Origin of the sequence: Roseomonas elaeocarpi, assembly GCF_042433915.1 — a bacterium.
In the GTDB taxonomy this organism is placed as follows: Bacteria; Pseudomonadota; Alphaproteobacteria; order Acetobacterales; family Acetobacteraceae; genus Roseomonas; species Roseomonas elaeocarpi.
Genome location: NZ_JBHLUN010000005.1, coordinates 1 through 56,244 on the forward strand (window position 1 = coordinate 1; position 56,244 = coordinate 56,244).

At 69.2% G+C, this 56,244-nt stretch carries 48 protein-coding genes (1 of these 48 only partly in view); 21 read left to right on the plus strand and 27 right to left on the minus strand.

The window, feature by feature from the left end; all coding sequences use genetic code 11:
• The 3 genes from ACFFGY_RS05545 to sthA form a co-directional block, all read left to right on the plus strand.
• Nucleotides 1-631, plus strand: a 631-nt coding sequence (locus tag ACFFGY_RS05545; RefSeq protein WP_377043429.1) for a DUF4214 domain-containing protein, incomplete at its 5' end; no start/stop codon positions are given.
• A 199-nt stretch (nucleotides 632-830) separates the two neighbouring features.
• A complete protein-coding gene (locus tag ACFFGY_RS05550) occupies nucleotides 831-1,205 on the plus strand; it encodes a hypothetical protein (RefSeq protein ID WP_377043430.1) in 375 nt (124 codons plus the stop codon).
• A gap of 367 nt (nucleotides 1,206-1,572) precedes the next feature.
• Nucleotides 1,573-3,000, plus strand: a complete 1,428-nt coding sequence (gene sthA / locus ACFFGY_RS05555; RefSeq protein ID WP_377043431.1) for a Si-specific NAD(P)(+) transhydrogenase — start codon at nucleotides 1,573-1,575, stop codon at nucleotides 2,998-3,000.
• A gap of 173 nt (nucleotides 3,001-3,173) precedes the next feature.
• Here sthA and ACFFGY_RS05560 read toward each other — a convergent pair whose 3' ends face one another.
• From ACFFGY_RS05560 to ACFFGY_RS05570, 3 genes are all read right to left on the minus strand, one after another.
• A complete protein-coding gene (locus ACFFGY_RS05560; protein ID WP_377043432.1) occupies nucleotides 3,174-3,551 on the minus strand; it encodes a response regulator in 378 nt (125 codons plus the stop codon).
• A 25-nt stretch (nucleotides 3,552-3,576) separates the two neighbouring features.
• Complete coding sequence (locus ACFFGY_RS05565) at nucleotides 3,577-7,107, minus strand: CheR family methyltransferase (protein WP_377043433.1); 3,531 nt, start codon at nucleotides 7,105-7,107, stop codon at nucleotides 3,577-3,579.
• Nucleotides 7,108-7,173: 66 nt separating this feature from the next.
• On the minus strand, nucleotides 7,174-8,211 hold the full coding sequence (locus tag ACFFGY_RS05570) for a chemotaxis protein CheB (protein ID WP_377043434.1): 1,038 nt from the start codon (nucleotides 8,209-8,211) through the stop codon (nucleotides 7,174-7,176).
• 181 nt (nucleotides 8,212-8,392) lie between these two features.
• Here ACFFGY_RS05570 and ACFFGY_RS05575 point away from each other — a divergent pair, with 181 nt between their 5' ends.
• Nucleotides 8,393-8,635, plus strand: coding sequence for a hypothetical protein (locus ACFFGY_RS05575; protein ID WP_377043435.1), 243 nt, complete (start codon nucleotides 8,393-8,395; stop codon nucleotides 8,633-8,635).
• Here the strand turns inward: ACFFGY_RS05575 and ACFFGY_RS05580 are convergent.
• Nucleotides 8,627-9,076: a hypothetical protein gene (locus ACFFGY_RS05580; protein WP_377043436.1), complete on the minus strand. Its 450-nt coding sequence runs from the start codon at nucleotides 9,074-9,076 to the stop codon at nucleotides 8,627-8,629. The two genes, ACFFGY_RS05575 and ACFFGY_RS05580, sit on opposite strands and share 9 nt — an antisense overlap.
• 167 nt (nucleotides 9,077-9,243) lie before the next feature.
• Here ACFFGY_RS05580 and ACFFGY_RS05585 point away from each other — a divergent pair, with 167 nt between their 5' ends.
• Nucleotides 9,244-9,516: a hypothetical protein gene (locus ACFFGY_RS05585; protein WP_377043437.1), complete on the plus strand. Its 273-nt coding sequence runs from the start codon at nucleotides 9,244-9,246 to the stop codon at nucleotides 9,514-9,516.
• Between the two features lie 119 nt (nucleotides 9,517-9,635).
• Here the strand turns inward: ACFFGY_RS05585 and ACFFGY_RS05590 are convergent, their stop codons facing one another.
• The 7 genes from ACFFGY_RS05590 to ACFFGY_RS05620 all read right to left on the minus strand — a co-directional run bounded on the left by ACFFGY_RS05590 (nucleotide 9,636) and on the right by ACFFGY_RS05620 (nucleotide 18,956).
• The gene (locus ACFFGY_RS05590; RefSeq protein WP_377043438.1) at nucleotides 9,636-9,899 is read right to left on the minus strand and encodes a hypothetical protein; all 264 of its coding nucleotides are present in this window, start codon (nucleotides 9,897-9,899) and stop codon (nucleotides 9,636-9,638) included.
• Nucleotides 9,900-10,301: 402 nt separating this feature from the next.
• Nucleotides 10,302-12,467, minus strand: a complete 2,166-nt coding sequence (gene surE / locus ACFFGY_RS05595) for a 5'/3'-nucleotidase SurE (protein ID WP_377043439.1) — start codon at nucleotides 12,465-12,467, stop codon at nucleotides 10,302-10,304.
• A 359-nt stretch (nucleotides 12,468-12,826) separates the two neighbouring features.
• Complete coding sequence (locus ACFFGY_RS05600) at nucleotides 12,827-14,101, minus strand: c-type cytochrome (protein ID WP_377043440.1); 1,275 nt, start codon at nucleotides 14,099-14,101, stop codon at nucleotides 12,827-12,829.
• Nucleotides 14,098-15,870, minus strand: coding sequence for a GMC family oxidoreductase (locus ACFFGY_RS05605; RefSeq protein ID WP_377043441.1), 1,773 nt, complete (start codon nucleotides 15,868-15,870; stop codon nucleotides 14,098-14,100). Before ACFFGY_RS05605 ends, ACFFGY_RS05600 begins: the two co-directional genes overlap by 4 nt.
• A 1-nt stretch (nucleotide 15,871) precedes the next feature.
• Nucleotides 15,872-16,621, minus strand: a complete 750-nt coding sequence (locus tag ACFFGY_RS05610; protein WP_377043442.1) for a gluconate 2-dehydrogenase subunit 3 family protein — start codon at nucleotides 16,619-16,621, stop codon at nucleotides 15,872-15,874.
• Nucleotides 16,622-16,864: 243 nt separating this feature from the next.
• The gene (locus ACFFGY_RS05615) at nucleotides 16,865-17,296 is read right to left on the minus strand and encodes a sigma-54 factor interaction domain-containing protein (protein WP_377043443.1); all 432 of its coding nucleotides are present in this window, start codon (nucleotides 17,294-17,296) and stop codon (nucleotides 16,865-16,867) included.
• 85 nt (nucleotides 17,297-17,381) lie between these two features.
• Nucleotides 17,382-18,956 (minus strand): glutathione ABC transporter substrate-binding protein, encoded by a 1,575-nt coding sequence (locus ACFFGY_RS05620; RefSeq protein WP_377043444.1) that lies wholly within the window; start codon nucleotides 18,954-18,956, stop codon nucleotides 17,382-17,384.
• 658 nt (nucleotides 18,957-19,614) lie between these two features.
• On the opposite strand from ACFFGY_RS05620, the gene ACFFGY_RS05625 reads away from it, so the two are divergent.
• On the plus strand, nucleotides 19,615-19,851 hold the full coding sequence (locus tag ACFFGY_RS05625) for a DUF6894 family protein (protein WP_377043446.1): 237 nt from the start codon (nucleotides 19,615-19,617) through the stop codon (nucleotides 19,849-19,851).
• Between the two features lie 204 nt (nucleotides 19,852-20,055).
• On the plus strand, nucleotides 20,056-20,352 hold the full coding sequence (locus tag ACFFGY_RS05630) for a hypothetical protein (RefSeq protein ID WP_377043447.1): 297 nt from the start codon (nucleotides 20,056-20,058) through the stop codon (nucleotides 20,350-20,352).
• 771 nt (nucleotides 20,353-21,123) lie between these two features.
• Here the strand turns inward: ACFFGY_RS05630 and ACFFGY_RS05635 are convergent.
• Nucleotides 21,124-21,300: a hypothetical protein gene (locus tag ACFFGY_RS05635; RefSeq protein WP_377043448.1), complete on the minus strand. Its 177-nt coding sequence runs from the start codon at nucleotides 21,298-21,300 to the stop codon at nucleotides 21,124-21,126.
• A 63-nt stretch (nucleotides 21,301-21,363) separates the two neighbouring features.
• Between ACFFGY_RS05635 and ACFFGY_RS05640 the strand changes: the two genes are divergently transcribed.
• Entirely contained in the window at nucleotides 21,364-22,494 is a 1,131-nt protein-coding gene (locus ACFFGY_RS05640) for a M20/M25/M40 family metallo-hydrolase (protein ID WP_377043449.1), read from the plus strand.
• Between the two features lie 48 nt (nucleotides 22,495-22,542).
• Here ACFFGY_RS05640 and ACFFGY_RS05645 read toward each other — a convergent pair whose 3' ends face one another.
• From ACFFGY_RS05645 to ACFFGY_RS05660, 4 genes are read right to left on the minus strand one after another with little or no spacing between them, the layout of a single operon-like run.
• Nucleotides 22,543-22,905, minus strand: coding sequence for a hypothetical protein (locus ACFFGY_RS05645; protein ID WP_377043450.1), 363 nt, complete (start codon nucleotides 22,903-22,905; stop codon nucleotides 22,543-22,545).
• On the minus strand, nucleotides 22,902-23,756 hold the full coding sequence (locus ACFFGY_RS05650) for a carbohydrate ABC transporter permease (RefSeq protein ID WP_377043452.1): 855 nt from the start codon (nucleotides 23,754-23,756) through the stop codon (nucleotides 22,902-22,904). Before ACFFGY_RS05650 ends, ACFFGY_RS05645 begins: the two co-directional genes overlap by 4 nt.
• Nucleotides 23,753-24,661 (minus strand): carbohydrate ABC transporter permease, encoded by a 909-nt coding sequence (locus tag ACFFGY_RS05655; protein ID WP_377043453.1) that lies wholly within the window; start codon nucleotides 24,659-24,661, stop codon nucleotides 23,753-23,755. The genes ACFFGY_RS05650 and ACFFGY_RS05655 overlap by 4 nt, the downstream gene beginning before the upstream one ends.
• 15 nt (nucleotides 24,662-24,676) lie before the next feature.
• A complete protein-coding gene (locus ACFFGY_RS05660; RefSeq protein ID WP_377043454.1) occupies nucleotides 24,677-25,930 on the minus strand; it encodes an ABC transporter substrate-binding protein in 1,254 nt (417 codons plus the stop codon).
• Between the two features lie 279 nt (nucleotides 25,931-26,209).
• Between ACFFGY_RS05660 and ACFFGY_RS05665 the strand changes: the two genes are divergently transcribed.
• The 8 genes from ACFFGY_RS05665 (at nucleotide 26,210) to ACFFGY_RS05700 (ending at nucleotide 35,873) form a co-directional block, all read left to right on the plus strand.
• On the plus strand, nucleotides 26,210-27,697 hold the full coding sequence (locus ACFFGY_RS05665) for a M81 family metallopeptidase (RefSeq protein ID WP_377043455.1): 1,488 nt from the start codon (nucleotides 26,210-26,212) through the stop codon (nucleotides 27,695-27,697).
• A gap of 3 nt (nucleotides 27,698-27,700) precedes the next feature.
• Complete coding sequence (locus tag ACFFGY_RS05670; protein ID WP_377043456.1) at nucleotides 27,701-28,924, plus strand: ROK family protein; 1,224 nt, start codon at nucleotides 27,701-27,703, stop codon at nucleotides 28,922-28,924.
• Between the two features lie 35 nt (nucleotides 28,925-28,959).
• Nucleotides 28,960-30,468 carry a M81 family metallopeptidase gene (locus ACFFGY_RS05675; protein ID WP_377043457.1) on the plus strand — a complete coding sequence of 503 codons (1,509 nt, stop codon included), beginning with the start codon at nucleotides 28,960-28,962 and terminating at the stop codon, nucleotides 30,466-30,468.
• Nucleotides 30,469-30,472: 4 nt separating this feature from the next.
• Complete coding sequence (locus ACFFGY_RS05680) at nucleotides 30,473-31,564, plus strand: ABC transporter ATP-binding protein (protein WP_377043458.1); 1,092 nt, start codon at nucleotides 30,473-30,475, stop codon at nucleotides 31,562-31,564.
• Nucleotides 31,565-31,586: 22 nt separating this feature from the next.
• Nucleotides 31,587-32,594, plus strand: a complete 1,008-nt coding sequence (locus tag ACFFGY_RS05685; RefSeq protein WP_377043459.1) for an SIS domain-containing protein — start codon at nucleotides 31,587-31,589, stop codon at nucleotides 32,592-32,594.
• Nucleotides 32,595-32,625: 31 nt separating this feature from the next.
• On the plus strand, nucleotides 32,626-33,588 hold the full coding sequence (locus tag ACFFGY_RS05690; protein WP_377043460.1) for an ROK family protein: 963 nt from the start codon (nucleotides 32,626-32,628) through the stop codon (nucleotides 33,586-33,588).
• Nucleotides 33,585-34,622 (plus strand): oxidoreductase, encoded by a 1,038-nt coding sequence (locus ACFFGY_RS05695; protein WP_377043461.1) that lies wholly within the window; start codon nucleotides 33,585-33,587, stop codon nucleotides 34,620-34,622. Before ACFFGY_RS05690 ends, ACFFGY_RS05695 begins: the two co-directional genes overlap by 4 nt.
• A gap of 165 nt (nucleotides 34,623-34,787) precedes the next feature.
• Nucleotides 34,788-35,873 (plus strand): NAD/NADP octopine/nopaline dehydrogenase family protein, encoded by a 1,086-nt coding sequence (locus ACFFGY_RS05700; RefSeq protein WP_377043462.1) that lies wholly within the window; start codon nucleotides 34,788-34,790, stop codon nucleotides 35,871-35,873.
• Nucleotides 35,874-36,054: 181 nt separating this feature from the next.
• Here ACFFGY_RS05700 and ACFFGY_RS05705 read toward each other — a convergent pair whose 3' ends face one another.
• The 9 genes from ACFFGY_RS05705 to ACFFGY_RS05745 form a co-directional block, all read right to left on the minus strand.
• Nucleotides 36,055-37,413, minus strand: coding sequence for an LLM class flavin-dependent oxidoreductase (locus tag ACFFGY_RS05705; protein ID WP_377043463.1), 1,359 nt, complete (start codon nucleotides 37,411-37,413; stop codon nucleotides 36,055-36,057).
• A 19-nt stretch (nucleotides 37,414-37,432) separates the two neighbouring features.
• Complete coding sequence (locus tag ACFFGY_RS05710; protein WP_377043464.1) at nucleotides 37,433-39,166, minus strand: ABC transporter substrate-binding protein; 1,734 nt, start codon at nucleotides 39,164-39,166, stop codon at nucleotides 37,433-37,435.
• A 58-nt stretch (nucleotides 39,167-39,224) separates the two neighbouring features.
• Nucleotides 39,225-40,205, minus strand: coding sequence for an ABC transporter ATP-binding protein (locus tag ACFFGY_RS05715; RefSeq protein WP_377043465.1), 981 nt, complete (start codon nucleotides 40,203-40,205; stop codon nucleotides 39,225-39,227).
• Nucleotides 40,202-41,203, minus strand: a complete 1,002-nt coding sequence (locus tag ACFFGY_RS05720; RefSeq protein ID WP_377043467.1) for an ABC transporter ATP-binding protein — start codon at nucleotides 41,201-41,203, stop codon at nucleotides 40,202-40,204. The genes ACFFGY_RS05715 and ACFFGY_RS05720 overlap by 4 nt, the downstream gene beginning before the upstream one ends.
• Nucleotides 41,200-42,159, minus strand: a complete 960-nt coding sequence (locus ACFFGY_RS05725) for an ABC transporter permease (protein WP_377043468.1) — start codon at nucleotides 42,157-42,159, stop codon at nucleotides 41,200-41,202. Before ACFFGY_RS05725 ends, ACFFGY_RS05720 begins: the two co-directional genes overlap by 4 nt.
• Before the next feature lies 1 nt (nucleotide 42,160).
• Nucleotides 42,161-43,129 (minus strand): ABC transporter permease, encoded by a 969-nt coding sequence (locus ACFFGY_RS05730; protein WP_377043469.1) that lies wholly within the window; start codon nucleotides 43,127-43,129, stop codon nucleotides 42,161-42,163.
• A gap of 543 nt (nucleotides 43,130-43,672) precedes the next feature.
• The gene (locus ACFFGY_RS05735; protein WP_377043470.1) at nucleotides 43,673-45,277 is read right to left on the minus strand and encodes an ABC transporter substrate-binding protein; all 1,605 of its coding nucleotides are present in this window, start codon (nucleotides 45,275-45,277) and stop codon (nucleotides 43,673-43,675) included.
• A 101-nt stretch (nucleotides 45,278-45,378) separates the two neighbouring features.
• Nucleotides 45,379-47,133: a hydantoinase B/oxoprolinase family protein gene (locus tag ACFFGY_RS05740; protein ID WP_377043471.1), complete on the minus strand. Its 1,755-nt coding sequence runs from the start codon at nucleotides 47,131-47,133 to the stop codon at nucleotides 45,379-45,381.
• Nucleotides 47,130-49,166: a hydantoinase/oxoprolinase family protein gene (locus ACFFGY_RS05745; protein ID WP_377043472.1), complete on the minus strand. Its 2,037-nt coding sequence runs from the start codon at nucleotides 49,164-49,166 to the stop codon at nucleotides 47,130-47,132. The genes ACFFGY_RS05740 and ACFFGY_RS05745 overlap by 4 nt, the downstream gene beginning before the upstream one ends.
• A gap of 149 nt (nucleotides 49,167-49,315) precedes the next feature.
• Between ACFFGY_RS05745 and ACFFGY_RS05750 the strand changes: the two genes are divergently transcribed.
• The 5 genes from ACFFGY_RS05750 (at nucleotide 49,316) to ACFFGY_RS05770 (ending at nucleotide 54,003) form a co-directional block, all read left to right on the plus strand.
• Nucleotides 49,316-50,239, plus strand: a complete 924-nt coding sequence (locus ACFFGY_RS05750) for a LysR substrate-binding domain-containing protein (protein WP_377043473.1) — start codon at nucleotides 49,316-49,318, stop codon at nucleotides 50,237-50,239.
• A 154-nt stretch (nucleotides 50,240-50,393) separates the two neighbouring features.
• Entirely contained in the window at nucleotides 50,394-51,527 is a 1,134-nt protein-coding gene (locus ACFFGY_RS05755; protein ID WP_377043474.1) for an NAD(P)/FAD-dependent oxidoreductase, read from the plus strand.
• Nucleotides 51,508-51,807 (plus strand): (2Fe-2S)-binding protein, encoded by a 300-nt coding sequence (locus ACFFGY_RS05760; RefSeq protein ID WP_377043475.1) that lies wholly within the window; start codon nucleotides 51,508-51,510, stop codon nucleotides 51,805-51,807. Before ACFFGY_RS05755 ends, ACFFGY_RS05760 begins: the two co-directional genes overlap by 20 nt.
• Nucleotides 51,804-53,240 (plus strand): FAD/NAD(P)-dependent oxidoreductase, encoded by a 1,437-nt coding sequence (locus ACFFGY_RS05765; protein ID WP_377043476.1) that lies wholly within the window; start codon nucleotides 51,804-51,806, stop codon nucleotides 53,238-53,240. The genes ACFFGY_RS05760 and ACFFGY_RS05765 overlap by 4 nt, the downstream gene beginning before the upstream one ends.
• 202 nt (nucleotides 53,241-53,442) lie before the next feature.
• Nucleotides 53,443-54,003, plus strand: a complete 561-nt coding sequence (locus tag ACFFGY_RS05770; RefSeq protein ID WP_377043477.1) for a carboxymuconolactone decarboxylase family protein — start codon at nucleotides 53,443-53,445, stop codon at nucleotides 54,001-54,003.
• 300 nt (nucleotides 54,004-54,303) lie between these two features.
• On the opposite strand, the gene ACFFGY_RS05775 is transcribed toward ACFFGY_RS05770, so the two are convergent.
• Both ACFFGY_RS05775 and ACFFGY_RS05780 read right to left on the minus strand, forming a co-directional pair.
• Nucleotides 54,304-55,287 (minus strand): VOC family protein, encoded by a 984-nt coding sequence (locus ACFFGY_RS05775; RefSeq protein WP_377043478.1) that lies wholly within the window; start codon nucleotides 55,285-55,287, stop codon nucleotides 54,304-54,306.
• Nucleotides 55,288-55,309: 22 nt separating this feature from the next.
• On the minus strand, nucleotides 55,310-56,244 hold the 3' portion of the coding sequence (locus ACFFGY_RS05780; RefSeq protein WP_377043479.1) for an LLM class flavin-dependent oxidoreductase. The gene runs 196 nt beyond the window's last position; the window shows 935 of its 1,131 coding nt (coding positions 197-1,131); its start codon lies beyond the right edge, outside the window — the gene reads right to left on this strand; it ends in the stop codon at nucleotides 55,310-55,312.

Consider the following 56,244-nt stretch of genomic DNA (forward strand, 5'->3'; position numbering starts at 1 on the left):
CCTGGTGCGCGTGGCGGCGATCATGTTCGACAGCGACGAGTTCCGCGCCCGCTTCGGCGGCACCTCGGATGCGGAGCTGCTGACGCGGCTCTACCAGGCGGCACTCGGCCGCGCCCCGGATGCCGGCGGCATGAGCTACTACCTCAACGCCCTCCAGCACGGCGAAACACGCGAGCACGTCTTCGCCATCTTCGCCAACTCCGCCGAGGCCGCCAGCCTCTACGAGCAGAACCACCCCCAGGGCACCTGGGTGCCCGACACCGCGGCGCAACAGGTCCTGCGTGCCTACGACGCCGTGCTCGACGGCAAGCCGGACGCGGGCAGCCTCCATGACTGGTCCGTGGCCTTGTCGAGCGGCACCGCCAGCCTGCGTGACCTCTACATTCAGCTGATGGACACGCCGGAGTTCCACGCCCTCCACGACGGGCAGAGCAACGAGGCCTTCATCGCGCAGATCTACGAGAACGCGCTGGAGCGCGGGATCTCAACCGCCGAGCTGGCGCCCTGGACCGCCGTCTTCGCCGCCGGCACGACCCGGCTGGACGCCACGCTCGGCACCGGCGAATCCACCGAGGCACAGGCGGGCTACACCGCGCCACACGTCGAGATCGCGTCCAACTGGCTGAACTGACTGGGCCGGACGAGGGACCCCTGAACCGGAAAACCGCCATGGCCGCATGGTCACAACGGGTGGCATTCTCCTTCGCCGCAACAATCCACGGTTGCGTGACGCCGCGGCGACATTGCAATCTCTGCCGCCGCTTCGCTTCATCGGGGTTCCTCCGCAGGAACGGCGCCCCGAGGACCGAGAACCCCGCTCCGGAAAACCGATGTTTCGTTCCCGTCGCCCCGCCCTGCTGATCCTGCTCGCCGCAGGCCTGTTCAGCGCCACCATCCCGGGTGTCCGGGCACAGGGGTTGCGGACCGTGGTGGTGCCGGCGGATGGCGGCGTGGTGGTGGCGCCGCGCAGCGCCCCGCCGCGCCTCATGGCCCGCCCGCCCCAGGCGCGCGCAACCACCACCGTGACGCCCCCGGCCGCACCTCCCGCCGCCGCGACCGCTTCGGGCAGCGTCCTGGGCGGCTACACCCTGCCGGCGCTCAGCCTGATCCCACTGGCTGCGGCCGCGGCGCTCTTCGCGACGGGCGGCAACGGCTCGGGCGGAGGCGGCGCGAGCGGCACCGTGGCGCCTGCCCGCACGCAGTAGTCCGCCGCCAGGCCCGGCTTCGGCCGGGCGACCTCACTCCGCGACCTGCGGCCCCGCTCCGGCCCGCCTGTCCGCCGATGCGGCTCCTGATCTTCCATACGGCCCGTTGCGCCCACGTGCCCGCGCATGGGGCGGAGTTGCTTCGCCTCGCCGCTCCGCCGCGATCACGGCCGACGCGGGCCGCCTTGTCGTGGACGGGCATGGTGCGAGCCAGTCGTTGCAGAGCAATCCACGCGTTCAAATCCGCTCGCACCGAAACGGATGGTGAAGCTTCGGTGATGCGCCGGGGCCGCCCGGCCCCGCCTGCTTGACAAGCCTTGCCCCGCTTGCCTGCCTACCAGCCCTCACCAGGGCAGGGGCCACGGGCATGATGCGGTACGATCTCGTGGTCATCGGCAGCGGCCCGTCGGGGCGGCGGGCGGCGGTGCAGGCCGCGAAGCTCGGCAAGTCGGTCCTGGTGATCGAGAAGGGGCGCCGCGTCGGGGGCGTGTCGGTCCACACCGGCACCATACCCTCCAAGACGCTGCGCGAGACGGTGCTGAACCTGACCGGCTGGCGGGAACGCGGCTTCTACGGGCTGGCTTATCGCGTGAAGAAGGACATCGAGGCCGGCGACCTGATGGCCCGCCTGCACAAGACCCTGGAGCACGAGGTCGAGACCCTCGACCATCAGTTCGCCCGCAACCGGGTGGAGGTGATGCGGGGCCTGGCCAGCTTCGTGGACCCGCACCGCATCGAGGTCCAGGCCGAGGCCGGCGAAAGCCGGACGCTGGAGGCCGATCGCATCATCATCGCCGTGGGCACCCGTCCGCTGCGCCCGTCGCACATCCCCTTCAACGGCGACACGGTCGTCGACAGTGACGAGATCGTGGAGCTCAAGACCCTGCCGCGCTCCATCACCGTGGTCGGCGGCGGCGTGATCGGGGTGGAGTACGCCACCATCTTCTCCGCCCTTGATGTCCGCGTGACGCTGGTGGAGCCGCGCAACGGGCTGCTCGACTTCGTGGACCGGGAGCTGGTGGATGATTTCGTCCATCAGCTGCGCGACCACGGCCTGAACTTCCGCCTCGGGTCGAAGGTGGAAACCATCCAGTTCGAGGGTGAACAGCCCGTGGCGATCCTGGAAGGCGGGCGCCGCGTGCGGTCCGAGATGCTGCTCTTCACCGCCGGCCGCGTCGGCGCCACCGACACGCTCAACCTCGCCGCCTGCGGCCTCGCCGCCGACACGCGCGGGCGCCTGGAGGTGAACCAGCAGACCTTCCAGACCGCGGTGCCGCACATCTATGCCACCGGCGACGTGATCGGCTTCCCCAGCCTCGCCTCCACCTCGCTGGAACAAGGACGTATCGCGGCCTGCCACGCCTGCGGCCAGCCCCTGCCACCGGCGCCCGCCTTCTTCCCCTACGGCATCTATTCCGTGCCCGAGATCTCCACGGTGGGGATGAGCGAGGAAGACCTGCGCAAGGCCGGCACGCCCTACGAGTGCGGCATCGCGCGCTTCCGCGAAACCTCGCGCGGGCACATCATGGGGCTGAACGGCGGCTTGCTGAAGATGATCTTCTCCATGGAAACGCGCCGGCTGCTGGGCGTGCACATCGTGGGCGAGGGCGCGACCGAGCTGGTGCATATCGGCCAGGCCGTGCTGAACCTGGGCGGCACGCTGGACTACTTCATCGACAACACCTTCAACTACCCGACCCTCGCCGAGGCCTACAAGATCGCGGCGCTGGACGCCTGGAACCGCCTGACCCCGCGCAGCGAGGCCGTGGCGGAGGTCACCGTGGCGACGCCTTGAATGACGGGATCCTGAATGGCCACGGCAGGGGGCGAGGGGATGTACCCAGCCACGATGCCGACCAGGGCTTTGGAGCAGATCCCGATCAGGGGGAATCACCTGATTGGGTAAAGATGCTCGGGAAAACAACGGGCTAGAGCGATTTGCGTGAGCCAGGGCGAACGGAAGCCGCTCTAGGAAACGAGCTCACTCACCATCCGGATGAGCGACCGTGCCGAAACAGGTTTCTCGAGCCGCGGCCTTCCCCGGAAGGAGGGATCGTCGGCTTCGAGGTTGTTTCCCGTCGCGAAGACGTAAGGCACGCCAAGCGCATCCATTCGCGCCGCAACCGGATAGGCCGTTCCGCCGCGTCCGAGATTGATGTCGAGCACGCCAGCATCCACCGCGGCCTTCCCGTCCGCGAGCGCGGCAAGGGCCTCATCGGCGCGCGCGAAGGGGCCGATCACCGCGGCCCCGGCCTCGGACAGCCAGCTCTCCATCTCGACGGCGATGATGTACTCGTCCTCCAGGACGAGGATGCGACGCCCGGTGAGTGGTCCTGCGGTCGCCATGTCTTCGCTCTCCCGTCCGTTCGGGTCAGCTGAGCGGCAGGCGGACGCGGCACCTCACGCCGCCCGGCTCGATCGCGTACTCGATCTGCGCGCCGAGCGAGAAGGTCAGCGCCCGTTCGATCAGCTCCCTGCCGTAGCCCCGGTGCGTGCCGGCCTCCGCGCCGAGGGCGAGACCCGTTTCGCTCCAGTCCAGCAGGAGACTGGGACGCCCTTTCTCGATCGCCTCCACCGTCCAGGTGACGGATAAACGCCCCGCTTCGCCTTTCAGGGCACCGTACTTGACCGCGTTGGTCGCCAGCTCGTGCAGGGCGAGGGCGAAGGTCTGCACCTGGGCGACGGTCAGGCTGACCTCCGGCCCGTTGACGGTGACCTTGGGTGGCTCGAGGCTGCCATGCGCCTCCAGCTCGGCGCGCACCAGGGCGCCCAACTCGACGCTGTCGTTGCCGGAGCGGCTGAGCAGGCCCTGCACCCGGCTCAGCGCCGCGAGCCGGTCCTCGAAATCCTCGGCCGATCCGCCCCGCCCGATGGTCCGCGACGCGACGGAGGACACGATGCCGAGCAGGTTGCGGCTGCGGTGCTGCAGCTCGGACACCAGTATGCCCTGCTGCTCGCGCAGCTCCCGCATCTCATGCACGTCGGTCGAGGTGCCGAACCATTCGGTTTCCTGCTCGTCCTCGTGTTCGAGCGGCATGGCGCGGCTGTGGAACCAGCGGTAGATGCCGTCCCGTGAGCGGACGCGGTACTCGACGTCCAGCCCTTCCTTCGCACGGGCCTGTGCCCAGGCGTCCGAGGCGGCGGAGCGGTCATCGGGGTGCAGGGCGACCATCCAGCCACGGCCGAGGCTCTCCTCCTCGGACTGGCCGGTGTATTCCCGCCACTGGCGGCTGGTCCATGTCCAGCGGCCTTCGTCCAGGGCTGTCCAGACGAGCTGCGGGATGTTGCCCGTCACCAGGCGCAGGCGCTCCTCGCTTTCCCGCCGTGCCTGCTCCGCGCGCGTGACCGGCGTCACGTCGGTGAAGGTGACGACGGCGCCCCCGATGAAGTTGTCCACGCTGCGATAGGGCAGGATACGGACGATGTAGCGCGCCCGGGTGGTGGGGTTCTCGATCTCGCGGTCGACGGCGGCCAGGGTGCGGATCACGCGCCGGGCGTCGTCGGGCAGCTCGTCATAGGAGATGCGGGACTTGATGTGCGCGATCGGCCGCCCCGTGTCGGTCTCGACGAGGTGGAAGATGTCCGCGGCCGCCGGCGTGAAGTTGGTCACCCGCAATTCGTTGTCGAGGAAGATGGTCGGGATCTGCGTGGACTCGAGCAGGTTCTTCAGGTCGCTGTTCGCGCGCGACAACTCCTGCACGCGCTGGGCCAGCTCGCTGTTGACGGTGGTGACCTCCTCGTTCACCGACTGCAGCTCCTCCTTGGAGGTTTGCAGCTCCTCGTTGGCGCTCTGTAGTTCCTCGTTGAGGGACTGGTACTCCTCGTTCGAGGACTTCAGCTCCTCGTTCGTGCTCTGCAGCTCCTCGATCATCGTTTGCAGCCGCTCGCGCGTGACGCGGAGCTCGCTTTCCAGCTTGTGGACGTGTTCCTCGTCCACGATCCTGGAATGCAGCTCCGGCGGCGGCTCTATCCTTTCGCGGAACAGGACAACGAACGTTCGGGGCGTTCCCTCTCCCTCTGGTACCGGTTCGACGGTGAGGTCCACGGGAATCCTTCCGCCGGCCTCGCGCATGAACAGGCCGACCGCCTCCACCTCGCGCTCCTCGGTGAGCGCGCGCGACAGCGCCGCCCCGAGATCGAGGCGCAGGTCCGCGTTCACCAGGGCAAGAAGGTTCAGGCTCGCGGCGCCCGCCGCGGGATGGATGTACCGCCCGGCCTTGGGCGAGAAGTGCAGGACCTCGAAGCGCTCGTTCACCACGGCGTAGGCGGGCGCGTAGCGCTCGGCAATCCGCTCCACCTGGCGCGGCAGGACTTCGTCGCTGCTCTGCGGACGGGGCGGCACCGCGACGTCCGTGCTGATCCGCGCGACCGGCGTATAGGGGAAATCGGGCAGGACCCGTGCTTCGGTCTCCGACCGGCGGAAGATGCGGTAGGCCCGGTCCATCGGCTCGAAGAGATTGGCGTGCCGCGACACGTTCTCCGCGTTGCCGAGAAACAGGAAGCCGCCGGGCTTCAGGGCGAAGTGGAAGAGCGGAATGACGCGGGACTGCAGCTCCGCGCCGAGATAGATGAGCAGGTTGCGGCAGGACACGAGGTCGAGCCGCGAGAAGGGCGGGTCCCGGACGATCGAGTGCTGCGAGAAGATGCAGATCTCCCGCAGCTCGCGCGCCACGCAGTAGGTCTCGCCCTCCTCGACGAACCAGCGGGCGAGGCGTTCCGGCGTCACGTCCCGGGCGATCGTGCTCGGGTAGCGTCCGACCCGTGCCACGGCCAGGGCGCGGGCGTCGATATCGCTCGCGAAGAGCTGGATCTGGGGCGGCGCCGGGAGCTTGGCGGCATGCTCGCGCAGCAGGATCGCCAGGGAATAGGCCTCCTCGCCGGTGGAGCAGCCCAGCACCCAGACGCGGAGGTGGTCACTCCTGTTCTTTCCCTCGAACAGCTGGGGAATGACGTGGGTTTCCAGGAACCTGAACTCACGATGGTCCCGGAAGAACTGCGTCACCCCGATCAGCAGGTCGTTGAAAAGGAGCTGCGGCTCGTCGGGCTGCGAGCGCAGGATGTCGAGGTAGGCGGCGAAGTTCGACGCCTGGGTCACCTGCATCCGCCGGCTGACGCGGCGCGAGAAGGTGGCCCGCTTGTAGCCGTGGAAGTCGTGGCCCGTTCTTTCGCGCAGCACGGCGGCGACCTGCGCCAGCCGCCGGGAGTCATCCTCCGTTCCCTGGCCGCCTACGCGTTGCGCCGATCTGGCCCGGGCGTGGTTGCGGCCATGAAGGGCCAGGCGCTCGGGAACCTCCTCCACGGGCAGAACGGCGTCGGCCAGCGCCGCGGCGGTCTTCTCGGCCACCTCCGCGGCTTCCGGATCCCCTTCCGCCAGGGCGAGGCCGCCGCTTTCCTTCAGCGTCACGAGACCCAGCGTTCCGTCGGCCCCGGCCCCTTCGAGAACCAGGCCGACCGCGTCACCGTCCCTGTCACCGGCGAGCGAGACCAGGAAACTGTCCATCGTCCCGCGCTCGCCCGGCTCGCCCTCGGCGGGCCGGAGCCGGAAGCGGTTTTCTTCCAGCGTCACGATCACGTCGGGAGGCGGCAGGTAGATGTGCCCCCGCTCGACCAGGTCCCCGTCGCTCGGAACGAGAAGGGCGCCGATCCCGTCGCCGAGCGCCTCGCGGAAGGCCGCTTCGTTCAGCGCCTCGCGGTTCGAAAGGATCACGACGATGGCGAGGTCGGCGCGCGGCGGCAGGAGGCGGAGGAGGCGCAGGAGCGATTCGGTATGCGCCCCGCTCCCGCCGATCCCCAGCACGAGGTTCGGCCGGTTGCCTTCCTCCGGGCCGAACCTTTGGCTCTCCGACTGTACGGCGTCCTCGCCTACCGCATCCTGCACCACGGCCTGCTCCACCCGCTTCATTGCCCGTCACTGGTGTAGCGCAGCAACAGCCAGCGCGAGACAGGTGATCCCCAATGCTTGCCTGCCCTAAGAACCCCCATCCTGGCCACCCTCGTCGTCCGGAGGATAGGGGGGGTACATGGAGTGGATCACCGCCCGGCGCAGGATATCGGCCTGGCGCCGGTACTCGGCCGCGCGCTCCGCATAGGTTTCCGCGATGGTGCCGCGATCCGCCTCCCGGCTGTCCTCGGCCATCTTCGAGACCAGCTCGGCCCGCTCCTCGATGACCCGCAGGGCGACGCGCATCGCCTCGTCCACCGTTCCTTCCTGCTCCTGCGCCATGGCCTCCGCCGTCATCGCGTGCCCGACCTGGCAGCGGAAGCGCAGGGGTCGGGGCTGCCGCATCTGCGACATGACCCCCAGGCAGTGCGGGCAGGTGAGTGCCGCCGGAACCGCGACCTGGCCGATGACCTGGCTGTCCACCCGCTCGCCGGCCGCGATGTCCACCTCCAGCCGGATGTCGGGCGGCACCGGCACTGGCCAGCCCGCCGGCTCGCGGACGAGGTCGCTGAGCACGTCGCCCAGCCGCGCGCCGGGCAGGGTCAGGTCGACCTTGGCCGCGCGCAGGGCGGCGAGCGGCATCTCGTCGGCGATCGCGTCCAGCGGGTCCTGCACCACGGCGAGGCCGCCGCAGCGCTTGATCGCCTCCAGGCCCGAAGCGCCGTCGTTCAGCAACCCCGAAAGCACCACGCCGATGACCCGCGGCCCGTAGGCGGCGGCTGCGGAGCGGAAAAGCGGATCGATGGCCGGGCGAACGAGGTTTTCCCGTGGCCCGCGCCCCAGGCGCATATGGCCGTCCACCAGGATGAGATGATGGTCCGGCACGGCCAGGTAGATGTTTCCGGGCATGATCGGCATTCCATGCTCCGCCGAGTGCACCGGCAGTTTGCCCGCCGCGCTGGCGACGGTCGCGAGGATGCCGAGGCTGCGCGCGGGGATGTGCATGGTGATGAAAACCGCCGCCGGAAGATCGGGCGGCAGCCCACCGAGCAACGCCTTGAGCGGCGCCGTGGCACCGGCCGAACCACCGATCACCACGATATCCCGTCTTGGGGCCTCATCCATGTCGGTCTTCTCTGACGTTCGGATCATAACAAACGGAGGCGGCCAGACGTTTCCCATTCTCTTGAGCGGACCGGGGTGACCGAGGCTATCCCAGGTGAAAGAGAGCGGTCGCGGCCCGTGCTTGCATGATGCCCGATGACAGCGTGGCGTCATCGACACCTGCGGTGGATGCGGCTCGACGATGGCGCCAAGGAGTGCAGTGGACCCGCTGGAACTGGCCTTGTTGAGGGCGGATCACCGCATCGGCGAGGGCGAGGCGGTGGTCCGCCGTCTCACGCACCTCCTGAACACGATCGCCCCGGACGCCCTGGGCGTGCCTGAGATGCGGCTGCAGCTCGCGCTGTTCCTCGACACCCTCCATACGATGAAGGTGGCGCGCAGCACGATGGAACGCCACCGCGCCCTGATGCTGCTGTCAGGATAGCGTGGCCTGGACGACCTCAGGCTGCCGCTCCTTCTTGAAGGAGCGCCACGGCGGCATGGTTTCGGGCCGCAGCACCGGCCTCATGAGGAGCACCCGTGAGCGGGCGACCGCCTCGAGGCTGACCTCGATGCAATCCTGGTTGTCGAGGCGTCCTTCGTGGGAGGTGGTGGCCGGCTTCCGTAGATTGGCGCGCGCCTCGCGCGTCAGCCGGGATGAGGCCACGAGTCGTTCCGACGCGCCCAGGAGCTCCGCCGCTGCCGCCGCGCATTCCCGCGCGTACAGCGAGAGCGCGGCACGGTCATCCTCGCTCTCGGCCCGGACGCCGTTCAAACGATCACCGACGGCCGCCGTGGCACTCCTGACCCGGGCAAGAAGCCTGGCCAGGTCTTCGGAGCTCGTGACGACATCCGCCGCGCGGTGAAGCAGATCCTGTTGTTCCAAGGCTCTCCAGCCTCCTGCCTGGGTGATCAAGCGTAACCCCGATCCCGCGCACGTCACCGGAAAATCAGCCTGTACGGACCACCCGCAGGGGTTGTTCCCGCGGGTGGGGAGAGGGTCCCCTGCCGGGAAGACCCGCTGGCCCTTCCCCGGGCAAGAAGGCGGGCGAGATGTTCCTCGTGGCACCGCTGCGCCTCTTGCAGGATCAGGAGGAGTTCCGCCGCCAGTTCCGCTGGTTGCCCGCGCGACCTGAGCCGCATGACGACGCGGCGCTGCCGCCGCAGATGCGCGTGCCCCTCAAGAACGTGACGCCGGACGATCTGGATTTCGGTTTCCATGCCGGACAGGGGCAACATTGCCCATCGTTTCTCTGGCGCTATGATAACAAAGGCGAGAGTAGCACCGCCGCGACGGACCGGCAACATATCGATATCGTATCATAACGCTCTGATGCCGGCCTCTGCGCCGGCCTCCCGTGCTCGACCCTCGGGATGGGGCAGAGCACCGTAGCCCGCCCTGCGGCCGCCCGTCCCGCCGGCTGGCCGGATCCTTCAGCTCTGGCTCACGGCTGCCATGCCCCGAACAGCATCATCGCGCCGACGGCAAGGCCGCCCAGCACGGTCAGCGCCATGAGGGGCAGCAGGGGGATCATGAGCCAACCCATCATGACCAGCACCTGGATCAGGCCGCCGATGTCGATGCCCGCGATCCGGCACGGATGCCTGCCGGCCTCGTCGACTGCGCAACCCGTCAGGCGCGTGAGGATCAATCCAAGGACGAGCAGGATGGCCGGGGTCCAGACCAGCAGCACGCCGGCGAGTATCATGCGCTTTCCCCTTCGCGCCTCAGCGGGTCGCCCGCCTCGGCGGTTCGAACGGGCGCCACCCGCGTGGCATGCAAGCGGCTCGGCGTCATCGACTAGCGCGACCGCGATGGGGATCATAGACCCGGCGCGATCATGCCCACGTCGGCAGCGGGGCCGGCTCTCCGCGCCCCCCCGCCGGGCTTGTGGAAGTGATGCGGGGCGGGTCCGCGACGGCCTGGCGCCGTCCGCTGCGGGTGCCGACGGGCCCGCCCGCGAAGAAACGTTAGGCGAGGCCGGGCCGCACCGGAGCAACCGCTGCGGCACTGCCGCCCCGCGCCGGAAACGCTTCACCCGGCCGGATGTCTCCATCCGACCGGGCTCTGCCTCAGTGGAAAGGGTGTAACCTTCCCGCGCGTCGGGGGCTCAGCCCCAAACGTTGTCCAGCGTGGCGAGCTGCGTGAACAGCACCGGCAGCTCGTTGGTGTGGTACTCGGCACTGTCGGCCACCGCCTGCACCACGTCGCTGCGGGAGGAGCCGTTGTCGAGCAACCCGGTCCAGAAGCTCAGCCCACCGTCGTCAACCTGGCGGTTCAACAGGTGCTCGTAGAGCGACGTGACGAAGGTGGCGTTGTCCTGCGTGCCGGTGGTCTGCGCATACTCGGCCGAGCCGGTGATGGCGCCGGCGATGCTGTTGATCGAGGTGCCCGCCGCGTATTGTTCCGCCCAGAACTGGAAGCCGCCGGCCTCGGCGTCGCGGCCGAGCAGGCCCTCGTAGAACTGCGCCACCGCGATCCCGCCGTCGCTGGCGGCACGCGCGTCGAGCGAGCCTTCGGCGAAGTGCAGCGTGCCGATGTCGCTCAGCGTCTCGCTGGTGCTGCCGTCACTCGAGGTGACGGAGAGCGTGCCACCGGCGCCGAAGGTGACGTGGAAGTCGCCGCGGCTGCCGGCGTAATAGGCCAGGCCGTCCGCCGAAGCGCCGAGCGAGGTGCCGAGCAGGTTGGCGATCTCGTTGTAGGTGCCGAGGCTGTCGCTGGCGTAGTTGCCGTCGATGGAGGTGACGGTGATCTGCCCGTTGTTGAAGGCGTTGCCTTCGGAATACGGGTTGTCGGTGCTCACCGCGCCGCCCAGGCTGAAGGCCAGCTGGCCATCCGTGGCACCGGCACCGATCCGGAAGCTGCTGTTGGTGGCGGCGTCCAGCACGGTGAAGGCGTAGTTGTCGATGGTGGCGCCGACGGGGACGTTGATGTTGAGGCCCGTGCCGTCCGGCAGCAGCCGGCCGTCCGCCCCCTCGGTCGCCTGCAGGTCGGCGATGAGCTGCGTTACGAACTCGGCGCTGGTGTCGTAAAGGCCGGCCGGCACCGCGCCCGTGCTGTCCGTGCCGGTGGACACGGCGATGGCCGGGATGTCGTAGTTGAAGATGGCGGCCACGGCGGCGCTGACCGTGCCGCTGCTGACCGCCTGCTCGCCCACATTCGCGCCGAGATTGGTGCCGGACACGATCAGGTCCGGCGTGTTGTCGCCCGTCAGCAGGGCATCCAGGCCGGTATAGACCGTGGTGCTCGGCGTGGTGCCGACATGGTAGCCCGCCTCGTATTCCGTGACGGTGAAGGCGCCGCGGGCGAGGGCGGTGCCGACGCCGCTCTGGCCTTCGCTCGGCGCCACGACGGTCACGTCGTAGCCGGCGTCCAGCAGGTGCTGGCGAACGGCGGCGAGGCCCGGCGATTCGTAGCCGTCGTCGTTGGTCAGCATGATCTTGAGCGGCGCGGCGGCCGCCGTGTCCTGCTCGATCAGGCCGGACAGGCGCTGCTCCAGCGCGTCGCGGTCCGCCAGCGTCGAGGTCCAGTTGCCGTCGATCGGCGTGATCGTGGCGTTGCCCTCGAGGAACTGCGCACCTTCGGAAAGCGGATTGCCGGACGATGCCGCGGCCGGGACGTAGCTGGAATTGTAGCTGCCGTCGGCCTGCTCGGAGATCGGGTACTCGGCCGTGCTCTCACGGTCGATGGTGGTGACGGTGACGCCGTTGATCACGTGGTCGCCGGGCACGTTGATGCTGAGCGACTGCCCGTCGGGCAGGATCGGTTCGCCGGCGGCCTGCTGGGCTTCCAGCTTGGCCAGCAGATCCGTCACCAGCGTGGCGGCGTTGCTGAAGGCCGCGTCGTAGCTGCCATTCTCATCCGCGCCGGCCGACACGGCGATGGAGGGCACGCCGTCGAACAGCGCGGCGACCGCGCCGTTCACGGTGCCGGAGATGTTCTCGCTGGTGCCGATGTTCTCGCCCCGGTTGGTGCCGGAAATCACGAGGTCGGGCGCGTTCTCGCCCAGCAGCTCGGGGTAGATGTATTCCAGACCCGCCTTGGTGGTGACCACGGGCGAGCCGGAAACATAGTAGTTGCCGTCCGCGAACTCGCTGTACGCGATGGGCTGGGTAAGGGCCGCGATACCGCCCAGCGTGCTGCCCTGCGCGCTCTGGTTCACCTCGGGTGCCACGATGTGCACGTTGTAACCAGCGGCGGTAAGCGCTGTGTAGAGGGTGGTGATGCCGGGGGCATCGTAGCCATCATCGTTGGTGAGCAGGATGTTGAGCGCCATAACCGTCCGCGTTCCCGAGTTTTTGCAGGTCGGCGGAGGTTAGGTTTCCGATAAGTCAGACGCGTGACAGGTAACTGACTACAACGGTGACGACCGGAATCATGGATGTTTCTTCACACAACCAGGTCCGCGGATGAGGTGTGGGAAAGGGCAACGGCAGGCCGGCGTCAGACATACGCCCGGCTCTGCTGCCCCGTCGCCGTAGGGCGGCGTGAAAGCCCGTGCGGTACCGGACTGGAACGCAGCACCTGGCACCCGTACCACGATAAAGGCCTGTCATGCCCGTGAAAGCAGGCCCGTCACCGCTGATGAAGGGCGAGACTCCCCGAGCCCGGGCCACCCCTCAGGCGCCTTGCGCGCTACTCGCCCGCGAGAAGCGGCGCGCGTAGCTTTCCCACGTCGCCGGGCGGGACGGCGGGCGCCGCGTTGCCCCAGCTGTTGCGGATATAGGTCAGCACGGACGCCACCTGCTCATCGGTGAAGCGCCAGTGGAACGGTGGCATGGCGGGGGCGGTCGGCAGCCGGTCCGTCGCCGCGGCCCGCGATCCCGCCAGCACGAGGTGGATCAGGGTCGCCGGATCGTCGGCCTGCACGACGCCGCTGTCGGCGAGGCGGGGAAACAGGTAGGAGGCACCCTGGCCGTTATCGCCGTGGCAGGCCGAGCAGCGATCCTTGAAGATGGCGGCGCCCGCGACCATGCGAGGATCGGTCGCCGCGACCGGCGTCGGCGCCGGCCCCGAGCGTCCCTCCTGGTCGAGGAGGTAAACGGCGATCGCGCGCAGGTCGCCCTCCGTCATGCGCGAGCTTGAGTTCTGGATTTCCTCCGCCATCGGGCCGGACGCGTTGCTGTGCCCGTTCGAGCCGTTCTGCAGGTACTGCACGATCTGCTCGACGGACCAGCGCCCGACGCCGTAGCGCCGGTCACCGGTGATATCGGGCGCGACCCAGCCTTGGAGGCTGGTCCCCCGAAGGGCACGGCTGGTGTCATCGGCGCCGAGCATCGTCTTGGGCGTGTGGCAGGCGCCGCAATGGCCCGCCGCCTCGACGAGGTAGCGCCCCCGGTTCCATTCCGCGGGCTTGTCGGTCCGCACCTCGAGCGGCTTCGGATCGAAGTTCAGCCAGTTCCAGCCCAGCATGAGGATGCGCTGGTTGAAAGGGAACGGCAGCTGATTGGCCTCGACCACGTTCCGGACCGGCTGGATCGACATCATGTAGGCGTAGAGCGCCGTGATGTCGTCGTCCGAGAGCTTCGAGAAGGCGGGATAGGGCATGGCCGGGTAAAGGCGCTTCTCGCCGCGCCCGATGCCCTCCCGTAGCACGCGCCGGAACTCCGCTTCCGTGTAGAGCCCCATGCCCGTTTCCTTGTCGGGCGTGATGTTCGGCCCGACAAGCGTTCCGAAGGGCGTGAAGAGCCTGGTGCCGCCGGCGTAGGGCACCCCGCCTGGGGCGGAGTGACAGGCGACGCAGTCGGACACCGTCGCGACGTAGCGGCCGCGCTCGATCAACTCGTAGCCCTGGTCGGCCGCGCGCGCGGTGGCGAGGGTCCCGAGAAGCGCCGGACCCGCCCAGAAGACGGCGTAGAGGACGGCGTAGAGGCTCGCGGATAGGCCCGCGGAAAGGATAGCGCGGATCATGCCTGCACCAGCGGTCCGGGGGATTTCAGGTAAAGCGTTCGGATCGCATTCGCCGCCTTGAAGGCGAGCGCGCCGACGGTGCCGGTCGGGTTGTAGCCCGAGTTCTGCGGGAAAACATTCGCGCCCACCGTGAAGACGTTGGGCACGTCCCAACTCTGCATGTACCGGTTGACGGCACTGTTGCTCGGGTTCGATCCCGTCGCGGTGCCGCCGACGACGTGCGTGGACTGATAGGGCAGGACGGACCAGGGCCGTGTGCGCGGGTTCTGGACGATCGTGTGGGCGCCCATGTTGCGCACGATCTCCGCCACCTTTCCCGTGCAGTAGGCCGACATCCTCACGTCGTTCTCGGGGAAGTTGAAGGTGATCCGCATCAGGGGGCGGCCGAGGCGGTCCTTGTAGGTCGGGTCGAGGTCAAGGAAGTTGTCGCGGCTGGCATAGCTCGACGCCTCGCAGCCGACCGAAAGGTTGGAAAGGTAGCTGTCCCGCATCACGCGTTTCCAGGTCGATCCCCAGGTCGGCGTGCCGGGCGGGGTCGGTCGCTTGGAGATCGGCTCCGCGCCGATCGGCGTGCAGCGTGTGGAACCGCCGCCGAGAAAACCCAGCGGCCCATGGTCGAAGTTGTCGTTGTTGAACTCGTCGATGGCCATGCCGGTCGCGCCGCCACCGATAAAGAGGTTGAAGTCGTACTTGTCCTTGTCGAAGAAGCCGACGACCTGGTTGGCCATCTGGTAGCAGAAGTTGCGACCGATCACGCCCTCGCCGGTGCCGTGGTCATAGGGCTTGCCGATCCCGGACAGGAGGAAGAGCCGGACGTTGTCGAGCATGAAGGCGCAGGAAATCACGAGGTCGGCGGGCTGCTCCCATTCCTCGCCGGAGGTGTCGACGTAGGTGACGCCCGTGGCCCGCTTGCCCGAGCGGTCGAGGTTGATCTTGAGCACCTCGCAGAGTGTGCGCAATTCAAAGTTCGGCTTGCGCATGAGCACCGGCAGCACCGTCGTCTGCGCGCTGGCCTTGGAATAGTTGGCGCAGCCGTAGTTCGTGCAGAAGCCGCAAAAGGTGCACTGCCCGATCGTGACGCCGAGCGGGTTCGTGTAGGTCCGCGACAGGAGGGAGGAAGGCACCGGGAAGGGCTTGTAGCCCATCTTCGTGGCGGTCTCGGCAAACAGCGTCGGCCCGAAGGTCTGCATCATCGGCGGGTTCGGGAAGTCGCGCTTGCGCGGCGCTTCGAAAGGATTTCCGCCGTCCTGCTTCTGGCCACCGAGGTTGCCCGCCTTGCCCGAAACGCCGGCCAGGTACTCGAAGCTGTCGTAGAAGGGCTCCAGCTCCTCGTAAGCGAAGGGCCAGTCCTGGATCGTCATGTCGTCCGGGATGGCGGCCGCGCCGTAGCGCTCGGTGTAGTGGCTGCGCAGCCGGAAGTCGTATTCCGACCAGCGCCAGGTGATGCCGGCCCAGTGGACGCCCGCACCGCCGACACCGTTGCCCGGGTGGAAGGTGCCGAAGCGGCGCATCGGCAGCGCGGTCTGGGTCGCATCGTTGCGCGCCGTGAAGGTCGATTGTGCCGGGCGCAGCATCAGGTCCAGGCGCGAGTTGTAGCGTAGCTCGTCCGGTGCGATCCCGATGTTGAAGTCGCTCGCCGTGTCGCGCCAGGGACCGCGTTCGAGCGCGACGACTTCCAACCCCTCGTCGCACAATTCGTTGGAGATGATGGAGCCGGTCCAGCCGAGCCCGATGACGACGACGTCCTTGCGCGGAAGTATCTTCGCCATCTCAGCCTCGCAGGTCCCACTCCGGGCGGCCCAGCAGGCTGACCGGCGGCAGCGGGTACTTCACGTTGTGCTTGGAAACGTGGTCGAGATAGTTATAGCGCGTGCCCGGGTAGCCGATCATGCGCCAGCTCACCATGTCGCGGTTGCCGCCGTAGATCGGGTCGGCGAAGAAGCCTTCCATGGTGTTGTCGAGGATCTGCTTGAAGGCATCGCCCGAGTTGATCCCGCCACCCAGCTGGATCTCGCCCTTCTCCATCCCGGTCAGGAACTGGTCGCGCTGATCGTTGGGAAGCTCGGCGAAGACCTTTCCGCCGAAATTCGCGCGGCAGTAGGCATCGATGGCCGCCAGGAAGCGGCGATACTCGATGGCCGGTGTCGTATCCGCCTGTTCGCCCTGCGTCGGCAATCCTGCCTGAAAGGGCGGCAACCTGTAGAGCCAGGTCGATTTGCCGAAGGAGCCGGCGAGCTGGCGGTCGATGAATACCGCGCAGCCCGCATCCTTGCCGCTGACGCTGAGATCGTCGGCGGGGATGAGGCGTTCCACGATCGCCTCCACCAGCCGGCCCTCGTCCGCCGTGAAGAAGAGCCAGGGGCCGGGCCGGACCTCGGCGGGTGGATCGGCCGCTCCGGAATCCCAGGGCATCGCCCCGCCCGGGTAAACCCGCGCCGCCGCGCCGGTCACACCGGAAAAGGTGACGGCCGCGGTGGAGGCCAGCAGCCCACGACGCGTCGCCGATCGAGAATGATCCATGTGTCCCCGATGCCGGTACCTTGTGGCCTCACCCTGGATCGACGTTGCTGGAGCGGCATTAACCTGCGTTGCAGCGTGGACCTGCCGGTCCTCATTCTCTCGCGAGCCGACGCCCAGGCGGGCAGTGCATCGCGGTGTTGTGCGAGGCAGGCTCGACGACGTGTCATCATTCGCCGGCGTGCTGCCATCGCGTCGCGCGGCGCTTACAGGCGTGCCAGGCCCGACGTGCCAGCCCGCGTTGGCTCAGCGCATGCCGAGCCGCTCCAGCTTCTTGATCAGGCCGACGCGGAAGCTGCCCTCCGCCAACATCGGCTCCAGGTCACGGTGCGTGGCGGAGAACACGCGCAGGTCGGCGTGGCGCACCTCGCGCGAACCGACGGGGCTGTAGGTGCCCTCCTGCAGGAAGCGCAGCAGCTTGACCTGCATCGGCGGCGGCATCTCGCCGACCTCGCCCAGGAACAGCGTGCCCCGGTGCGCGGTGGCGAGCACGCCCGCCTGGTCCCGATGCGCGCCGGTAAAGGCGCCGCGCAGGTGCCCGAACAGCTCGCTTTCCAGCAGTTCCGCCGGCAGGGCGCCGCAATGCACCGCGACGAAGGGGTTCCCCTGCCTCGGGCTGGTGCCGTCCAGCGCCCGCGCCGCCAGCTCCATGCCGGTGCCGGTGCGGCCCAGCGCCACGGTGCTGATGCCGGTGGCCCAGCCGGCGCACGAGGCCGCGCACGCGCCCCGCCTCAGGCGAGGCCCCGATCCTCCGGACGGCCCACTATCCCAGTGTCGCGTTCTCGTAGGACAGGCTCGTGTCCGGAAGCTGGACGAGGCCGGTGAGGCGCTGGTCGCGTCCGGCCAAGAGGGTATCCACCGAAAGGAAGATCCACGGTGCCTCCTCCCAGACGATGCGCTGGACCTCGTCATAGGCCGCCTTCCTGGCGGCGCTGTCCGTCGTCGCCAGCCCACGGGCCAGCGCGGCATCGACCTCGCCATTCTGGAAATAGGCGATGTTGTAGAGCGACGGCGGGTAGCTCTGGCTCGACAGCAAGGGACGCAGGGCCCAGTCGGCATCCCCGGTGGAGGGCGCCCAGCTGCCGTAGAACATCCGGACCTCGGCCTGTTCGGGGGTCGTCGCGCCCCAGAGCTTGGCCGTGGCGACGCCGGCTTCCAGCGGCGTCACCTTCACCTTGACGCCCACGGCCGCAAGCTGCTGCTGCAGGAACTGCGACGCGCGGTTGTTGAGCGTGTTGCTGAACGTCCAGATCTCGGTCTCGAAACCATTCGCCAGCCCGGCTTCCGCCAGGAGCTGCCGTGCCTTGGCCGGATCGTAGGGCCACACGCCCTGGCGCGTATGGAAAGCGATCCCCGGTGCCATCGGCGCATCCATCGGCGTGGCGAAGCCGCTGTAGACGACGCGGATAAAGGCCTCCTTGTCGATGGCGTAGTTGAGCGCCTGCCGGACACGGCGGTCGTCGAGCGGCTTCTGGCGGGTGTTCAACGCGACGTAGTGCGCCACGATGGAAGAAGTCTTGTCGACGGCCACGCGCTTGTCCGTGTTCAGCAGCGCGACCGTTTCCGGCGGCAGCGGGAAGATGTACTGGACCTCGCCCGCGCGCAGCGCCGCGATCCGGGCGCCATTCTCGGGGATGCTGCGGATCGAAATCGCGGAGAGGCGCGGCAGCTCCGGCTTCCAGTAGTCGGCGTTGCGCGACGCCTTCAGGAGGTCCGGACGCCAGCTCTCGAAGCGGAAGGGGCCGGTGCCCACCGGATGCTGGGAAATCTCCTTGCCATACTGTTCCAGCGCGCGCGGACTGATGATCGAGGCGCCGGAATGCGCCAGGTAGTTCAGCAGCACGCCCGACGGGTTCTTGAGGGTGATGCGCAGCGTGAGCGGGTCCACCACCTCCACCGCCTCCACCATCTCCAGCAATCCCTGGCGCTTGAGGTGATTGGCCGGATCACGCAGGCGATCGTAGTTGATCTTCACGGCCTGCGCGTTGAACTCGCTGCCGTCATGGAAGCGGATCCCCCCGCGCAGACGGATCGTGTGGTGCTTGCCCTCCGCATCGGCCTCGGCACTTTCCGCCAGCACCGGCTGGAGCTGAAACTTTTCATCGAAGCCGTAGAGGCCCTGATAGAACAGGCGGGTGGCGGACAAGGAAAGACTGTCGTTCAGGTCGGTGGGATCAAGGCCCAGGATGCTGTCACCGACGGCGATGGTGATGCTGCTGGAGGGTTCCGGCGCGGCCTTTGCCGGATGCCCCGGAACGTCGATGGCCGCTGCCATCGCGACGCCACCAAGAAGCATGTGCCGCCGGCTGATCTGCGGATGCACCGGATAATGACCCATTCTTTCCTGCCTCGAGCCGCTTCGTCGTGATCCCTCCTGTGTTGCACGAGGCTGGCGCCTCGCCAAGCAAAGCATTTTCCGTGGCACGGGTGTTTGGCTGTGGCGATGAGCCGTACGCTGCGAGGTAAAGCAATTATCTCGTCGCGAAGTGTTTGTGAGGAAAGTTTTTTCATAAGCGCAGCATCGATGAAATCTACTGCTTTCTTCCCGAGTGGCGACGAAATGCTGTGAATGTCCAGCCGAGGTGGGCACGTCCGCGCTTATGAAAGACTGCCGCCATCCTGAAGAGTGTGGCCCCTTGCTGCTGATGATGCCTGTTCATCCCACAGCATCGCGCTGCCATCCGTTTCCGCCGACTTCGTTCAAGGCAGAGCGACCCTGGTGGGTTTCCTCGGCATGCAACGGACCGTGTTGTCGAGGCCAGGGCCGCGTTCGTCGGCGTGGCTATCCTGCCCACAACAGGCATCCGTTTTCGTACTGCTGAGTCGGCTAAAGAGCTAAGCGGCCGGACTTGAACAAACCCCAGCGACTTGAATCACGATAAAACGCGGTTCTGTTTTCCGCGGCAAAGCCTGTGCTCGGCCACTATGCAAAATATCCACTCCGGTCTTTTAACCCGTGAGGGCGCACCGGCCGGACGGATCGGCCATAACAGGGCATGCCCCTCTACTACTTCGATACCATCGCAGGCTCCGGCCTCATCCGTGACAACACCGGCATGGAGTGGCCAGACGATGCGACCGCCCGGCGCGAAGGCATTGCCTCGCTGCCGCACCTGGCAAAGGATGAGTTACCCGATGGCGACCTGCGAACCTTCAGCGTCATCGTAAGGAACGCCCAGGATCGAGCGATCTTCATCGCCGACCTGACCCTCACCGGGAGGTGGCTTCGTTGAGCGATCCATCAGCAAGCCCCACGGCTCCCCAGGCGGCTGTCCAAACCCTGGATGAAAGGCTCCTGAACGGACCCGCAGCGCCTTGGGTCCGGCGCAGGATTATTGGCAAACTCTTGTGAAAGATCATAGCCATGCGAGCGCCACTCACTTGATGCGTGAATATGGGGCGCAAACTCTGTTCCGAGATTTTGTAAAAACGACCAAATGAAAGCGACCCGGCGAGAGTTCTGGACCACGGATGGCCTTCTGCGGAATGGTGTCACCGTCATCCTGTTTGCTGAAGAAGACCGGGTTCTCGCCGAGGTTATTGGGCCGGACGGTCACGACGATGCAATTCTGCCGGTGCCGGAGGCGCTTCTTCTGGCGATCGAGCGTTCCTCCAACCCGGAGGACATGGCGGTCCTCGACGATGAGGACCTGTGGCAGGGTGCCTGGGGAACGTTGTGCAGCACGAGGCCCCGCTGTGCCTCAAGGGACTTCGACGCGCCTGAGCCCGCCTAGCCTTCCCCGGCCCAGGCGCCGCGGTGCTATTTGCCGGCGCCCCTACGCCGGCGTCACCCCGCTGCTCCGCGATGGGCAGCGCCTGAACTTCCCTTGGATGCTACAGCTGTCAGCCATACTCCTCGCCGGAGCCGAGTTGCTGGGTGAGCAGCCTACTCCGGCTCCGAAAGGGACAGGGAGCCTGATAACGGGCATCATCGGTTGACCCGCTGGTTCAGAGTGCTGCCCGAGGCCGAAGCAACATCTACGCTGTTTCGCCGGGCCAGAGATATAGCAGTCACTTAACCTATATTAGCGCCACCGCAGACGACGAACGACACTCTGCGTGCATGTCCGTACATTTCCTCAATCTACAGCATCCGAAACTTGCCGAGCCTTCCTCCGGAGGGGAGCAGGACCACCTGGACAAGATACGCGAGGATGCATGGGCGACGATAACGCGCCTTGTGTCAGCACTCCCCTACAGCGATGAAGGCTATGAGATCGTCTGTCTCGTGACGGACGCGTCGAACGCACCTCTGCTTCGCTTCAGCTTCTCCATACGCCAGGAAGTCGTCATGTAGCGGCAGGTGGCGCGCTGTATGGAATGCCGCGTGCCGAGGGGATTGTCCTACAGGTTGCTCGCCCGCCATGGCACTCCGCGGACGGTCGGCGACCACGAGGCCAACCCCGCCGCGTCCGACCGGCAACTCAGGGTCCGCCTCAGGCGCGGGCCGCCGCGGTTATCGTGCTTGGATGTGATGTAGCGCGAGAAGCCCATGCCCGGCGGCGTCACCATGCCCACCGCGTCGGAAGCGACGGCGACGATGACCCGCCACCCGCCTTTCTCATCGGCGGCACGATGGCGCGCGCCCCCAGCAGATGTGCGTCGAGCTTGACCGCGAGGACACGGCGCCACTCTTCAGGCGTCATCTGCTCCAACGTCGCCGGACGCTGCTCGCGGAACATGATGGGCAGCCCGGTCCAATCGGCTAAGCTCCGCTGCTGCCTTGCTTCAGGGGAGATTCAGGCTTGGATATCCACCGGCTTGTTTTCGATGCACGGGCGATCCTGCAAGCGGCCCGCCGGTGGGTTGAGGTGGAAAGCCCGTCCTGGGATGCCGTCGCCGTCAGCCGCATGGCCGAGCTGGCGGGAGCGGAGTTGCAGGCGCTCGGTGCGCAGGTCCGTCGCATTGCGGGACGGAACGGCTACGGTGACTGCGTGCTGGGGGATTTCGCGCCGGGGGATCCCGCGCCGGGCATCCTGATCCTCGGCCATCTCGACACGGTGCATGCCGCCGGCAGCCTGGCGGGACCCGTGCCCTGGCGTGAGGAGGCTGGCCGCTGCTACGGCCCAGGCCTCTTCGACATGAAGAGCGGCAACGTCATGGCACTGGAAGCCCTGCGTCAGATCCGTGCGGCAGGCTGGCGCACGCGCCTCCCGGTGCGCGTGCTCTTCACGTCGGATGAGGAGTCCGGCAGCCCGAGCACGCGAACCCTGATCGAGGAGATCGCGAAACAGCAGCGCTACGTGCTGGTGCCGGAAGGCGCGCAGCACGGCGGCAGGATCGTGTCCGGGCGCTTCCCGAGCTGCCGGCTGCGTCTCTGGACACGTGGCAGGCCGAGCCATGCCCTGCTTCAGCGCGAACAAGGGCGCTCCGCGATCCTCGCCATGGCGCAGGTGATCCAGCGGATCGAAGCCCTGAACGACGGCGATGTTTCCTGCACAGTGACCTACCTCGAGGCTGGCCGAACGGTGGCAACGGTGCCGGTGGAAAGCTACGCCGAGCTGGTCTGCACCACCCGCTCGACGGATGGGCTGGAGCGGGCGATCGAAGCCGTGCGTGACATCATGCGCGACGACCCCGGCACCGAACTGGAAGTCCAGATCAAGACGCAGCGGCCGCTCTGGCTCCCCAGCCCCGCCGACATCGCGTTGCGGCAGCACGCAGAGGGGCTGGGGCGATCGATCGGACTCGAACTCCGCTCCGAGGCAGCCTTCGGCGGCTCGGACGGGAACTTTACCGGAGCCCTGGGGATTCCGACCCTCGATGAACTCGGCGCCGTCGGGGCCGATGCGCACCAGCTCACGGAAAGCATCGAGCTTGCCAGCCTGGTGCCGCGCACCAGGCTGATGGCCGGCCTCCTGGCGACGCTGGCCTAGACTGCCGCCAGTGCCTGGGTCGGCCCGGTGGCGCTGGCGCAACGGACCTCAGGCGGAAGCGGGCAGGGGCGGCAGCGCCTCCTCCGGCATGGGACACAGGTCGGGCATCGACGCCGGGCTGGCGGCAAACTCGTCCCTGGCGTCGCCCGGCAGGACAGGCCTGGCGATCGGGGCGGCACCGGTGGCGGCCGTCACCCGCGCGGCCTGCACCATGCCCTTGTGCGCCAGCGCGGAGCGGCCCTGGCCCACCATCTGCCAGGAATGAGCGGGCGTGCCGATGGCGAAGGTGGCGGAGCGGATTTCATTGCAGGCCTCCTCCGGCACGGCCCATACCGCGTCACCGTGCGCGAGGGCATGCGGCGCGCATTCCCGCACCGCCTTCCGGACGGCGGCATTGCGGTCCGGCGTCACTTTCCGCTGCCGCCCAGCAGGCCGCGGGTGAAGGCCTTCTGAAAGGCCAGGAAGACGATCAGCATGGGCAGCATGGACAGCACGGTCGCGGCCATAATCGGCCCCTCGTCCACCTCCATGCCGCCGAGAAAGGAATACAACGCCATCGGCACCGGCTGGGTGTCGGGCGAACTGGTCAGCGTCAGGGCGAAGAACAGGTCGTTCCAGACCGACCGGCTCTGAATGATGGCGAGCGTCGCGAAGCCGGAAAGCGAGGCCGGCACGAGGATCTTGAAGAAGTATCCTGCCGGGCCGCAGCCGTCGATCTGCGCGGCCTCGAACATCGAACGCGGCACGGTGGTGAAGAAGTTCCGCATGAAGAAGGTGCAGAACGGAATGCCGTAGGCCACGTGCACCAGCCACATGCCGGGAATGGTGTTGTACAGGCCCAGCACGCGCATGATGAGGAAGAGCGGGATCTGCACGATCTGGTGCGGGATCAACATGCCGGCGAGCAGCAGGAAGTAGATAGCTCGCCCGCCGAAGAAGCGGCTCTGCGACAGCGGATAGGCGGTGATGGCGCCCACCAGCACGGACAGCACCACCGCCGGAATGGTGATCAGCACGCTGTTGCGCAGCGCCGGCCCGATCCGCTCCCAGGCGACGACGTAGTTGCGCGCGTGGATGCCGGCGGGGAGGGAGAGCGCGTCCGTCAGCTCCGCCGGGGTCTTCACGGAGGAAAGCACCACCACCAGCAGCGGCGTGAGGTAGAGCGCCGCCAGCAGAACAATCGCCGCGAACCGGAACAACTTCGCCGCGCTCACGGGCCGTCGCGCCGCGCGCGGCATGGCAATGGCCAGGGCCTGGCTCATTCCCGGTGCTCCTCGGTGCGGCTGGAGATGACGTAGAGGTAGGGCAGCACCACGAAGGCCGAGAGGGCCAGCAGGTAGACGGCCACCGCAGCGCCGCTGCCCAGCTCGAAGCGGGCGAAGGAGGTCTCGTACATCTCCACCGCCAGCACCGTGGAAGACTGGAACGGCCCGCCCTGCGTCATGGCCCAGATGAGGTCGAAGACACGCATGGAATCCACGCCCGCGATGCCCAGCACCACCACGGTGGAGGGCAGCAGCATCGGCAGCTTGATGCGCCACAGGATGGTCCAGGCCGAAGCACCGTCGATCCGCGCCGCCTCAGTCAGCTCGGTCGGGATGTTCCGCAGCCCACCGAAGTAAACCAGGAAGGTGAAGCCGCTCCAGGCCCAGAGCGAAGCCAGCATGATGGCGTAGGTGTTGACGCCCGGATTGCCCAGCCAGTTCTGCGCAAGGCCGTCCAGCCCCGCCGAGCGCAGGACCGAATTGATGATCCCCGCATTGGGTTCGTAGAGCCAGCGCCAGGTGGAGGCCACGGCGACGGTGGTGATGGTAAAGGGGATGAAGAAGACGGTGCGGAAGAAGGTGACGCCGCGAAAGTCGGAGTCCAGCAGCAGGGCGAGGCCCAGTCCCACGACGGTCGGCACCACCAGGTAGTAGACCAGCCACTTGCCGTTGTTCAGCACCGCGTCCAGGAAGCGGCGTTCGCCCAGCAGGTTGATGTAGTTGGCGAGGCCGACATAGGTCCGCTCGGGCGAGAACCCGTCCCAGCTGTAGCGGGACAGGCTGATCGTCGCCAGCACCGGCCAGACAAAGGCGGCGGCGTAGAGCAGCAGGGGCCCCGCCAGGAACACCGCGTAGACGAGGGTGTTCGCCTGCCGGCGGGAAAGGCGTGGGGCGCGCGGCATGTGCTGCAGGTCCGCTCAGAAGTTCGCGAACTTGTCCTCGCGCCGCAGCTGCTGCCGCTTCCCCTCCAGCGTGTTCATGGCCGAGACCAGCGCACGCTCGTCCTGCTGCGCGGCGAAGCGCTCCACTTCCGTGCCGAACTCGATGTTGAAGCCGGTCGGCAGCATCAGGTAGGGGTTGGGGATCGTGGTGTAGCCGTCGCCGCTGCGGCCCAGCTTCTCGAAGGTGCGGCGGGCCAGCACGTCGTAGATCTCCGCCGAGGTGCGGGTATTGGCCGCGGTGCCGCCCTTGATCTTCGCGAAGGCTTCCTGTGCCTCGGGCGTGGCGATGGCGCGCAGGAAGTTCTTGCCGGTGTCCTGCACCTCGCCCTTGAGGACCACCGCCACGTCTGTCTGGGTGATGCTGACCTTGTTCAGGTCCGGCAAGTAGAACAGGTCGTACTCCACCCCCGGCGTCCAGCCGCGCTGCTTCATGTAGGCCGAGGCCCAGTCGCCAACGCAGTACATGCCGACCCGGCCGCGCATCATCTGGTCCACGCCGTCGGACCATTTCGCGCCGGTCCAGGTGGGATCGAAATTGGCCGCCATCTGCGTGCCGAAGAGGCGGAAGGCACGCATCATCTCCGGCCCGTTGAAGGCGACGTTGCCGCGGATGAACTCCCAACAGCCGTCGACGCCCAGCGTACTGATCAGCGGGCCGTAGAACTGGTAGGTGGTCCAGGAGGGTCCCTGGGCGCTGGTCAGCGGATGGATGCCGGCCGCCTTGAGAGCCTTGCAGACCTCACCGAACTCGTCCCAGCTGGTGGGAACGGACAGCTTGAGCTGGTTGAACACCGCCTTGTTGTAGAAGACGTTGCTGATGATGCCGACACCGATCGGGATGCCGTAGGCGCTGCCGCTGAGCGACAGGGTGCGACGCAGCCCTTCGGAGAAAATCTCGTCACCGTGGACCTCGTCCCAAACGTCCTTGACCTCGGCCAGGCGTCCGGTGGCGGCGGTGCTGCGCAGCTCGTAGCCGGCGCTGAGCTGGTAGGAGGCGGGCGGCACCCCTCCCATCAACGACACCTGGACCTGCTGCCGGACGCCGGCGCTGCTGCCGGGAATGACGCGATCCGTGATGGGTGTGTTCGGATACTTGCTGTTGGCCACGGCCATCAGCGCCTTGACCGCCTCGATCTCGCCAGGGGCGCCGAGATAGTGCCAGAACTCCGGGACCTGCCTGGCTCGCGCCCGGGGCGCCAGGGCTGCCGCACCCATCGCACCGAGCAGCATGGTGGCTGTCCTGCGTCCCAAGACCTGCGCCATCGCGTTCCCTTTCGTCCGAAGGTGGGATTAATGGGATCGCCTGTTCAGATTCCCGTCAAGGAAATTTATGCGTTTTCGCCACTCATCTGGTGCCGAACGCGACAAACCTCCTTGAACCCAAGAGCTGGCGCCGCCAGCGATGATCCGTCTCGGTGCGATCCTTGACGATTACGCCCACGCCTCGCTAGGTTTTTCTCGGAATCGGATAAAAATGTTCGGTGCCAAGCCATGAGGAGCAGGCAGCCCGTGCAACGCGTCGCCATCTTGGGGTTCCGGCACGAGGCGATGATCGCCTGCCCCTTCCTGACCGACCCCAGCACCGCCAACATCTGGCGCGGCGCGGAGATCCTCGACCAGAGCCTCACCACCCTGACCGGCCTGACCGACCGGTTTGCCCGGGAGCCGGACATGGAGGTGGTGCCGCTGCTGATGGTGCGCACCCTGCCGGGCGGTGCCTTCGCGCGCGACTTCTACGACGCCATCAAGCAGGAATCGCTTGACCTGCTGCGCCAACACGGGCCCTTCGACGGCATCGTGGTGGCCAACCACGGCGCGGCCGAGGTCGAGGGGCTGGGCGTGCACGGCGACACCGACTACGTCGTGGCCATCCGCGCCGCGGTCGGCCCGGATGTTCCCATCGCCATCCCCTTCGACATGCACGGCCAGGTGACGCCGGAACTGCTGGGCGCGCTCACGGTGATGAGCTGCCTGCGCACCGCGCCGCACCGCGACAACTACGAGACCAGCTGGCGCGCCGCCGACCAGCTGGTGCGCGTGATGCGGACCGGGCTGCGACCGCGCAAGATGGCGGTGAACATCCCGATCTTCGTGCCCGGCGAGAAGTCCATGACCAGCTTCGAGCCGGCGCGCGAATTGTTCGGCATGCTGCCCGACTACGACGCCCGCCCGGGGGTGGTGGAAGCGCACCTCTTCGTCGGCTTCGGCTGGAACGACCTGCCCTGGTGCGGGATGAAGGCCGTGGTGCTGACCGAGGAAAGCGACGAACAGGCCCGCGACCTGGCGCTGGAAATCGCGGAACGCACCTGGGCGCAGCGCCACCGCTTCGGCCTGGGGATGGAGACCGCCGACATCCGCGACGGGCTGCTGCGTGCCCGCGACGCGGCGGCCGGCCCGGTGCTGCTGAGCGATTCCGGCGACAACACCACCGCGGGTGCCGGCGGCGACCTCTGCTTCGTGCTGGAGGAAGCCCTGGACCTCGGCCTGGTGGACATCGTGGTGGCCGGCATCTTCGCGCCCGAGGTCGTCGCGGCCTGCCAGGCAGTGGGGGAAGGGGCCGCGCTCACGCTGGAGATCGGCCGGCACATCTCCGCCGCCCCGCAGCCGCGCACGGTCGAGGCCGTGGTCGAGGCCCTGGGCGATCGCGTGGACGTCCACCGCTTCCAGAACCTGCGCGGCTCCGACGGTGCCTGGGCACGGGTGCGGATCGGCGGCGTGGTGGCGACCTTCCATGCCGCGCGCGTGTCCTTCACCGGGCCGGGTCACCTGGAAGCGGTCGGCATCGATCCGCTCGCGCACAAGATCACCGTCGTGAAGGTCGGCTACCTGCATCCGGCGCAGGAGGACATGGCGGCGCGCCATATCTGCCTGCTCAGCCCCGGCGTCGCGGATCTCGACTTCCTGCGCCTGCGCTACGAGCACATCGCGCGTCCTTCCTTTCCCATGGACGGGGCGATGGAGTGGACGCCGTCACAGGGCCTGTTCGGGCCGGCCTGAGACATGCCGCGCTGGCGTCATCAGCTGGGTGCGGTCGCGCGCGGCGTGTCGCGCGACACGCGCTCGATGCATCCATCGATCGTGCGGCAGATCCACGCCTCACGCATCTTCCACGTGATCCGGCTGAACCCGCTGCTGTCGCAGCGCGAGCTGGTGCGCCAGTCGGGCTTCGACAAATCCACCGTGTCCACCATCGTGCAGCAGTTCGAAGCACGCGGGCTGGTGGAGCGGGAGCGCGGCAGCGGCGACGGCCGCCCCGGCCGGCCGGGCGAGCGAATCCGCCTGTCCGAGCGCAGCGGGCTGCTGGTGGGCGTGAACCTGCGGCCGGGCAGCATCCATCTCGGCGCGGCCCGGCTGGACGGGACCCTGCTCGCGGAACGCCAGGCCGGGCTGTGCCAGCCGGAGCAGCTGGGCGCCACCGTCCAGGCCGCGATCGAGGCCATGCTGACGGAGGTCGGTCGCGGCATGGAGGAGGTGCTGGCGGTGGGTGTCGCGCTGCCGGGCCTGCTCAGCCGCGCCGGGCACCTGCCGCAGTCGCCCAATCTCGGCTGGCGCGACGTGCCGCTGCGCGAGATCCTGACGCGGGCCGTCACCCGCCCGGTGTTTCTCGACAACAACACCAACGCCGCCGCCCTGGCGGAGTACCTGTTCGGCTCGGCGGTCGAGTTTCCGGACTTCGTCTACCTCGAGAGCGGCTCGGGCGTCGGTGCCGGCATCTTCCTGGACGGCGAGGTGTTCCGCGGCGCTTCCGGCTTTGGCGGCGAGATCGGGCACCACAAGATCGTTCCCGGCGGCCGGCTGTGCCGCTGCGGCGCCTCGGGCTGCCTGTCCGCCTACGTTTCGGTGGACTCGATCCGTGAGCGTCTGGCACGGCGCGGCCACGGCGAGGTCGACCTCGCCGGATTGGAGCTGCGCGCCCGCCAGAACGACCCTGCCGTGCTGGATGTGCTGACGGAGGCGGGCCAGTTCCTCGGCGCGGGGCTGGCCAACATCATCAACATCTTCAACCCGCCCCTCGTGGTGCTGGGCGGCGGCCTTTCGCGCCTGCATCCCTGGATGCGCCCGGCCATGGAGGCCGCCATCGCGCGCGACGCCCTGGCCGCGGCGCGCGAGGACTGCCGGATCGACCTCGCCGCCCTGTCCGCCAGCACCGGCTCCTGGGGCGGGGTGGCGCTGGCGCTGGAAGGCTGCACCCGCTTCGACGCCGCCGAGGCGGTGCCGTGGTGATCGGCGGCCCCGAGAAAGCTTCTGGAGCGAACGGCATGAAACGGCTGCGGATCGGCGTCTTCGGCATGTCGCAGGAGGCCATGCTCGCCACTCCTGGCCACCTCGATCCACGCACCGTGCTGATCTCGCGCGGGGCCGAGGTGGTGGAAAACGACCTCTGGGTCGTGCGCGGCATCGTGCGGGCGCTGCGCGAGGATCCGGCGGTGGAGATCGTGCCGCTCATGGTTGTGCGCTGCCGTGCCAGCGCGCCCTTCTCGCGGGACTTCTTCGAGGCGTGCAAGGCGGAGATCCTGTCGCTCCTCGCCGCGAAGGGACCGTTCGATGGCCTGGTCGCCGGCAACCACGGCGCGATGGAGGTCGACGGGCTGGCGGTCAGCGGCGACACCGACCTGATCGGTGCCATCCGCGCGCAGGTCGGGCCGGCCCTGCCCATCGCCATGGCGCTGGACATGCACGGCCACGTCCCGCCGCCGCTGCTGCGGGACGCGCAGGCCTTCGCGGTGTTCCGCACCGCGCCGCATCGCGACGACGACGGCACGGGGTATCGTGCGGCACGGATGCTGCTGCGCATCCTGCGCGAAGGGCTGAACCCGCGCCGCGCGGCGGTGCACATCCCGCTCTTCCTGCCGGGCGAGATGGCGATGACGGACTACGAGCCGATGCGCTCGCTCTACGCCGCGCTGCCCGGGATCGATCGCCGTCCCGGCATCCTGGGGGCGGACTACATGGTGGGCTTCGCCTGGAACGACCGCCCCTGGATCGGCATGGCCGCGGTGGTGACGGCGGAAGGCGACCCGGAGCTGGCACGGGCCGTGGCGCTGGAAATGGCTGCGACGCTCTGGGCGCGCCGCGACGAGTTCGGCCTGCGGATGGCGGCTCGCGAGGTCGGGGACGGGCTGGAGGAAGCCGGCCGGCTGGCGACGGAGGGGCCGGTCTACCTCAGCGATGCCGGCGACAACGTCACCGCCGGTGCCTACGGCGACCTGACCCTGGTGCTGCAGGCGGCGCTGGCGCGGCCGGCGATCGGCCCCACCGTGGTGTGCAACATCATCGCCCCGGAGGCCGTCGCGCAGTGCCATGCCGCCGGGATCGGCGCGACGCTCACGCTGCAACTGGGGGCGGAGCACCTGTCGCGCCCGGCCACCGCTGTGCCCGCGACCGGCGTGGTGGAGGCGCTGGGTGAGTCGCTGAACCCGGCCTCGGCAGCGCACCTGCGCGCGGTCACCGCCCCTTGGGCGCGGGTACGCTTCGGCCACGTCACCGCCACCTTCCACGCGCGGCGGATACAGATCACGACGCCGCACCTGCTGGAGGCGATGGGGATCGATCCGCGTGCGCCGGGCATCTTCGTGTTCAAGGTCGGCTACCTGCACCCGGAGCTCGAGGATGTCGGCGCCCGCCACATCCTCCTGCTCAGCGACGGCACCTCCAATCTCGACCTCACCCGGCTGCCCTACGCGCAGATCCGGCGGCCCGCGCTGCCCTTCGACCCCGGCATGCAGTGGTCGCCGGAACAGGGCCTCGCCACGGATGGGCAGGGCTGAACCGATGGCGCAGCTCAGCCTTCGCGGCGTGACGAAGTCCTACGGGCCGCTCACCGTGGTGCACGGCATCGACCTCGAGCTCGCGGATCACGAGTTCCTGGTGCTGGTCGGTCCGTCCGGCTGCGGCAAGTCCACCACGCTGCGCATGATCGCCGGGCTGGAGGATATCTCCGCGGGCGAGGTGCGCATCGGCGGCCGGGTGGTGAACGATCTCGCCCCCGGCGACCGGAACATCGCCATGGTGTTCCAGAACGACGCGCTCTACCCGCACATGAGCGTGGCCGAGAACATCGCCTTCGGTCTGAAGCAGCGCCGCACGCCGCGCGCCGAGATCGCGCGCCGCGTGGCGGAAGCGGCGCGCATCCTGGAAATCGAGCCGCTGCTCAAGCGCAAGCCACGCGCCCTGTCCGGCGGGCAACGGCAGCGCGTCGCCATGGGCCGCGCCATCGTGCGCCAGCCCGACGTCTTCCTGTTCGACGAGCCGCTGAGCAACCTCGACGCCAAGCTGCGCGTGCAGATGCGCACCGAGATCAAGCTGCTGCACCAGACCATTCCCACCACCACGGTCTACGTCACCCACGACCAGACCGAGGCGATGACCCTGGCCGACCGGGTGGTGGTGATGAACAAGGGGCTGATCGAGCAGGTCGGCCCGCCGCAGGAACTCTATCACACCCCGGCCAGCCGCTTCGTGGCGGGCTTCATCGGCAGCCCCGGGATGAACTTCCTGCCCGTCCTGCTGGAAGGCGACGGAAGCGGCCTGAGCCTGCGCTTCGCCGACGGCGCGGTGCTGCCGGTCCCGGCGGACCGCCTCGCGCGCTACGGCCGCTTCGCCGGGCGGGAGATGCTGCTGGGGCTGCGTCCGGAGCACCTGACCGAGCCGCGCGCCCGTCCAGGCACCGCCACCCTGCCCGCGCGGATCGAGGTGGCGGAACCGATGGGAATGGAAACGCTGGTGCACGTGACGATCGCCGGCCAGCGCGCCTGCGCCCGCTTCGACCCCGACACGCCGGCCACGCCGGGGCAGGTCCTGGGCCTCGCCGCGCAGATGGACCGGATGCACCTGATCGACCCCACCACCGACCGGGTGGTCTGACCCGGGCACGATGGAGACACGGATGGAAGAGCACGAGGGCCTGCGCCTGATGCAGGCGCAGATGGCGCGCCAGTGCGGCGACGCACTGCTGTCCATGGAGAACAACGCCGCGGCGGCACGCGCGGCGGCGGACAGCGCGCGCGCCGCCGGGCGCCTGGTGCTCTACGGCATCGGCGGCTCGCACTACGTCAACCGGTCGGTGGAGCCGTTGTATCGTGAGCTCGGGCTGGATTGCCGTGCGCTGGGCGCGTCGGAGGCGCTGATGTCGCCGCTGCCAGACCTGCCGCGCACCGCGATCATCGTGTCCCAGTCCGGCGAGTCCGGGGAAATCCTGGAGCTGCTTGCCCGGCCGGCCGGGCAGGAGCGACGCTTCGGCATCACACTGGAAGGCGGCAGCACCCTGGCCCGCCTGGCCGAGGCGGTGCTGGTGGGGGCCGGCGGCACGGAGCACGCCTTTGCCGCCACCCGCAGCATCATCGTCACCCTGGCCCTGCACGCCGCCATCCTGGAAGCGCTGGGGATGCCGCAAGAGGCGTTTCGTGCCGTGCTCGCGGCCGACAGCCCGGCCGACACGGCGGCGGTGGACGCGGCGCTGGCGGGCTGCGACGTGGTGGCCTTCGCCGGGCGGCACGTGCTGCAGGGCATCGCCGAGAGCGGGGCGCTGTCCATGATGGAGCTGGCGCGCGTGCCCACCATCGGCTGGGAGGGCGGACAGTTCCGCCACGGTCCCTTCGAGTTCCTGCGCCCCGGCCTGGGTATCCTGCTGCTGCGCAGCGCGGGCGTGGACGGGCCCGGCGTGGCGCCGCTCGCCAGCGCCTGCGTGGAGGCCGGCTGCACCACCGTGGTCTTCGACAGCAGCGGCGAAGCCGCCTTGCCCGGTTGCCTGACGGTGGCGCTGCCGCGCAACGCGGGGCTGGCGGCAGGCCTGAGCATGCTGCTGAGCTTTCAGCCCTTGAACATCGCCGTGGCGCGCCGCCGGGTGGCCGATCGCATCGGCACCCCGGTCCGGACCAGCAAGGTCACGGTCTAGCCCCAGATCGTCCGACAAGGAGCGAACCCGAATGACCGCGAGCACGCAGGGTGAGGCGCCGCAGTTCCTGGGCATCGACCTGGGCGGCACGCAGTTGCGCGTGGCGCTGGTGGACGCCGCCGGACAGGTCCTGGCGGCGGAGCGGCGGGAAACCGACCTGAGCGGCCCGGACGCGGTGATCGCCCAGATGGTGGCGCTGATCGGGATCCTGCGCGGTCCTGCGGTGCGGGCCCTGGGCGTCGGGGTGCCCGGCACCATCGACCGCGCGGCAGGCACGGTGCTGGGCGTGCCGGCGCTGCCCGGCTGGGGCGGCGTGGCGCTGGCCGAGCGGCTTCGCACGGCGACGGGCCTGCCGGTGGTGCTGGAGAACGACGCCAAGGCCGCCTGCATCGGTGAGTGGCGAGCGGGCGCCGGGATGGGATCGGACAACCTCGCCTACGTCACCGTCAGCACCGGCATCGGTGCCGGGATCATCGCCGAGGGGCGGCTGCTGCGCGGCGCGGCGGGTCTTGCCGGGGAACTGGGCCATACCCGCCTGACCGAGCAGCCGATCCCCTGCGCCTGCGGCCGCACCGGCTGCTGGCAGGCGCTGGTGTCCGGCCCGGTGCTCGCGGCGCGGGCCCGGGCGGTGGCGGTTCCCGGCTCCCGCCTCGCGGCGCTGGCGGAAGGGGTGCCGCTCTCCTCCCGGCACGTCGGCGTGGCGGCGGCGGAGGGCGATGCCACCGCGCTCGCCCTGTTGGCGGAGATGGCGGAATGGTTGGGCGTCGGCTTCGCCAACCTGCAGCACAGCTACGACTCCGAACGCATCGTGGTCGGCGGCGGCGTGTCCGCCCTGCTGGAGCCGATGCGTGCCGGCATCGAAGCGACCCTGCGGGCGCGCCTGCTGCCCGGCTTCCGCCCGGCCACGATCCTGCGCGCGGCGCTGGGCGACGATGCCGGCCTGGTGGGCACGGCCATGGCGGCGCGCGACGCCACGGAACGGGGCGCGTTGTGAGCGGCCCGATCCGCGTCCTGCTGGTCGGCTTCGGCCTGGCCGGCGAGTTCTTCCACGCGCCGCTGCTGCGGCGCACGGAAGGGCTGACCATCGCGGGCGTCGTGACCTCCGCGGTGAACAAGGCCCACGCCGCGCTGCCGGGTGTCCCGGTTTTTCCCGACGCCGCCACCGCCTACCGCGAAGCGGGGGCCGATCTCGCGGTGATCGCCGCGCCGACGGCGCAGCATGCCTCCCTCGCCACCGCGGCGCTGGAAGCGGGGCTGCACGCCGTGGTGGACAAGCCCTTCACCACGACCCTGGCGGAAGCGGAAGCTCTGGCCAACCTGGCCCACACTCGCGGCCGACTGCTGAGCGTGTTCCAGAACCGGCGTTGGGATGCCGATTTCCTGGAGGTGTGCCGGCTGGTGCGCGGAGGCACCTTGGGCCGCATCGCGCAGTTCGAATCCCGCTACGACCGGTTCCGCCCCCAGGTCGTCAATCGCTGGCGTGAGCGGAGTGGCCCGGGCGCAGGACTGTGGTTCGACCTGGGAGCGCACCTGCTGGACCAGGCGATGCTGCTGTTCGGGAAACCTCGGGCGATCTGGGCCGACCTCGCCATCCAGCGGGCCGGGGGCGAAACGGATGACAGCTTCTACGCCCTTCTGCGCTACCCCGACGGCCTGCGCGTCGTCCTGCAGGGTGGCAGCCTGCTTGCCGACCACGGGCTGCGGTTCGCGGTGCACGGCACGGAGGGGAGCTACGTCAAGCACGGGCTGGATACCCAGGCGCAGGCCATGCGCGGCGGCAAGGGGCCGGGCGATGCTGGCTGGGGAGTGGACCCGGTGCCCGGAACGCTGACACTGGCCGACGGACGGAAAACCGAAGCGCTGCCGGCTTCACCCGGAGCTTACGAGACCTTCTACGCCGGCGTCCGGGATGCCATCCGCAACGGCGGTGATGGTCCCGTGCCTCTCAGGAAGGTGCTGGACTGTATGGCCGTGCTGGAAGCCGCGATCGCGAGCTCCGAGCGCCGGGCGGAAGTGGTGCTGGATTAGCACCAGCACGTCAGGACGTGCCGCAGAAGCGGCGGACGCCAACATCGCCCGCAACGCCGGGAAGGCGAAGCGCGACGGGCTGCACTGAACACCAGGACACGTCAGCATCGGCAAAGTCTCAGGCCTGGACTTGACGATCGGCGCCGGGACGGCTCCGCTGTGCCAATGCTGACGACACCTCTCCGCATCGCAGTTCTGGGTGCCGGCCCGATCGGCCTCGGAACTGCGGCCCTCCTCGATGCCAGGGGCCATCGGCCCGTGCTCTGGTCACCGCGCGGAGCGGCGGTCTCGCGCTCGATGCAACTCACCGCGGAAGGCGCGCTGCAGCACACTGCGGCGGTGGAGATCGCTTCGTCCTGCGCCGAAGCGGTGGCGGGTGCCGCGGCCGTGCTGGTTGCCGTTCCCGCGAACGCCTACCGCGCCACGCTGGACACCCTGGCTGCCTGCCTGCATCCCGGCCAGCCGGTGCTGATCAGCGGCCATCTTTCCCTTGCTGCCCTCTACCTGTCGCGCCTGCTTGCCGAGCGTGGCGTCGCCGCACCCATCGCGGCCTGGGGCACCACGGTCGTCAGCGGCCGCCGGCTCGCGCCCGACCGGGTGCGGCTGTCCAGCATCCGGGCCGAGGTCGACGTCGCGGCCGTGCCGCAGCAGGCGGGAGAGGCGATGCTCGACCTTTGCCGCGCGCTGTTCGACGATCGCTTCCGGCTCCGTGACGGGCTGGTCGCCATCGCGCTGAGCAACGCCAATCCGCAGAACCACCTGGCCATCGCCCTGTGCAACGTCACGCGCATGGAGAAAGGCGAGGCCTGGCGACAATACGCCAACATCACCCCCGCGGTGGGCCGCTTCATGGAGGCGCTGGACGCCGAGCGCCTGAACGTGGCGGAAGCCTTCGGTGTCGAGGTGCGTTCTCTGCGACGCCACTTCCACCTTTCCTTCCACGTGCCCGAGGGACCGGTTGGCGACATGATGGCGCATCTCGCCAAGCGGCCGGACGACCCGCTGGCACCGGCAACGCTCGACAGCCGCTACGTGCTGGAAGATGCGCCCTTCGGCCTGCACGTCACGGCGCTGCTCGGACGCATGTGCGGTCGACCGGCCGTGCTGCACGAGTCCGGCCTGAACCTGCTGTCCGCCCTCTACGGCTACGATCTTGCCGCGACCAACGACATCGTGCCGGTGCTCGGTCTGGAGAACATGCCCCCGGCACTCTTCGCACGCGTTGCGAGCGAAGGATGGGCGGCGACCTGAGACCCTGAGACCCGCCCCCCCCTGAAGGACCGGGCGGCTTCTCTCCTCCACGGCCCACGGCCGTCTCGACTTTCCGCCATGCAGGTCACACTTCGTCCCGCAGGCGATAAGACAGGAGGCTCGCCCGCGACATCATCGCGCACGAGCCCCCGAGACCAAGGGATCTTCGCGGCGGCAGCCTCTAGTCCGACGCCAGCCGGGAGCCCGCGCGCTCGGCGACGTAGCGGTTGACGTGCGGCTTGAGGCCGAGGTTCTCCCGCAGGGTCTTGCCTTCGTAAGCCTTGCGGAAGCGTCCCCGCCGCTGCAGCTCCGGCGTGACGAAGCGGACGAAATCCTCGCAGCCGCCCGGAAGCTGGTTGGGCGTGATGTTGAAGCCGTCGCAGCACTCGGCGTCCATCCACTCCTCCATGCGGTCGCAGATGTCGGCGGCGGTGCCGATCACGGCGGTACCGCCCTCACCGGCGAGATGCTGGCAGAGCTGGCGGATGGTCCAGTTGTTTTCCCGCACGCGCTTCATCAGGCGCTCCTGGCTGCTGCGCACCTTGGCTTCCGCCTGAGGCTCGGGCACCGGGCCGTCGATCGGGAAGCCGCTGAGGTCGCCCAGAGCGTTGTAGGCCCGCGCCAGCCCGACCATCGGGTCCACCAGTTCCTGCAACTCGTCGTACTTGGCCTGCGCTTCCGCCCGCGTGGCACCCACGATGGGGCGCAGCCCCGGCATGATCTTCAGGTCGTCCCAGTCACGGCCGTACCTGGACAGGCGCCCCTTCACGTCGTCGTAGTACGCCTTCATGGCCGGGATGTTGTCCTGCGACGCGTAGACCACGTCGGCGGACTCCGCCGCGATCTCGCGCCCCGGCTCGCTGGCGCCGGCCTGCACCAGGATGGGACGTCCCTGCGGCATGCGCGCGACGTTCAGCGGCCCTTTCACCTGGAAGTGCTTGCCCTTGTGGTTCAGCACGTGGAGCTTGCTCTCGTCGTAGAACACGCTGTTGGCGCGGTCATACACGAAGGCATCGGGCTCCCACCCGTCCCACAGGCCCTTGACCACCTCTACGAACTCGGCCGCGCGCTCGTAGCGCGTGTCGTAGTCCAGATGCTTGGCACGGTTGAAGTTGTTCGCTTCCGCATCCGACCAGGAGGTGACGATGTTCCATCCCGCCCGGCCGCCGCTGATCAGGTCCAGCGTCGCGAACTTGCGGGCGACGTGGTAGGGCTCGTTGTAGGTGGTGCTCGCCGTGGTCACGAGGCCGATGTGCTTGGTCACCGCCGCCAGCGCCGGCAGCAGCGTCATGGGCTCCATCTCCACGATCTCGTAGCCCGAGCGGGAAAGCGAGCCGCGCGGCAGGTCCTGCTCGCGCACGCCGATGCCGTCGGCGAAGAAGATCATGTCGAACAGACCCTCTTCCGCCATCTGCGCGTTGCGGACGTAGTGATCGAAGCGGAGCGTTCCGTCCGCCGGCGTCGCCGGATGCCGCCAGGCCGAGACGTGATAGCCGAGGCCGCGCATGGACATGCCGAGCTTGATCTGGCGCTTTGCCATGGTGTTGTTCCTCCCCGGCTCAGTAGGTGTAGCCGGCCTTCTCCATGAAGCTCTTGGCGAGATCCATGTCGAAGGCGATCGGCTTCAGCAGGTCGTGGTCGTACTCGGGCGCGGACCAGGCCATCGGCACGGTGCCCGCCGCGCCGTAGCCGCCGGCGATCTGCTTGACGATCTCATCGCGCGGCATGGCGTGGCTGATGGCCTGACGGATAAAGGCGGCCGCCTCGGCGGCACGCGCCGGTTCCTTGCGTCCCAGCGGGCTGTCGACGCCGGTGCCGAAGACCGGGTGCTTCAGGTTGTAGCAGATGTGCTGCCACTTGTAGCTGTCGAAGGTCACGACCTTGCCCCAGGACGCATCCACCGTGTCCACCACGGGACCGATGTCGTACATCGGATCATGCGCGTCGATCTCGCCGGCCTTCAGCGCCGCGAGCGCAGCGTCGGTGCCGTTGATGTTGACGATGAAGAAGGTCTTCACGTTGCCCGCGTGCGGCTTCCAGTAGTTCTCGTTGCGGGTGAAGCGATAGGCCTTGCGGCTCGGGTCGAAGCCCTGCGGGATCCAGGGGCCGGTGCCCACCGCGCCGCGGGCGGTAAAGGTCTTCCCGTCGCTGGTCTTGACGGCGTAGGAGCCGAGCCAGGTGCTCGCCGTGTGGCCGCGCATCGACTCCGGCTTGATGTCCTTGTAGGCGTGTTCCGGCATGATCGCGTAGGCGCCGAGCACGCTGTTGAGGAACTCCATCGAGTAGCGCGGCAGGTCCACCGTGATCTCGTAGCGGCCCGTGACCTTGTAGGCGTCGGGTCCGCCGAGAACCTCCTGCATCACCGACTGGTAGGGGGAGCCGATCGCCTTGTTGATCAGCGTGTCCCAGGTGAACTTCACGTCCGCCGCCGTGAACTCCTCGCCGGAATGCCACTTCACGCCCTGTCGCAGCGTGATGACCCAGTGCTTGCCGTCGTCCGACATGGTGTGCCCGGTCGCGAGCGACGGCACCAGCGTCTTGTCGTCCCAGGACTTGTAGTCGTACAGCCGGTCGTAGGCCGGGCCGAACACGTTGCTCTCGTGGTAGCCGATCGAATACATCGGCAGCAGCGAGGAGGGCTGCGGCCAGGACGCGAAGGCCGCCGTCGCGTCGTCGCCCGCGCCGTCGATCGTCCAGTTCTCGGCCCGCGGATAAAAGACCGGGTTGTAGGTCGTGGCGTCGAAGCCCCTCAGCTTCGGGTTCGTCGCGATCACGTCCTGCGGGTAGAACAGGATCGTCATCGGCTGGATGTCGTACCAGCGCTTCTCGAAGGCCCGGTAGGCGTTCTTGCGATCCTCCGGCTTCAGGCTGGTGGCCACCTCCGTCAGCGACCGGTCGATCTCGGCATCGTCCACGTAGTAGAAGTTCTGCCCGCCCGGCGGCATGTTCTTGGACCCGAACAGCGCCAGCGGCGAGGGCTCGATCGAGCTGTAGTAGTAGCGTTCCAGGTAGGCGTCCCAGCCGCCATCCACGTGCGTCTTTCCGTCACCCTTGGAGCGACGCGGCGCGATGGCGGTGAAGGGCACGATGGAGGACACCACCTCGATCCCCAGCCGCTGCATCTGCTGCGCCGCGAGCTGGCCCCAGGCGACGCGGGCCGGCTGGTTGTTCGGGATCATCAGGTAGAGCTTGAAGAAGGGCGCCGCGGCCCGCGCCGGGCCGACCGCGGCGGTGACGGCGGATGCGGCCGCGGCGGCCAGCACGGCGCGGCGGGTCGGGGTGGGTGCGCTCATCTCTGGTCTCCTGCTGGGTACGGGGAAGGGTGGCCGGGCGGATCGTCAGGCATCGCCGTCAGGCCGGGTTGTGACAGGCCGCCCGGCTGTCCGGCCCCATCGGGGCGAGCACCGGATCGACGTCGCGGCAGACGGGCAGGGCTGCCGGACAGCGCGGATGGAAGGCGCAGCCCGACGGCCGCGCGGCGGGGCTGGGGATCTCGCCGCGCAGCCGGGTGCGGGTATCGGCGGCACCCGGGCGCGGCACCGGGATCGCGCTGATCAGGGCCGCCGTGTAGTGGTGGCGCGGCCGGGCGAACACCGCGTCGGCGGTGCCGATCTCCACGATGCGGCCCAGGTACATCACCGCCACGTGGGTGGCGATGAAGCGCACGGATGCGAGGTCGTGCGAGATGTAGAGGTAGGCCATCCCTAGCCGATCCTGGAGCTCGGCCAGCAGGTTCAGGATCTGCGCCCGAACGGAGATATCGAGCGAGGAGACGGGCTCGTCGAGCAGGATGAAGTCGGGCCGGACCGCGATGGCCCGCGCGATGCCCACGCGCTGGCGCTGCCCGCCGGAGAACTCGTGCGGGAAGCGCGAGCCGTGGCGCGGGTCCAGCCCCACCGTGGCGAGGAGCTGGGCCACGCGGCCGTTCCATTCGCGCGGCGTGTCCGGCGCGTGAACGCGCAGCGGCTCGCGCATCGCCTCCTCCACCGTCCAGCGCGGGTTGAGCGACAGATAGGGGTCCTGGAACACGTACTGGATGCGTCGCCGCACCGCGAGCATGGCGTCGCGATCGGGGCCGGCGAGCACCGGCCGCACGTCCCGCCCGTCGAGCAGCACTTCGCCGCCGTCGGGGCGCACCAGGTCGAGCACGGCACGGGCGGTGGTGGTCTTGCCGCAACCGCTCTCGCCCACCAGGCCCAGCGTTTCGCCCGCGCGCACCGCGAAGGACACGTCGTCCACGGCCCGCAGCACGCGCGGCTGGCGGCGGAACGGGCCGCGCCGGCCGAGCTGGTAGTGCTTGCGGAGGTTCCGCACCTCGAGCATCGCCGTCATGCCGCGAGCTCCGTTTCGGCGGGCGAGCCACGGCGGATGCAGCTCACCGTGTGGCCAGGCGCCAGCGCGTGTTCCCGCGGCAGGATGCGGGCGCAGTCCGCGACGGCTTCCGGGCAGCGTGCATGGAAGCGGCACCCTGCCGGCGGATGCAGCATGTCGGGCGGCCGTCCGGAAATCGAGGGCAGCACGCGCCGCCCGGCATAGGACTGGTCGATCCGCGGCACGCTCTCGAGCAGGGCCCGGGTGTAGGGGTGCTGGGGCGCGGTGAAGATCGTCGCCGCGCTCGCCGTTTCGCAGACGCGCCCGGCGTACATCACGGTGATGCGGTCGGCCATGCGCGCCACCACGCCCATGTCGTGCGTCACCAGCACCATGGCCATGCCGAGCCGGCCCCGCAGCTCGGCCAGCAGGTCGAGGATCTGCGCCTGGATGGTGACGTCGAGGGCCGTGGTGGGTTCGTCGGCCAGCAGCAGCGAGGGCTCGCACAGCAGTGCGCGGGCGATGCCGACGCGCTGCTTCATGCCGCCCGAAAGCTCGTGCGGGTACTGGCGCAGCCGGGCCGCCGGGTCGCCGATGCCGACGAGGCGGAGCAGTTCCGTCGCGCGCTCCGTCGCCGCCTTGCGGTTCATCCCCGTGTGCCAGCGCAGAATCTCCGACAACTGCCGGCCGATCGAGAGCACCGGGTTCAGCGAGGTCGTCGGGTTCTGGAAGATCATCGCCAGGCGCCGGCCACGGATGGCCGCGAGGCGTTCGGGCGAGGCGGTCAGGAGATCCTCGCCCTCGAAGGTGATGCGGCCGCCGGTGATGCGGGCAGGGGGCGGCTGCAGGCGCAGGAGGCTGAGGCTGGACACGGTCTTGCCGCTGCCGGACTCCCCCACGATGCCCAGGGTCTCGCCGGGCATCACGTGGAAGTCCACGCCGTCCACGGCGCGCACCGGTCCTTCGCGCGTCGGGAACTGCACGCTCAGCGCCTCGACGGACAGCAACGGCGCGCTCATGCCCGCACCTTCGGATTGAAGGCGTCCGTCAAACCATCGGCGAGCAGGTTGAAGCCCAGCACGGTGACGAAGATGGCGCAGCCGGGTGCGAGGCAGGTCCAGGGCGCCACCTGCAGCATCTGGTAGTTCAGGAACAGCGCCTGTCCCCAGGACACGGATTTCGGATCGCCGAAGCCGAGAAAGGACACCATCGCCTCGGCCAGGATCGCGCCGCCGATGCCCAGCGCCATCAGCACGATCAGCGGCGGCAGCGCGTTGGGCAGGATGTGGCGCAGCAGGATGTCGCGACGCGCTGTGCCGATGCACAGCGCGGCCTCCACGAACTCCGCCTGTCGCAGGCGCAGGAACTCGGCCCGGGTCATGCGCGCGACGGAGGGCCACTCGAACAGGCCGAGCAGGACGATGATGGTCAGCAGGTTGAGGTTGGGGATGCGCTCCAGCGGGGTGCCGACCACCACGATGCCGAACAGGCGCACGACCGCCAGGATCACCACGAAGACCGGCACCACCATGAAGAACTCGGTGAGGCGCATCAGCGCCTCGTCCACCAGCCCGCCGAAGTAGCCGGCGATCCCGCCCACCGTGATGCCGATCACCGCCGCGATGGCGGTGGCGCCGATGCCCACCAGCAGCGCCGTGCGGGCGCCGTAGATGGTGCGGCTCAGCACGTCGTAGCCGACGCGGTCCGTGCCGAAGGGATGCAGGGCGCTGGGCGCGGCCCGCGCCGCGCCGCGCAGGGTGGCGCCGCTGTCGTTGGGATCGAAGGGCGCCACGGCTGGTCCGAGCAGGGCCACGATCACCACCAGCGCCACCAGCACCAGGCCGATCATCCCGGCGCGGTTGCGGCGGAACCGCCCCCAGGGGCGGCGCCAGGCGCCCAGCATGAGGCGCCGGGTCGGGATCGCTTCCGCCACGGGGGCGGGGGGAAGCTCGGCGTCGAGCGAAGGAGCGTCCATCTCAGCCGAGCCGGATGCGCGGGTCGATGAGGACGTAGGCAATGTCGGTCAGCAGCGTCGCCGTGACCAGCATGGTGGTGATCACCATCGTTTCCCCCATGATGACCGGGTAGTCGAGTTGCTGGATGGCCTGGATGTAGAGGGCACCCAGCCCGGGCCAGGTGAACACGGTTTCCGTCACCGGCGCGGTGCCCAGCATCAGCCCGAACAATGTGCCGAGATAGGTCAGCACCGGAATAAAGGCGTTGCGCAGCGCGTGCCCCATCACCACGCGCCGCCGCGGCAGGCCGGAGGCCCAGGCGGCGGTGATGAAGTCCTGCCTCAGCACCTCGACCAGCGAGGAGCGCATCAACAGTGTCAGCGTCGCGGTGTTGAACACGGTGAGCATCGCGACGGGCAGGACCATGTGCCACAGCCCGTCGGCCCAGATGCTGTTCCACAGGAGGTTGCGCGTGGAGTAGGCGCCGTAGGACGGGAAAACGCCCAGCCAGGAGGAAAAGCCAAGGATCAGCAGAATGCCGATCAGGAAGCCCGGAAGCGAATGTCCCAGCATGGCGCCGGACACGACGGAGAAGTCGGCCCAGCTGTGCTGCCGCATCGCCGCCACGACGCCTGCCGCGGTGGCGAGCAGGGTGGCGAGCAGAATGGCGGGAACCTGGATCTTGAGTGTTTCCAGCCCCCATATCCCGAGCAGCTCACCCACTGGCTGATTATAGATGATGCTGGTGCCGAAATCGCCGTGAGCAATTGCTCCCAGCCAGGACAGGTAGCGCTCAAGAAAGGGGCCATCGAGCCCGTAGTACTTGCTGATCGCCGCAACCGTTTCCTCCGTCACGCCCGGCGTTTCCGCCATCAGGATCTCCACCGGGTTACCGATGGCGTTGATCAGGGCGAAGAGGATGAAGCTGACACCGAGCACCAGGGCGGCGGAGAAGATGAGCCGGCGAGCGATGAAGCGTAGCGCGCCCATCTCAGCTGACCTGCGAAGGATGGCCGGAACGGGTTGGCACCAGGAGCGCTGTTGGAACCATCATGCTGCCCAGCCTAGCAATATCCCGGCCAGCTTCGGATCACGAGGAAAGGCCGCGCAGCGTTGTTCTGCCGCTGCCAATTCGGGATCGTGGCCCAATCCAGCGAGGCGCCTGCTGGCAAACGATCTCATGCGATGCGTGCTCTGGCACGTCCGCGCGCAATTTCGAACCATGGCGTCACCCTACCGTTCGAGGTGGTGGCTGAGAACAACATTTGGATCGCGGAACATGATGCTTGGAAGAGGTGGCGGGAACATCGCGATCCGGGCGCTCTCGTTCGGCGCGTGTGAACGGCACGCCGGCGGATCGGAGCGCGCGTAAGTTCCGGCGGCGAAGGGTCCGCCCTGGCCTGTCATGGGCCCAAGCTTCTGTGCACTGCCGCATTCACGACGGCCGACGTCTCGCACCCACCGCGCTGCCCGTCGAACCGCCAGCACGGGGCACTGCTCAGTGTCAGGGCGAGCGGGCCCATCCGCCTGCCATCAATGCTTCTCGACGTTCCACAACAAGGTGATCAGCGAGGGCGAGCGGAGCAGGCCGGACACGTCGTTGCGCCAGGCGTAGAGCTGCGCGCGCTGTCCCAGCACAACCGTCGGCATGACCTGCCAGAGCCGCGCGCTGAGCTGCTCCAGAAGCTGCCGCTGCTTCGCCGGATCCGCCTCGTGGACGTAGGCGTCACGCAGCCGCGCGGCCTCCTCGTCGCAGGCCCAGCCGGCGAAGTTGCGGCCGCCGCAGGTCGTGTCGGCGATGGTGTTGCTGAGCGGCGAATAAGCGCCGCTGCCGGAGGTGGCGGTCAGGAACAGGTTCCAGCCGCCAGCGTCCGGCTCCGCCTTGTTGTTGCGCCGGGCCATGTAGGTGCCCCAGTCGGACTCCCGGACCTCCACGTTCAGGCCGATCTGCTTGAGGTTCTCGGCCGCAAGGTCGGTCGCCATGCCGACGAACAGCGTTTCGTGCGAGTTGAGCAGCACGACCTTCTCGCCGCGATAACCGCTTTCGCGCAGCAGCTCGCGCGCACGCTCCAGGTTCTGGTGCTGATAGGGTTCGGAACCGTTCGTGACGCCGTTGGGGCTGCCGCACACGAAGAAGGACAGGCAGGGCTGCCCCCATTCGGGCCGCACGAAGGCCACGGCCATGTAGTCCGGCTGGTTGACCGCGAGCGCCAGCGCCTGCCGCGCGCGGGCATCGTTGAAGGGCGGATGGAGGCTGTTGGGCCGCATGAAGAAGGTGTTGAAGATCTTCGACGGTGCGGCGACGGTGATGCCGGGCATGCCCGACATGAAGTCCGCCTGGTCGAAGGGCACCTGGTCGATCAGGTCGATCTCGCCGCTCTGCAGCGCCGAAGCCTTGGTGGTGGCGTCCGGCATCACGGTGAACTCGACGCGGTCCACCTTGACCACCTTGCCACCCGCCATGCCGTTCGCGGGCTCGCTGCGCGGGACGTAGCCCTCGAAGCGCTGATACGCGAACTTCGCCCCCGGCACCCAGGCGTCGCGCAGGAACCGGAACGGGCCCGAGCCGATCACGGCCGTGTCCTTGGTGAAAGGTCCGCCGCTGGCCTCCTTCTCGCGTAGGATCACTGGCAGCCCGCTGCCGCTGTTGGCCAGGGCCTGCTCCACCGGGAAGGGGCGACGCAGGGTGATGGTGAAGGTGCGGTCATCCACGGCTGCCATCTCGGCCACGTCCACCGCCATGGTGCGCCCGACCACGTCGAGGCCCATCCACCGCTTCAGCGAGGCGAGCACGTCGCGCGTCGTGACGGAACTGTTGTCGTGGAAGCGCAGTCCCTCGCGCAGCGTCATGCGGTAGTGCAGCTTGTCGTCGGAGACCGTTTCCTCGCCCACCATCTGCGGGTGGATGCCGAGATCCTCGTCCTGCGCGAAGAGCGTGTCGTAGACCATCATGCCGTGGATGTAGGTCTGCGTGCCCGAAGGCCCCGTCGGGTCGAGCGAGGACAGGTCGGCACCCGGCGCCACGCGCAGCACGCTGTCCGCCCAGGCCGCCGAGAGCGTCGGGACGGGCGCGCCGGCGAGCCCCAGGCCCACGAGGCCGGCCAGGGCCATCCGCCGCAGCATTCGTGTCGGGTGCATCAACGTCGTCACTCCGTGGCAGTCGCTCGCGAAGGAGCAGGCAGGAACGGGAAGCGCCGGCTTCCCGAAAAGATGTGCGGACCGGCCGCGGAGGCGACCGCTCAGCCGATCCGGCCCAGCAGCGCCTCGCCGTAATCGCGCCCGGCCTCGGCGCGGGTGAGCTTCCCATCGGCCAGGTCGCGGGCGAGCGCCTCGGGATCACGCTCGGCAGGAACGCCGAGGCCGCCACCGCCCGGGGTTTCGAGGCGCACGCTCTCGCCGGCCATCAGCACGAGGTTGGAGGCCTTGGAGGACAGCTCCTCTTCCCGCGCGGTGCCCGGATTGCGCAGGAGGCGCGCCGTGCCGCCGGGCAGGCCGCCGAACAGGCCGGGCGCGCCCGCCTTGTGCCCATCCGAGCGCGTGGAAAAGACGATGCCGTCGCGGGTGGCGCGGATCTGCCGCGCGATGCCCAGGCCGCCGCGGTGCTTGCCGGCACCGCCCGAGCCCTCCACCAGCGCGTACTCGTCCACGAGCAGGGCGTACTCGTTCTCCAGCGCCTCGGCCGGCAGGTTGGAGGTGTTGGTGACGTGGACGTGGACGCCGTCCATGCCGTCGCCGGCCCAGCGCGCGCCGGTGCCGCCGCCCATGCTTTCCAGGTACACGAAGGTGCCGTCCCCCCGCCGGCGCTCGCCGGAAAAGATGATCACCGGCACGCTGTCGAGGCTGGCCGCCATGGCGCGCTCGCGCGGCAGCAGCTCGGCAAAGGCGGCGAACAGCGCGCGCGCGACCTTGTTGCAGGTGATGGAGCGCGCACCCGTCGCGGCCGGGAAGCGCGGGTTGACGATGCTGCCCTCAGGCGCGCGGATCTCGATGCACTCGGCCATGCCCTGGTTCGGCAGCAGCCCCGGGTCGAGCAGCGTCTTCACCGCGTAGTACACGGTGGCGCGCAGCGCGCTCTCGGCCACGTTCATGGCGCCGCGCGTCTGCGGGGCGGAGCCGGCGAAGTCCACCACGAGGCGCTCACCCTCCACCGTCACGGTGGCGCGGATGGCCACCGCCTCACCGCCCAGCCCGTCGTCGTCGAGGAAGGCCGTCGCGGAGGCCGCGCCGTCGGCCATGTCGCGCACGCGGTTGCGCAGGCGGCGCGCGGTGTAGCTGAGCAGGTCGTCGATCGCACCCGTGACGGCGGGCAGCCCCATCTGCCGCACCAAGCCCTGCATCAGCCGGCCGCCGCGCTCGTTGGAGGCCACCTGGACCTTGAGGTCGAGCGCGCGCTCCTCCGGCTCGCGCGAGTTCTGGGCCACGAGGTTCAGCAGGTCCTCGTCCAGCTCGCCCGCGCGCACCAGCCGGATCACCGGCAGGCGCAGCCCTTCCTCGAAGATCGAGCGCGCCGTGCCGGAAATGGATCCCGGCGTCGGTCCGCCCACGTCGGAATGGTGCCCGACATTGGCGGCCAGGAAGCGGGCCGCGCCGTCCACGAAGACCGGCGTGACCACCGCGATGTCGGGCGTGTGCGTGCCACCCGCGAGGAACGGGTCGTTGCACATGAAGGCGTCGCCCTCGCGCATCCGCTCGATCGGGCAATGGGCCAGCACCGCGCGCACGCTGCCCATCAGCGAGCCCAGGTGCAGCGGGATGTGCGAGGCCTGGGCGATCAGCCGGCCGTCGGCGGCGAAGAGGCCGACCGAGCAGTCCTTGCGCTCCTTGATGTTGGTGGAGAAGGAGGAGCGGATCAGCGTGTTGCCCATGTCCTCCGTGATCGAGAGGAGTCGGTTGCTGAACACCTCCATCGCGATCGGATCGCTCAGTCCGGTGATAACCGGCGCGGGATCGGCCGGACCGGAGGCAGGCGCGGCGGTGGTGGCGTGGTTGCTCATGCCGCGATCTCCACGACGAGGTTGCCGGCGGGATCCACCGAAACGTGCTGCCCGGGTTCCACCACGGTGGTGGAGCTCATCTCGTCGATGATGGCCGGACCCGCGAGGCGAAGCCCGACCGGCAGCGTCGCGCGGTCGAACACGGGCGTGTCGACCCAGCCGTTTTCGAAGTGCACCGCGCGCCGCGTCCGTGGCTCCGGTCTGCCCGTGGCGGCATCGGTGAAGCGCGCCCGCGGGCGCTCCACCCGACCCACGGCCTTGAGGCGGCAGTTCACCACCTCCACCGCGCGGTCGGCGACGTCGTAGCCGTACTCGCGGCGATGCGCCTCGGCGAAGCCGGCCAGGAAGGCCGCGTAGGGCAGGGTGCCCGTTTCGGGGAAGGGAACCTGCACCTCGTGGTTCTGGCCCTTGTAGCGGGCTTCCACGACGCGCTCGAAGGCGCGGCGCTCCGGTGCGACGTGACCCTCCGCGAGCCAGGCGTCGCCCTGCGCCTCCATCGCCGTGAAGCGCGCCAGGATCCCGGGCCAGGATGCTTCCTCGGCCTCCACGATCTCGGAGCGCACGAGGTCCAGGCTGATGTCCGACATCAGGATGCCGCGCGCGCACATGGTGCCGGGCTCCTGCGGCACCAGCACGCGGCGGATGCCGCACTCCGCCGCCACCGCGCCCGCGTGCAGCGGGCCGGCGCCGCCGTAGGGAAACAGCGCGAACTGCGCGAGGTCGTGCCCCTTCTCGGTGGACACGGCGCGGATGGCGCGGCTCATGTTGGCGACCGCAATGCGGATGATGCCCAGCGCCGCCTGCTCGACGCTCAGGCCCAGCGGGCGGGCGATGCGCGCCTCGATCGCCGCGCGCGCCGCGGCGGCGTCCACCGCCATGCGGCCACCCAGCAGCGTTTCGGGATCGAGGCGGTGCAGCACGATGTTGGCGTCGGTCAGCGTCGGCTCCCGCCCGCCGCGCCCGTAGGCGACGGGGCCGGGATCGGCTCCCGCGCTGCGCGGCCCGACCTTGAGCGCGCCGGCATCGTCGATGGCGGCGATCGAGCCGCCACCCGCCCCGATCACGTGCACGTCCATCATCGGCGTGCGGACGGGATAGTCCGCCACGAGGCGCGAGGTGGCGAAGGCGGGCCGTCCGTTCTCGATCAGCGACACATCGGTGCTGGTGCCGCCGACGTCGTAGGTGACCACGTTGGGGAAGCCCGCGGCGACGGCGACCTCGGCCGCGCCCACCACGCCGGCGGCGGGACCCGACAGGCAGGTGCGCACGGGAAAGGCACGCACCGTTTCCACCGACATCAGCCCGCCGTTGGAATGGATGGTGTAGGGCCGCCCCGGCACGCCCAGCGAGGCCAAGCGATCAAGGAAGCGGTCCAGGTAGCGGGCCATGCGAGGACCCACGTAGGCGTTGATGGCGGTGGTGGAGAAGCGCTCGAACTCGCGGAACTCGGGCAGCACCTCGGAGGAGGTGGACACGAAGACGCCCGGCAGGGCCGCGCGAACGATCTCCGCCGCCCGGCGCTCATGATCGTCGCGCAGGTAGCTGTGCAGGAAGCAGATCGCCACCGCCTGCACCTCCGCCGCGCGCAGCTGCGCGGCGGCCTCGGCCACCGCCGCCTCGTCCAGCGGCGCCAGCTCCTCGCCCGCCGCGTCGATGCGCCCTTCCACTTCGAGGCGCAGGGCGCGCGGGGCGAGCGGCGCCGGGTTGGTGACGGTGTAGTCGTAAAGGTGCGGCCGGGTCTGGCGGCCGATCTCCAGCACGTCGCGGAAGCCCCGCGTGGTGATCACCCCGGTGCGCACGCCGCGGCGCTCGATCACCATGTTGGTGGCGACCGTGGTGCCGTGGCCGACGAAGGAGATCCCCTCGGCCGGTATCGCGAACTCGCGCGTCAGCGCGGCGAGGCCGTTCTCGATCGCCTCGGACGGGTCGGCGGGGGTCGAGGGCACCTTGAAGTAGCGCAGCGCGCCGGTGCTCTCGTCGTGCACGGTGAAGTCGGTGAAGGTGCCGCCCACGTCGAAGCCGATCCGATACATCCCCATCCTTTCGCGGCGATTCCCGGTCACGAGGCCGCCCCTGGCGCGGCGACTACGATCCCCGGAGGCGGAGCGTGGCAGTGGCGCGGCCCCGTACGCCAATGCAAAGATTGCGCCAGACTATCCGGAAACCTTATGGATGGGGGGAGATGCCTCGATCCCTGAGCCAACGCGGCCTGCAGGCCTTCCAGCTGACCGTGCTGACCGGCAGCGTGTCCGCCGCCGCCGACACGCTGGCCCGCTCGCAGCCCGCCGTGAGCCGCCTGCTGAAGGAGCTGGAGGAGGAAATCGGCTTCCGGCTGTTTGACCGGGTCAAGGGACGCCTGCAGCCGACCGGCGCGGGCAAGCTGCTCTTCGCCGAGGTGCAGCGCTCCTTTATCGGCCTCGACCGCATCGCCTCCATCGCGGGCGAAATCCGCCAGGGCCGGCGCGGCACCTTGTCCTTGGGTGCCATGCCGGCCGCCGCCACGCTGCTGCCCAGGGTGCTGCGGGAATTCACCCTGGCGCGGCCCGGCACGGCGGTCGCCTTCCACACCGTGCCGTCGGAGGCCGTGGTGCAGATGCTGCTCACCCAGGGCTGCGAGCTGGGCTTCATCAGCCCGGCCATCCCCACGCCGGGCCTGCGGACGGAGCGTCGCTACAGCATTCCCTGCGCCTGCATCCTGCCGCCCGGCCACCCCCTGGCGGAGCGGGAGGGCATCGGGCCGGACGACCTGCGGGGCGAGGCGCTGGTGGCGCTGTCGGCCGCCACCAGCATCGGCAGCCAGTTCGCCACGATCCTGGAGCAGCACGGCGTGGACAAGCTGACGCAGGTGGAAACCCACCTGTCCTACATCGTGTCCGACCTGGTGATGGCGGGGCTGGGCATCGGCGTGGTGGACGCGATCACCGCCGCGGCGCACGTGAGCAAGGGCGGCGCCGCCCGGCCCTTCGCGCCGCGCATCAGCTTCGAGGTCAGGGTGGTGCACGCCGCCGAAACCGAGGTGTCGGCCAACCTGCTGGTGATGCTGGGACTTTGCGACCGGGTCTTCTGCGCGCTGCCCGGGGTGATGGCACTGGCGGACGACTCATAAGGATTGCGGATAGGCGGCCGCGAAGAACCGATTTGACCCACCGCCGCCGGCGACGGAGCCTCGGCCGCATGCAGCAGCGATCGACGCGCCCGCGATGCGGGGGCGGCAGGGAACAGGCGCGCCGCCGGGGGCGGACGTCCACGGGGCAGGGGACATGAGCACGGGTTTCGACGCCGCCGTGCTGGGCGGCGGCCTGGTCGGCACCGCGGTGGGGCTGGGCCTGGCCGGTGCCGGGCTCCGCACCGCGATCCTGGACGAAGGCGACATCGCCCACCGGGCGAGCCGCGGCAACTTCGCCCTGGTCTGGGTGCAGAGCAAGGGGCTGGGGATGCCCCGCTATTCCTCCTGGACGCGCCACTCCGCGGCGCTGTGGAAGGACTACGCGGCGACGCTGCAGGCGGAAACCGGCATCGACACCGGCCTCGACCAGCGCGGCGGCTTCACGCTGCTGCTGTCGGAGGCGGAGCTGGAGCGCCGCGCGGCCTTCATGCAGCGGTTGCAGGCGCAGGACGGCTTCGAAACCTATCCTTACGAGATCTGGAACCGCGCGCAGGTGCGCCAGGTGTTTCCCGAGATCGGCCCCGAGGTGGCCGGGGCCAGCTTCACCACGCTGGACGGCCACGTGAACTCGCTGCGGCTGTTCCGGGCGCAGCACGCCGCCTTCGCGCGGCGCGGCGGCACCTACCTGCCGGACCACGCGGCGGAGGCGATCACGCCGCTGCCCGGCGGCGGCTTTCGCATCGAGAGCGCGGGGCGGGTGATCGAGGCCGCGCGCGTGGTGCTGGCGGCGGGCATCGGCAACGCGCGGCTGGCGCCGATGGTGGGGCTCGACGCGCCGGTGCGGCCGCAGCGGGGGCAGGCGATCGTGACCGAGAAGTCCGCGCCCTTCCTGCCCTACCCGATCGTGACGCTGCGCCAGACCGACGAGGGCGGCATCATGATGGGCGACAGTCAGGAGGAGGCCGGCACCGACACGGGCACGGGGCTGGGCGTGCTGGGCACCATCGCCGACCGCGCGACCCGCATGTTCCCGCGGATCGGTACGCTCAACGTCGTGCGGACCTGGTCGGCGCTGCGCGTGATGACGGCCGATGGCTTCCCGATCTACCAGCAGTCCGACACGGCACCCGGGGCCTTCCTGTGCACCTGCCACAGCGGCGTGACGCTGGCCGCCGCCCACGCGCTGACCGTGGCACCCATGATCATGGCAGGGCAGCTCGATGCAAGCCTCGATGCCTTTCATCCCCGGCGTTTCCCACGGAGGTCGCATGTTCCGTCGGCAGCCTGACGCCGCGGCGCGACGCAGCGTGGAATTCCTGCTCGACGGGCAACCCGTTCTGGGCGCGGAGGGCGACAGCGTGGCCGCCGCCCTGCTGGCGCTGGGACGCGACAGCTGTCGCGAAACCGCCGTGTCCGGCGCGCCGCGCGGGCCCTACTGCATGATGGGGGTGTGCTTCGACTGCCTCGTGACGATCGACGGGGTCGGTAACCGCCAGGGCTGTCTCGTGCGGCTGCGCGACGGCATGGCGGTGGAAACGCAGCATGGCCGCCGCGAGGTCGGGCGATGACGGTGATCGAAACGCTGGCGGCGCTGCGCCCGGACTACGACTGCGTGGTGGTGGGCGCCGGCCCCGCCGGCATGGCGGCCGCCGCGGAGGCCGCCGGGCACGGCCTTTCGACCCTGCTGGTGGACGAGGCGGCGACGCCGGGCGGCCAGATCTACCGCGCCATCACCGAAACACCGCTGACCGACCGCGCGGTGCTGGGCGCCGACTACTGGAGGGGCGCCGCGCTGGTGGAGGCCTTCCGCCGCGGCGGCGCGGACTACCTCGCGGGCGCCAGCGTCTGGCACCTGGACGCGCAACTGAACCTGGCGCTCTCGCTGGGCGGCCGTTCCGCGACGCTGCGGGCGCGGCAGGTCATCCTGGCCACCGGCGCGGTGGAGCGTCCCTTCCCGGTCAAGGGCTGGACCCTGCCCGGGGTGATGAGCGTGGGCGCGGCGCAGACGCTGCTGAAATCCTCCGGCCTCCTTGCCGAGGGACGCGTGGTGATCGCGGGAACCGGACCGCTCCTGTGGCTGCTGGCCAGCCAGTACGTCGCGGCGGGCCGGCCGCCCTCGCTGATCCTCGACACCACGCCCGCGGCGAACTGGCGCGCGGCGGCCTCGAGACTGCCGGGCTTCCTCGCCTCCCTCTATTTCCGCAAAGGGCTGCGGCTGATGGCGCGGGTGCGCCGCGCCGTGCCCGTGGTGTCCGGGGTGACCGCGATCGAGATCGAGGGCGAGGCCGACCACGCCAGCGCCGTGCTCTACCGCAGGGGCGGGCGAACCCACCGCGTCGCGGCGGACCACGTGCTGCTGCACCAGGGCGTGACACCCAACGTCAACCTGGCCGGCGCCGTCGGCTGCGCGCTGCGCTGGGACGAGGCGCAGGCCTGTTTCGTGCCGGACACCGACGGCTGGGGCCGCTCCAGCCTGCCCGGCATCACGGTCGCCGGTGACGGCGCCGGGATCGGCGGTGCCGAGACCGCGGCGCTGCGCGGGCGCCTCGCGGGGCTTGCCGCCGCGGCGGCGCTGGACCGGATCGACGCGGCCAGGCGGGACGGGATGGCGGCGCCGGTGCGCGCCGATCTCGCGCGGGCCGGCCGCGGGCGCGCCTTCCTGGACCATCTTTACCGCCCGGCCGGGCACTTCCGGCGCGCGCACGACGAGGCGCTCGCCTGTCGCTGCGAGGAGGTGACCGGCCAGCAGCTGCGCGACACCGCGGCGCTGGGCGTGCCGGGGCCGAACCAGATGAAGGCGCTGCTCCGCTGCGGCATGGGGCCCTGCCAGGGGCGCCTGTGCGGCTTGACCGTGGTGGAAACCATCGCGGCGGCGCGCGGCGTGTCGCCGGCCGAGGTCGGCTACTATCACCTGCGTAGCCCGGTGAAGCCGGTGACCGTGGCCGAGTTCGCGGCCATGCCGGCGAGCGAGGCGGAACGGAAGGCGGTGGTGCGCGGCTGAGGTTCGCCGCGGCGACGGCCTCGCTGTTCCACCTCCTCTCCGAGGCGCCGAGGCTCGGGAATTCGTTTTGTGCCTCGGTGCGGCATGGATATGTTCGATCCGCCAATCCAAGTCGCGTCGAATTCGCCGCCGATGCGAAAACAGCAGCACGGATCGCACGAACGCCGATCTTCTGCCTGCAGATGCTGGAAGGAACTGCACCATGCGCGTGAGGAATCTTGATCCGCACGAGATGAGTTCCGTTCAGGCCAGAGTTGCAGCAGCGGCAGCCGCCGGCAAGCGCGGCCTGGTACCGGCGCCGCTACGTGCCTGGCTCCATAGTCCCGAGATGGGTGACCGTGCCCAGCGCCTCGGCGAGTTCCTGCGCTACGACACGTCGCTCAGCCCGTACCTGTCGGAGCTGGCAATCCTGGTCACGGCACGCGTTTGGACCTCGCACTACGAGTGGTTCGTCCACAAGCGTGAGGGTCTGAAGGCCGGCATCGAGCCCGATGTCGTCGCCGCCATCGCGGCAGGTGAGGTACCGGACCTTGCCGACCCGACGGCGCGGATCGTCTACGATTACGCGACGATGCTCCATAGGGACCACGTCATCACGGCCGAGTTGCACGCGGCTGCGCAGTCTGCCCTCGGCGAGCAGGGCGTCGTCGAACTCGTCGGACTGCTCGGGTACTACACGCTCGTTGCCATGACGCTGAACGCTTTCGAGATCGTCTTGCCGGAAGGCGAGATATCAGATCTCGCGCCGCGAACCTCAGGCTGATCGGCCTTCGCTGAGCCGCCGCGCAAACTGTGAGATGTTCCGGCGCGAAGCTGACCCGGTATGCGAGGCATCGCGGCCGCTGAAGGCTGCCTGAGCCCGGCGGGATCACGACGCCGGGGGCAGGGCCATGGTTTCGGTTGCGGCGGGCCGCCCGACGCGTTCGGGAAGGGGGTTGAAGATCATTGCCCCCAAGGTCACAGGCACTGCCGAAGCCATCATGGCTGGCCCTGACGGGACCCGGACCGTGGCCCCCGCCCATCTTGCCCCACAGTGTTCCGGGGGGGGGACCAGATAGGGCGACTACACCTGCGGCAGCCAGCGTGCGGCAGGAGCCTCGCCCGCGTCCACGCCGGCGAAACTGCTGGCTTCCTCGCGCCAGCGTTGCGGCGGCAGGGCGCCCCAGGGGATCAGCGCCTGGCCCTGGTTGGAGTCCCAGGTGTTCGCACGCTCCTCCGCATCCATGTACTGCATGGGCGGCAGGCCGAGCTCGATCCGGTGGCCGTCCGGGTCCCGCAGGTAGGCGAAGACGCCGTTGGGCGGACCGTGGCGGCCGATGCCGTGCTCGACGTTACGACCCAGGCCGAAGCTCGCCGCGACGTCGCAGGCTCGCAGCAGTGCCGCCAGGTCCGACACGATGTAGCAGAAATGATGCAGCCGTGGGCCGCCGCCCTGAGCAAGGACGATGTCGTGCGGGTTGTTCTTGCGATGGAGGAAGATGCTGACGATCTGGCCTGTTTCGACACTGGTGGTGAACTTCGAAGGGCGGAAGCCCAGCGCCATGAAGTGGGCGGCGGTCGCATCCACGTCGGGCACGACGCATTGGTAATGGTCGAGGCGCAGCGCGCGGCCGCCCTTCTGCGCGGGATAATCGTTCAGCAGGCGCGGCAGCAGCGGCATGCCGGCACAAAGCTCCACCGGCGGGCTGCGATCGTCGAAGGTGACGCGCAGGGTGCCGTTTTCATAAGGCCGCTCGACGCGCCGGGCGGTGATGCCGGCGCGCGCGAAGTGATCCTCGGCCAGGGCGAGCTCCTCAGCATCCGTGACGCGCATGCCCACGGCGTCGCAGGCCGGCGGAGCGTCGTCCTGCCGCAGCACCAGGCTGTGGTGGCACGCTTCCTCGATGCCACGCAGGTAAAGCGTGCCACCCTCCTGCGCCGAAACCACGAGGCCCAGGATTTCGGTGTAGAAGCGCCGGCTGGCATCGAGGTCGCGTACCGTGAGGTAGACGTGGCTCGCGCGGGTGATGTTGAAGGGCGGCTTGCGGACCACTTCGGGGATCGCCATGGCTCGTGTCCTTTCCCGTGGCTCAGGCGGTGGCGGCGAGGGGTGCCGCGGTGGCGCCGCGGCCGATCGCCGCGTTGACGCGGGGCATCACCTCCTCGGCCATGAGCTGCATGGAGCGGCGGCCAAGCTGCGGGTCCACCCAGTCCATGCCGGCATAAACCAGTTCGCCGAAATCGCCGATCTCCTCGCGCATGCGGAGGATCTCGTCCACCACGCGATTGATGGAGCCCGAGATCATCAACCTGTCCAGGACGTAGTCGTCGGTCACCGCGTCGTCGTCCATGTTCGGATGCTCCTTGAACACCGCGAGGCGGCCGGAGATCGCGAACTTGGAGCGTATCTGGCGATGGTAGAAGCGGTAAGGACTGTTCGCATCGCCGCCGCCGTAGCGATCGGCCGTGCGGTCATCGTCGGCCACGAAGATCGACCGCGCGACGCGCCAGTCCGAAGGGTCGGCAGCAAGGCCCACGGACGCCTTGCCCTGCGCGTAGCCGGACCAATGCGTCCTGGCCCATTTCGGCAGGAGGAAGTTGGCCGAGAGCGGATGAAAGTCGCGCGCGCCCATCGCGATGACGCCTTTCGAGAAGGGGGCGACCACGGTTCCCACGATCTCGGGCCGAGGCTGCTGAAAGGGCTTGGGCAGCACGCCCACGCCCAGGTGCAGCTGCCCGCTCCGGGCGGTGGAAACCTTGAAGCGATTGTTGGGCAGGTCGATGTCGTAGGGCGGATCACGCTCCCAGATCTGCAGGATGACGTCGATCGCTTCGGCGAAGATCCGGTTGCGGTCCTCGTCCAGGATACCCAGAACCTCGGCATCGGTCTTCAGCGCCCCGGGGCTGATTCCCAGGATGAAGCGCCCATCCGCCAGGTGATCGAACATCGCCGCCTGCGCCGCCACGATGGCGGGATGGATCTGCGAAAGGTTCGTGGTGCCGGTGGCGAGCCGGATCTGCCTGG

What these genes read in the sequence shown, in the direction of transcription:
- ACFFGY_RS05750 (WP_377043473.1), top strand. Translation starts at nt 49,316, where the DNA reads ATGCCTCGATCCCTGAGCCAACGCGGCCTGCAGGCCTTCCAGCTGACC.
- ACFFGY_RS05740 (WP_377043471.1), bottom strand. Translation starts at nt 47,133, where the DNA reads ATGAGCAACCACGCCACCACCGCCGCGCCTGCCTCCGGTCCGGCCGAT.
- ACFFGY_RS05690 (WP_377043460.1), top strand. Translation starts at nt 32,626, where the DNA reads ATGACCGCGAGCACGCAGGGTGAGGCGCCGCAGTTCCTGGGCATCGAC.
- ACFFGY_RS05655 (WP_377043453.1), bottom strand. Translation starts at nt 24,661, where the DNA reads ATGCCGCGCGCCCCACGCCTTTCCCGCCGGCAGGCGAACACCCTCGTC.
- surE (WP_377043439.1), bottom strand. Translation starts at nt 12,467, where the DNA reads ATGGCGCTCAACATCCTGCTCACCAACGATGATGGCTACGATGCCCCC.
- ACFFGY_RS05685 (WP_377043459.1), top strand. Translation starts at nt 31,587, where the DNA reads ATGGAAGAGCACGAGGGCCTGCGCCTGATGCAGGCGCAGATGGCGCGC.
- ACFFGY_RS05585 (WP_377043437.1), top strand. Translation starts at nt 9,244, where the DNA reads ATGTTCCTCGTGGCACCGCTGCGCCTCTTGCAGGATCAGGAGGAGTTC.
- ACFFGY_RS05680 (WP_377043458.1), top strand. Translation starts at nt 30,473, where the DNA reads ATGGCGCAGCTCAGCCTTCGCGGCGTGACGAAGTCCTACGGGCCGCTC.
- ACFFGY_RS05775 (WP_377043478.1), bottom strand. Translation starts at nt 55,287, where the DNA reads ATGGCGATCCCCGAAGTGGTCCGCAAGCCGCCCTTCAACATCACCCGC.
- ACFFGY_RS05755 (WP_377043474.1), top strand. Translation starts at nt 50,394, where the DNA reads ATGAGCACGGGTTTCGACGCCGCCGTGCTGGGCGGCGGCCTGGTCGGC.
- ACFFGY_RS05675 (WP_377043457.1), top strand. Translation starts at nt 28,960, where the DNA reads ATGAAACGGCTGCGGATCGGCGTCTTCGGCATGTCGCAGGAGGCCATG.
- ACFFGY_RS05720 (WP_377043467.1), bottom strand. Translation starts at nt 41,203, where the DNA reads ATGAGCGCGCCGTTGCTGTCCGTCGAGGCGCTGAGCGTGCAGTTCCCG.
- ACFFGY_RS05605 (WP_377043441.1), bottom strand. Translation starts at nt 15,870, where the DNA reads ATGGCGAAGATACTTCCGCGCAAGGACGTCGTCGTCATCGGGCTCGGC.
- ACFFGY_RS05625 (WP_377043446.1), top strand. Translation starts at nt 19,615, where the DNA reads ATGCCCCTCTACTACTTCGATACCATCGCAGGCTCCGGCCTCATCCGT.
- ACFFGY_RS05650 (WP_377043452.1), bottom strand. Translation starts at nt 23,756, where the DNA reads ATGAGCCAGGCCCTGGCCATTGCCATGCCGCGCGCGGCGCGACGGCCC.
- ACFFGY_RS05620 (WP_377043444.1), bottom strand. Translation starts at nt 18,956, where the DNA reads ATGGGTCATTATCCGGTGCATCCGCAGATCAGCCGGCGGCACATGCTT.
- ACFFGY_RS05725 (WP_377043468.1), bottom strand. Translation starts at nt 42,159, where the DNA reads ATGGACGCTCCTTCGCTCGACGCCGAGCTTCCCCCCGCCCCCGTGGCG.
- ACFFGY_RS05630 (WP_377043447.1), top strand. Translation starts at nt 20,056, where the DNA reads ATGAAAGCGACCCGGCGAGAGTTCTGGACCACGGATGGCCTTCTGCGG.
- ACFFGY_RS05735 (WP_377043470.1), bottom strand. Translation starts at nt 45,277, where the DNA reads ATGCACCCGACACGAATGCTGCGGCGGATGGCCCTGGCCGGCCTCGTG.
- sthA (WP_377043431.1), top strand. Translation starts at nt 1,573, where the DNA reads ATGATGCGGTACGATCTCGTGGTCATCGGCAGCGGCCCGTCGGGGCGG.
- ACFFGY_RS05760 (WP_377043475.1), top strand. Translation starts at nt 51,508, where the DNA reads ATGTTCCGTCGGCAGCCTGACGCCGCGGCGCGACGCAGCGTGGAATTC.
- ACFFGY_RS05765 (WP_377043476.1), top strand. Translation starts at nt 51,804, where the DNA reads ATGACGGTGATCGAAACGCTGGCGGCGCTGCGCCCGGACTACGACTGC.
- ACFFGY_RS05710 (WP_377043464.1), bottom strand. Translation starts at nt 39,166, where the DNA reads ATGAGCGCACCCACCCCGACCCGCCGCGCCGTGCTGGCCGCCGCGGCC.
- ACFFGY_RS05550 (WP_377043430.1), top strand. Translation starts at nt 831, where the DNA reads ATGTTTCGTTCCCGTCGCCCCGCCCTGCTGATCCTGCTCGCCGCAGGC.
- ACFFGY_RS05600 (WP_377043440.1), bottom strand. Translation starts at nt 14,101, where the DNA reads ATGATCCGCGCTATCCTTTCCGCGGGCCTATCCGCGAGCCTCTACGCC.
- ACFFGY_RS05770 (WP_377043477.1), top strand. Translation starts at nt 53,443, where the DNA reads ATGCGCGTGAGGAATCTTGATCCGCACGAGATGAGTTCCGTTCAGGCC.
- ACFFGY_RS05730 (WP_377043469.1), bottom strand. Translation starts at nt 43,129, where the DNA reads ATGGGCGCGCTACGCTTCATCGCTCGCCGGCTCATCTTCTCCGCCGCC.
- ACFFGY_RS05745 (WP_377043472.1), bottom strand. Translation starts at nt 49,166, where the DNA reads ATGTATCGGATCGGCTTCGACGTGGGCGGCACCTTCACCGACTTCACC.
- ACFFGY_RS05560 (WP_377043432.1), bottom strand. Translation starts at nt 3,551, where the DNA reads ATGGCGACCGCAGGACCACTCACCGGGCGTCGCATCCTCGTCCTGGAG.
- ACFFGY_RS05610 (WP_377043442.1), bottom strand. Translation starts at nt 16,621, where the DNA reads ATGGATCATTCTCGATCGGCGACGCGTCGTGGGCTGCTGGCCTCCACC.
- ACFFGY_RS05635 (WP_377043448.1), bottom strand. Translation starts at nt 21,300, where the DNA reads ATGTTCCGCGAGCAGCGTCCGGCGACGTTGGAGCAGATGACGCCTGAA.
- ACFFGY_RS05700 (WP_377043462.1), top strand. Translation starts at nt 34,788, where the DNA reads ATGCTGACGACACCTCTCCGCATCGCAGTTCTGGGTGCCGGCCCGATC.
- ACFFGY_RS05670 (WP_377043456.1), top strand. Translation starts at nt 27,701, where the DNA reads ATGCCGCGCTGGCGTCATCAGCTGGGTGCGGTCGCGCGCGGCGTGTCG.
- ACFFGY_RS05575 (WP_377043435.1), top strand. Translation starts at nt 8,393, where the DNA reads ATGGCGCCAAGGAGTGCAGTGGACCCGCTGGAACTGGCCTTGTTGAGG.
- ACFFGY_RS05715 (WP_377043465.1), bottom strand. Translation starts at nt 40,205, where the DNA reads ATGACGGCGATGCTCGAGGTGCGGAACCTCCGCAAGCACTACCAGCTC.
- ACFFGY_RS05570 (WP_377043434.1), bottom strand. Translation starts at nt 8,211, where the DNA reads ATGGATGAGGCCCCAAGACGGGATATCGTGGTGATCGGTGGTTCGGCC.
- ACFFGY_RS05565 (WP_377043433.1), bottom strand. Translation starts at nt 7,107, where the DNA reads ATGAAGCGGGTGGAGCAGGCCGTGGTGCAGGATGCGGTAGGCGAGGAC.
- ACFFGY_RS05705 (WP_377043463.1), bottom strand. Translation starts at nt 37,413, where the DNA reads ATGGCAAAGCGCCAGATCAAGCTCGGCATGTCCATGCGCGGCCTCGGC.
- ACFFGY_RS05660 (WP_377043454.1), bottom strand. Translation starts at nt 25,930, where the DNA reads ATGCTGCTCGGTGCGATGGGTGCGGCAGCCCTGGCGCCCCGGGCGCGA.
- ACFFGY_RS05590 (WP_377043438.1), bottom strand. Translation starts at nt 9,899, where the DNA reads ATGATACTCGCCGGCGTGCTGCTGGTCTGGACCCCGGCCATCCTGCTC.